We start from the raw sequence: 56,372 nt of genomic DNA on the forward strand, positions 1-56,372 counted from the left end.
CGGTGAGGCGGCCGCCAACGATCGCCTGCTGACGGGCGGGTCTGGCATCGCCCTCGGCTTGCCGGAGAATTTCCGAAGGCAGGGGCTCTTGAAGGGCGGCGGCGACGCGTGGCGTCCTCAGCCCGAAGGGCGGGCGGCGGTGCTGTCGGGGTCGTGCTCCCGGGCCACGCGCGCCCAGGTGGGCGTCCATGCCGCAAACAGCCCATGCCTTCATGTGACCGCCGACCACCTCGTCAACGGCGAGATGACGGCGGCGACGGCAGTCGAATGGGTCATGCGGCAAGACGGGCTGCCGCTCGTCTGCTCGTCGAGTGACCCTGCGGCAGTCGCCGCTGCGCAAGCGCGTCATGGCAGCAAGGCCCTGGCCGCGCGGTTCGAGGCCTTCTTCGCCGCCGTGGCCCGTGGCCTTGTGGAGCGAGGCATCACCCGGCTGATCACCGCCGGGGGCGAAACCTCCGGAGCGGTGGTCGAGGGCTTGGCGCTTCGGGAGCTGGCGATCGGTCCGGAGATCGATCCGGGCGTGCCGGCGCTGCGTGCCTCTGACGGTCTTACACTGGCGCTCAAATCGGGTAACTTCGGCTCCGAGGACTTTTTCGGCAAGGCGGAAGCCATCCTCGCGGGACGGGTGCGATGAGGGAAACGAGGCTCCGTGAAGACATTTGCTTCTGGGCCGGTTCCCTGTTCGCCCGGGGGCTGACAGGGGGGGCTTCCGGCAACATCTCGGTGCGGACCGAGGATGGCGGCCTGCTGGTCACGCCGACCGGGACGAGCTTCGGACGCCTCGATCCGGCGCGCCTGAGCAGGTTCGACGCCGCCGGCAACCACGTCGATGGGGACAAGCCGACCAAGGAGATGCCGCTGCACGCGGCCTTCTACGAGACGAGGAGCACGGCCGGCGCCGTCGTCCATCTGCATTCGACGCATTCCGTCGCGCTCTCCGTCCTGCCGGATGTCGATGCGGACAACATGCTGCCGCCGCTCACGGCCTATTCGATCATGCGCCTGGGAAAGGTCGCTTTGCTGCCCTACTACCGGCCCGGCGATCCGCAGATGGGCGAGGCGGTACGCGGGCTCGCCGGCCGTCGCTCGGCCGTCATGCTGGCCAATCACGGACCGGTGGTCGCAGGAAAGGAACTGGAGGCAGCGGTCTTCGCGATCGAGGAACTGGAGGAAACGGCACGCCTGGCGCTTATGCTGCGGGGCGCGGACCCGCGCATGATGGATCCCGCTCAGATCAGGGACGTCGTAACGCATTTCGACGTGGAGTGGGACTGAGGGGCCGGACCCGGCGATGTGCTGGGACGGTTTGCGATCCCGAAGGGGACGCCGCTATTCGAACGGCCCCATGAGCTTGAGAAGCGCCGCGCGCAACTCTTCCGGCGACTTGCGAAACGGCGAGTCGGGCGCCAGTTCGCCAGGGGTGTAAGTCACGGAGTCGAGCGCGCCCGTGTAAGGGAAGCAGCCGTGCCGTTGGCGGATATCCCGGCTGACGGGTGATCGGCGATCGATGCCGACATCGATGCCCTGGAACGGGCTCATGCCCCAGAACAGCTCGAAATCCTGTCCCGAGGCGACGTGAGCGCCGTCGACGGAAAGCGTCACCGTCGAAGCGCCGCCCGCCGTCGCCGACACGTCGAGCGTGATCGCCGTCGCGCCCTGCGGAACGGCCCCACCGTCGAGGAGCCGGGTCGTGTTGGCGAAAGTGTGGGCGTAGCGGAGGCGACCGTCCTCGACGAAGACCATATATCCGCCGCCCTGGTCGCCATGAGCGACGATGACGCCTACATCGCCGGTGCGGTATCCTTGCAGACGCGCGGTGACCGTGTAGGAGCGCAGCTGGATGAGCAGTCGGGACCGGAAACGCGACAGCGTCGGCGTGCCGGCATAGATCGTCACCGGCTGGACCAGATCATCCTGCTCGCGACTGTGCCAGATCCGCTTCAGGCCGCTTCCGTCATCCAGCGGAAAGACGCCGTAGCGCTCCGCCAGTTCCTCCCAGGCCTCGGTCAGCGCGCAGAGCCGGTCCGGTTCCAGCGCGGCTAAATCGTTGATCTCGGTCGGGTCGGTGCGCAGGTCGTAGAGCTCCCAGCGGTCCTTGTCGTAATGCGGGCCACGCTGGTGACGCGCGACGGCTTCCCACCCGTCACGATAGATCCCCCGGTTGCCCTCCAGCTCGTAATATTGCTCCAGGCGCGATTCTGCGGCCTGCGGATCGGTCAGGCTGGCAGCGAAGCTTCGCCCGACGACGTCTTCGTGGAGCGCGATCTCTGTCGTATCGCCGGCGCCTCTTGCGAGTTCGAGCAGGGTCGGCAGCAGGTCCGAGACATGCGCATATTGCCGCCGGATGCCGCCTTGGTCGCCGATTCCTTCCGGCCATGAGATGATGAACGGAACCTGGTGGCCGCCGGCATGGGTGAACTTCTTGAACAGCCGGAACGGCGTGTTGGAGACCCGGGCCCAGCCCCGCGGGTAATGCGGCATCGTGTGCTTGCCGCCGATCTCGTCGAGGTTGATCTTGTCGGGCGTGAGCGCGGCCAGTTTCTGCGCGCCGACCGGTTCGCCGTCCAGCTTGGTGTAGAGGAACGACACTGCGCCCAGATAGCAGGGTGATCCGCCCTGGCCGCCTTCACCGCTTGCGCCATTGTCTGACAGGAACACGAAGATCGTGTTGTCGAGCTCGCCCATGCGTTGGAGTGTGTCGCACAGCCGGCCGACATTGTCATCGACGCTGGTGATCATCCCCGCATAGGCTTCCATGTAGCGGGCGTAGAGCCGGCGTTGGTCGTTAGACAGCGTGTTCCAGGCCGGTATCTCGTAGCCGGCTTCCTCGGCTTCCGAACAGGCCACGTCGGGCGCGACGATGCCGAGCGCCTTCTGGCGCTCCAGTCGGGTCGCCTGCGCCTCGTCCCATCCGGAATCGTAACGGCCGCGGTGCCGGGCCATGTCATCCGCCTTGGCGTGGAGCGGCGCGTGGACGGCGGCATGCGAGAAATAGAGAAAGAAGGGGCGCCTGGGATTTGCCGCCTTCGTTTCCTTGACCATGCGAATGGCGCGATCGTTCAGGTCGTCGGTGAGGTAATAGTCCGGCGGAAAGCTGTCGATCGACAGGATCGTGTTGCCCTCGATCAGCTCGTGAGGCTCGTGCAGATTGGTGAAGCCGTCGAGGAAGCCGTAGAACTGGTCGAAACCGCATTGCAGCGGCCAGGCGTGTCGCGGGCTGGCGGCCGAGGTGTAGAGTTCCTTCGCCAGGTGCCATTTGCCCACCATGAAGGTCGAATAGCCGCAGCGGCGGAAATATTCGGGCAGGGTAGGGATGTCCGACGGCATCTCGTAGCGCGAATGGGGAAAGCCCGAATCGTAGTGGACGACATCGGAATATCCGACCGAATGATGGTTCATCCCGGTCATCATCGAGGCCCGCGTCGGCGAGCATTTCGGCGCGACGTGGAAATTCGTGTATTTCAGCCCGCGCTCCGCCAGGCGGTCGATGTTGGGGGTCGGGATCTCGCTGCCGAAACAGCCGACATCGGAATAGCCCATGTCGTCGAGCAGCATGATGATGACGTTGGGCGCCTTGTCGCCGGCGACCGGGTCCTGCCGCCAGGACGGCTGCGACTGCGCATAGAGCCGTCCGACATGTCCGTCGGTTTCGGTCGTGTCGGCGTTGTTCGTCATCCTGTCCCTCATGCGGCGCGGTTCGATACGGTGCTGCCCGCCCGGCCGACAGGCCAGACGGGCCGGGCCGTTATTTCAGCAGGCGCGTCAGTTCTTCGCGGGCGGCGTTCTGCATGCCGGCGCGTTCGGTAAGCGCGGGCAGTTCCACGATGTTAGGCACTTTGCTGAGCGGGGGAAGCCCCTCCGGCGTGCCGAGATCGCCTTCCTGCGTGCCGTAGAAACCGGCGGCGCCGATCAGCGCCTGGGCTTCCGGCGTGAAGACCCACGATGCGAGCAGTTTTGCGGCAGCCATGTCCGGCGCGTTCTTGATAACTGCGAAACCGATCGGCAACAGCACGTTGGCGTCGTCAAGCGGGAAGTTGTATTTCAGCGGCGCGCCCTTCTGGATGGCTGTGTTGACCATGCCGTAGACCGGGCCGACACCGACGGCGCGCTGACCGGTGAGTACGGTCTGGACCAGCGGTGCCCAGTCGGCGTCGATCTTGGTGTCGTTGGCCTTCAACTTGCCCAGGTAGTCGTCGGTCATCACGCCCGCATGCATCAGCGTCATGAACAGTTCGGCAGTCCCGCCCGGATTGGTAGGATCGGAAATCCCGACCTTGCCGGTCCATTCGGGCCCGACCAGTTCGCCCCAGGAGGTGGGCCTGTCTGCTTCTGACACAAGGTCGGTGTTGTAGAAGTAGCCCGACACGTTGAGCGACGAGAACACGAAGGCATTGTCCGGTCCGACCCAGTAGGGATCCACCTTGGCGGTTTCCGGAGTGAAGGGCTCGATCTGGTTCGCGTTCAGCAGCGGGACCATCGCGGTCGCGCCAACATGGACGATGTCCGCGACATGCTGGCCGCTGGTGAACTCCTGGCCGATGCGGGCAAACAGGGCGGCCCCGAATACGATCTGCGTCTGGACCTCGATCTCGGGATAGCGCGCCTGGAAGGCGTCGTAGACGCCCTTGTACGCCTTGGCGAGCCCGCCATAGATGACGAGCTTGTTCTCGCCATTCGAAATTGCCTGCTGGTAGAGCGCTTCAAGGCTCGCGGCGGCATCCGCGCCGCCGAGCGCGTCCGCATCGGATTGCGCCGAAGCCTGGCCGGCCAGTAGCAGCATGGTGGCGATGCCCGCCGATGCGATACAGGCTGCGCGTCGTGTGAGGGTCATTCTGGTCATGTGTTTCGTCCTTTCTCTTGGGAGGGGAGAGTGGGGCGACCGTCTAGGCGGCGGTCACGATGACTTCGTCTGGCGAGAGATGCACCACGGCGCTGTCGCCGGGCCTAGCCTCGGCCAGCCCGGCACGGCCCAATTCGGCGACCGGAACAGTGGCGACCACCGTTTGGCCCAGGCACGAGAGGTTGAATTGCTGGGTGTCGCCCAGAAAGGCGACCGCTTCGATGGTCGCGTCGAAATCGTTCGCGGCGCGGTCGGCCGAGGTCGCTGCCGTCAGGGCCACGCGGCTGGCGCGCAGCGCGACGCAGACGGTTTCGCCGACGGCACGGGGTTCGCCGCCTTTCGCCTTGAGCGCCTGCCCGCCATTCATACGGATGGCGCAGGAATCCGGACCGTACTGTTCGACGGTTCCGGTCAGCAGGTTCTCGAACCCGACGAAGTCGGCGACGAAGCGATTGCGGGGCTGGCGGAAGATGTCGGCCGGTGTGCCGATTTGCATGACTTCGCCCTTGTTCATCACAAGCACGCGATCCGACATCGCCAGCGCTTCCAGCTGGTCATGGGTGACATAGACCGCCGTGATCCCCAGTCGCTGCTGCAGGGCGCGCAGTTCGGTGCGCATGCTGGCGCGCAGCTTGGCGTCGAGATTGGAGAGTGGCTCGTCGAAAAGGAGGAGGCCTGGATGGGCGGAGACCGCCCGCGCCACCGACACGCGCTGTTGTTGGCCGCCGCTCAGCATTGAGACCGACCGGTCGGCATAGTCGGCGAGCCCGACGAGGCGCAGCGCGTCCTGCACCTTCTGCGCGATGTCGCGTTTCGCCGCCCGGCGCATGCGCAGCGGATAGGCGACATTGTCGAAGACTGTCATGTGCGGCCAGAGTGCGTAGCTCTGAAAGACCATGCCGAGATTGCGCGATTCGGGCGCGACGAAGACGTTCTGGTCGGGCGACGCGACGATGCGGTCTCCGAAACGGATTGTTCCACCCGTCGGCTTTTCGAGTCCGGCGATCATCCGCAGGGTCGTGGTCTTGCCGCAGCCGCTCGGACCGAGAAGGGTGAGGAACTCGCCTTCGGCGACATCGAGCTCAAGGCAGTCGATGATGGATTTCGATCCGTAGCTCTTTGCAAGGCTGCGAATGTGGATGTCAGTCATTGCGGCCTCCGGTCCGGGAGTCGGTGAGCGAGGGAGCAAGGTCTCCGGTGCCGACCTTGCGGCGGGCGTTCAGTCCGGCGAATGCGCGGATCAGCCCGACGGCGATGAGCGCGACCAATATGCCGCCGAGCTGGATGCAGAAGATCGCGGCCGTCTGGCTCACCTCCCCGGCGATGTAGAGATCATAGGCCTGGACCGGCACGGTCTGGCTGGTTGCGGACGACAGCATGACCGGGATGGCCAGATTGCCGGAAATCATGATGCCGGCCACCGTCCATCCGGCGACGAAGCTCGGCGCGATCAGCGGCAGGACGATGCGGAAGAATGTCGCGATCCGGCCGCCGCCGGCGACCCGCGACGATTCCTCCAGTTCCGGCCCGATCTGCACGAGAGCGGCGTCCGAGACGCGCGACACCACCGGGATCACGGCGACGATCAGCCCGATCATCAGGATCCAGATCGTCGAATAGAGCAGTTTCAGCCCCGGAAGCGAGATGTAGGCCCACAGCATGGCAAGCCCGAGCACGACGCCGGGCAGTGTCCAGGGCAGCCACGTCGTGAATTCGAGCACGTGACGCGTCGTGCGCCCGGAATGCCGGCCGACATAGCCGATGATCACCGCCAGCGTCATCGCGACGAAGCCGCCGATGACGGCGACGATGGCGGTGTTGACGAGCGACCGGACGATCTGGGAATCGTCCAGCACGGCCAGGTAATTGTCGAGCGTGAAACCACGATAGAGGCCGAAGACCGGCTGCAGCGATCCGACGAGCATCTGCACCAGCGGCAGGATGACGGCCAGCAGCGCATAGACCAGGATCAGCCCGGTCGCAACGAAGCGCCAGCCGCCGATGTCGGCTGGTTCGGTCTTGTGGCCCTTGCCTGAAATCACGGCATAGCTGCGCCCCGCCATGATGCGCGACCGGACGAGCACCAGCGCCATGACGGTCAGCGTCAGGAGCAGGGAGAGTGTCCCGGCGGCGGCGTAGTTTGGCGGCAGGGTCTTGTTCACCGCGTCGTAGATCTGCGTCGCCAGCACGCCGATCCCGGCGGGCAGGCCGAGAAGCAACGGAATGTCGAAGGATTCCAGCCCGTTGGTGAAGACGAGGATGGCGACGCCCGCGACGGCCGGCGTCAGGACGGGTATCGTCACGCGGAAGAAGGTCCTGACGGCGCCCGCGCCGGACGTTCTCGACGCCTCCTCAAGCGTGCGGTCCATCGATCCGAAGGGCCCCACCATCAGGAGGTAGCCGAAGGCGGTGACCTTCAGCGTCAGGACGAAGATGATGCCGGACCAGGATTCCACGTTGAACGGGCTCCACGACGTTCCGGTCACGGTGCGGATCGTGTAGTTGATCAGGCCGGCGCTCTCATTGCCGAGCATCGCCCAGCTGAGACCGAAAAAGAGCTGCGGCGTGGCCAGCACGACGACCATCAACGGCGTTACCAGCCAGCGCAAGGGCGTGTTCGTCCTCGCCACGACCCAGGAGAAGAACACCGCGAGCAGGGTCACGAAGATGGTCAGGAAGAACGACAGGAACAGCGTGTCCTGCACACCTTCGGCAATACCCGGGTTCGTGAAGAGATTGCGAACGCCGTCCAGTGTCCAGTCGCCGGCCGCGCCGGGTGGCGTGGTGCGGAAACTGCCGATCGCCAGCATCAGGACCGGCCAAACGAAAAGAACGAACATGGCGAACGCGAAAGCAAGCCAGATCGCCCGACCGAACGCGCGCTGCGCAATCACGCTCATGTCCGGTTCAATGGCTTTGATGCCGGCATCGGCGCGGTCAGGCATGGGCGAGGCCGTCCAGTTCGGCATAGGCGGGGAGAGTGGTGTCGAGCGGCGCTCCGTCGCGCACGACGATGCGGTCGCTTTCGGACCGGGACAGGATTTCTGACCAGGAGCGGCCTTCGAACAGAATGAAATCAGCGCCGCATCCGGCTTTCAGCGTACCCGTCTGATCCATTCCCATGGCGCGCGCCGGGTCGGTCGTGACCGACGCGATCCAGTCGCCGCTCGGATGGTCGAGATGCGCGATCCGCGTGCCCAGCCGGAACGCGTCGAGCATGTCGAGATCGCCATAGGCGTGAAAACTGTCGCGGGTGTTGTCGGAGGCGAGCGACACGGAAATGCCGCGACGGCGCATCTCGTGAAGCAGCGTCACACCACGCCAGCGCGGCGTCGTGCCGTCCGTGCGCCGGTCCTGGAGGTAGAGATTGCAGGCCGGCAGGCTGACGATGGCCAGTCCCGCGGCGGCGACCGCATCGAGCGTTTCGTCCGCCGTCGCTTCATCCTGCACGGCCAGCGAGCAGCAATGGCCGACGAGCACGTTCCCCTGATAGCCGTTCCGCAACACGGCGTCCGCGACATGACGCAGCACGTCGGAGGCCGGGTCTGCGGTTTCGTCGGCGTGGAAATCGAGGTCGAGACCGTGCCTGTCCGCAGTCTGTATTATCACGTCGAGACAATGGTCGATCTCCGGATCAGGATACACCGCCGCGCCGAGCACGCCGTCCGCCGCTTTCACATGGGTGACGACGCGGTCCAGAAAGTCGCGATCCCGGACCATCTGCACCGGGAACAGGCTGGAGCCTTGTATCTCGATGCGCCCCTGCCATTCCTGCCTGATGCGGGCGAGAACCGGCCATGAAATGCCATCCTGCGGCGGATGGGAGTCGATATGGGTCCGCAACGCGCGCGTGCCGTGATGAAACGCCGAGCGCAGGGCGAAGTCCATTCGCGCATGGACGTCCTCGGCAGTCCAGTGCGCCTCGCGATCCTTGCGCATGGATGCGGCTGCGCCCGCAAAGGTGCCGTCGGCGGGTTCCGCCCGACCCAGAATCTGCGCCTTGTCGATATGAGTGTGGCAATCGACGAAATTCGGGATCATCACGCGCCGTCCGGCATCGATGGATGCCGTTTCCGCGCCGGCTTCCGTGGCGCCGGCCGGGCTGATCGTCTCGATCCGCCGATCGCAAATCCTCACGTCGGCGAGAGCAAAGTCGTCGGGCGCGTCTACACCAAGTGGCGGATACGTCACGCTGTCATGCAGTCGCACATTGCGCAGCGTGAAGCTGCCTTGAGATGCGGCCGCGACCGCCTTGCGCAACTGCGCCTGGTCTGAAGGGAAAGATGCGGAAGGCTGCAGGGTTTGCATAGCGGTCATGGCAGCCACCTGGTCGTCATGTCCCTCAATCCCGCGACTCAGACAATCGGTCGAGCCGCATCGCGCCGGCATTGGCCTTGCGCGTCGGGTGCGAACGAAGGCCGCGGCCGTCGGCGGAGTTCTCGTTCGACACGATCGCCGCCGGCATCATCGCGCAAGTCTCGCGCTTTCGATCGTGAACCGTTTCATCCATTTCCTGTCCGCAATGCCCCATGTTCCTGCGCCAACGATCAGGTCTGAAAAAAACCTACCAAATGATCAGAGCAGATGCTATGAAAAATTTCAAGACTGAATCGGGAGGTGCTGAATGGCAGGTGCCAAGCAGCAGTTGGCGGCATCGCCGAAACGGAAATGCACAAATTCGTCTCTGCGCGGATGTGCTGAGCCGGGGCATCGCCTCGTGGCGCGCGGACAGAAGAGGGATTGCCCATGACAACGTTAGAAGCACCGGACGCGGAATCGCGGTTGGATGCGTTCAAGGCTCTGATCGAGGGCATTCGCTGGCACGGCGAGCCGCAATATCTCCAGCTTCGGTCACGCGACTATTATTGGTACAGCCCGATCCTCAAGGAACAGCTCGACGACAAGCGTGCCGACATCATCGTGCTGCCGTCCACCGAAGACGAGGTAGAGCGTGTGGCGGCGGCGGCCGTTCGCTGCCATTTGCCCCTGACGTTGAGAGGCGGCGGGACCGGAAACTACGGGCAGTGCGTGCCGCTGGAAGGCGGTATTGTGATGGACCTGACGCGCCTCGACAAGGTGCTGTCGATAGAGGACGGGCATGTGCGCGTTGAGGCCGGTGCCCGCATCGCGCGCCTGGACAACGCGGTGCAGGAGACCGGGCAGGAATTGCTGATGTACCCTTCGACCCGCACCATCGCGACGATCGGCGGCTTCGTCGCCGGCGGATCGGGCGGCATCGGGTCGCTGCGCCACGGTATGCTGCGAGACGCAGGCAACGTCGACTACGTCAAGGTTGTCACCCTGGAGGCTGAGCCTCGCTGCATCGAGTTGCGCGGCACCGATGTCCAGAAGGTTCATCACGCCTATGGCACGAACGGCATCATCCTGGAGGTTGGGCTGGGGCTGGCGCCTGCAACCGACTGGATCCACACGGCCGCGCTGTTCGACGGCTACGATCGGGCACTTCAATTCTGCCTGGATGCCTGCGATACCGGGCTCGATCTCTATCTGCTGACCTGTGTCGAGCGTCGCTTCTCGCCCTATTACCGGAAGTTCGGCGATCGATTTCCGCCCGACCGGGATGCGGTGATCGCCATGGTCGCCCCGCAGCACATGCAGGCATTCCGAGACGAGGTGGAGAAACGCGGCGGATCGGTTTCGTTTTCGCTTCGCAAGCCCGAACTGTCGGATGCGGGCCTTCAGCCGGCCTATGAATACGGGTGGAACCACACCACGCTCCAGGCGCTCAAGGTGGACAAGAGCTGGACCTATCTGCAGGTCGCCTGTCCGGCTCCGTTCGATCCCGCGCTGGCGATGCGCCAGATGGAACGCTACGGAGACGAGATATACTGGCACCACGAATTCGCGAGGATGGGCGGGCATCTTCAGGTTTTCACGCTGCCCTTGGTAAGATGGCGCGGGGCGGACCGCATCGAGACAGTGATGGCCGAGATCGAGGACGATGGCTGCACGGTCTTCAATCCGCATGTCGTGACGATCGAGGAGGGGGGCATGAAGCAGATCGACGAAGCGCAGATCGCGTTCAAGCGGCAGGCCGACCCCCACGGCCTCATGAATCCCGGCAAGACACTCGGCTGGACCGAGGACATGGCGCGCCTCTAGATGATCGGATTTCGCAGCCGAACCATCGACCGGAAAGTGAAGCGAGGATGACGACGACGCACAGCACGCCCGCCAAGGGGCAACCGGAAGAGCAAAGCGTGGTCAAGCGCAAGCGTCTGGCGATGTTCAGGACCATTCGCGAGGCCGCCATCCGCGAATTTGGCAAGAACGGCCTGTCGGGGACATCGACCCAGGCGTTGGCCGATGCCGCCGGGATCACCAAAGCCCAGTTCCACTATTACATCACGTCGAAGGAGGACCTCTATCGCGAGGTGCTGAACTACATCATCGCGGAATGGTCCGACATGTTCTTCGCGTCTGCGACCGCGGACGATCCCGCGACGATCATCGCCGATTACCTGCGGATGAAGATCCGCCACTCGGTTGAGCATCCGGACATGACGCGGCTCTTTTCGCTGGAGATGGCGCGCGGCGGCATCGACCTCGAAAACCATTGGGCGGACATCCTGGGAAGCGCCGGCAAGGCCATCAAGATGATCGGCGGATGGTGCGAGGCGGGCCTGATCAAACCGGTCGATCCTGTCCTGTTCCTGATGAACATGTGGGCCGTGAGCCAGTATTACGCGGAATACGAGGTCCAGGCCCGGGGCCTGATGGGTACGGCGGAAGGCGAGCCGCTCGACGCCGAGCGGATCACGCAAGAGGCGATAGAGCTCTTCCTCGCCAGGGCCGGCCTTGCCGGCTGAGACGGCGGGCAAACGCAAGCGACAAGGACGAAGCGCCGACATGACCGAACCCGCAGAAGACGCCGGCTGGATGGCGCGCCGCTATTATCGCCGTGCGGTCGAGGCTGCCATTTGGGGCATGCCGGCCGCCTCCACCCAGGCCATGATCGAGGCGTTCCACGATTGCGGGGCGCGGTTTGGCGACATCGTCTATTTCTCGCGTCTGCCGGATTGGCGCTGGCAGATCACCACGCCGAACGCGACGACTTACTACGCGTTCTCGTCACTGCGTCTCACGGACCGACCGGTGATCCTGACCTTGCCGCCGACGGAGGGATCGGGGCTCTACGGAAGCATCTTCGATTGCTGGCAGAATGCGCTCGCCGATGTCGGGCCTGCCGGAGAGGATGCCGGCCGGGGTGGTGTCTACGCCATCCTGCCGCCTGGCTATTCGGGCCCTGTTCCGGATGACGCGGCGATCGTCCGCTGTCCGACGCGCAACGCCTACATCCTCTTCCGCGCCATTCCGGCCGACTATGGAGACGAAGGCGTGGCGCGCACGCAGGCGCATATTCACGGCCTCAGGATCGCTGAAATGGACGCGACCGACGAGCAGCGGTTCATCGACATTGCGGGCAAGCCTTTCGAGGCGTTTCCGGAGATGGACGACACCTTCTTCGACCGGTTGGCCGCGATCCTGCGTGACGAACCGGTGGGCCGGACGGACCTCGTCGCGATGGGCATGGCGCACACGCTGGGGATCGGGCGGGACAAGCCCTTCGAACCGGACGCGTCGCAGCGAGAAACGCTCGCCCGCGCCGCGCGTGAAGCGCAAGCGCAGATGCTGGCGGACAATCTTGAAATCAATCCGCTCTGGCCCGATCGCCGCTGGGGATCGCCGACCTACATCCAGCATGCCCAGACAGCCAAGCCGATCCTGAGCGACGAGCGCCTTGACTACGATCGGCGCGCGGCGCTTGCCTATCGCATGTGCGGCGTGCCGAAGACGGCCGGCGCCGCGCGCTTCTTTCATGTCGTCTGCGATTCTGCGGGCGATCCCTTGCGTGGCGACGAGACCTACCAGCTCTCGATCCCGACGCCGGTGCCCGCCCGCCAGTTCTGGGCGCTCGCGATCTACGATGCGGTGACCTTCCGGTTCATTCGTGGCGCGCAGGCCGTCGAGTTCAATTCCCTGGCGCTGCCGGATGACGGCACCGGCCGGCCTGTCGAGATCGTATTCGCTCCCGAGCGGCCGGCGGGTGCGCAGCATTGGATGGAAACCGCGCCGGGCCACAATTGGGCGGCGATCTTTCGCCTCTACGGACCCGACGTGGCGGCGCTCGAGGCGGGATGGAAGCCCGAGGACATCGTCAGGCTCGCGCCCTGATCACGCGTCCGCGGCCACCCGGAACCCGCCATTACCGGCCGAGCTGTCGGGATCGTTCTGCGTGCGCGAATGGACGTGATACCGGTCGCAATAGCTGACATGGCAAAGATAGGAGCCGCCGCGCTGGACGCGGGCATAGCCGCCTGCGGGGCCGACCGGGTCCGTCGCTGGCATCACGCCCGCCTCGGGCAGGGCGCCGAAGAAGTCCTGCACCCATTCCCAGACGTTGCCCGTCATGGTGTAGAGGCCGTAGCCGTTCGGTTCGAACGCGTCCGCCGAGGCGGTTCCGATCCACCCGTCATCGCCGGTGTTGACCTTTGGAAACTCGCCCTGGAACGTGTTCATCGCATAACGCCCGCCCGGCATCATGTCGTTGCCCCACGGAAATTTCTTGTTCTTCAGGCCTCCGCGCGCCGCGAACTCCCATTCGGCTTCGCGCGGCAGGCGCAATCCGCCCCACCGCGCATAGGCGACAGCGTCGTACCACGTGACATGCACGACAGGATGGTCCGGGCGAGACGTGACGTCGCTGCCCGGCCCCTCGGGCGCGGACCAGCGGGCCCCGTCGACCTTGCGCCACCATGGCAGCCCGGGAGGGCTCTCCGGCCAGTTTGCCAGATTGTCGCCCAGCAGCAGGTGGAAGACGTAGCTCCACCCCTCCTCTTCGGCGACGGTGCTGTATCCGGTCGCTTCCACGAAGCGGGCGAAGTCGCTGTTCGTCACGGTGGTCGGCGCCATGAGGAACGGCGAGACCTTGACCTTGCGGCGCGGACTGTCGAGGTCGGCCGGAAAGGTTGATCGCCGTGCGCCCATTTCGAAAATGCCGCCTGGAATACCCTTCATGCCGGCGCGCAGTTCGTCGGTCAGCGCCGGGCCGCCGGGCGTGACGGCCATGGATCGGGCGATGTAACGCGCATGCGTCGCCACGGGATCGTATGCGGCAGCGTTCGTGGACGAGGGTTTTCCGGCCTTGCAGCAAGAGTCGGACGTGTCGGTTCGTGTCATCGTTTCCTTGGCCCGATTGGGACTTGCCGGCGACGATGGTCCGACAGCGGACCCGCAGCATGCCGAAACGGCACTCCGCAAGGCCCGGATTCCGTTCGAACTGCGCGGCCTGCGATTGTTAGAGCAAGGCCGCGCGAGGGTCCACCGGGATGATGGGCAACGCGCCAGCGGCCTCAACCGCAGAGCGCGGCCTTGGCCTCTGCATACTCGCCCTTCAATCGGCCGACGAGATCTGCGACGGGAACGACGTCCTTGACCGCGCCGATACCCTGGCCCGAACCCCAAATGTCCTTCCAGGCCTTGGCGCCCGGCGTCGCCGCCTTGTCGAAATCCATCTTCGACGGGTCGGCCTCCGGCAGGTTGTCCGGATCCATGCCGGCATTGGCGACGGACGGCTTCAGGTAATTGCCGTGGATGCCGGTGAAGAAGTTGGAATAGACGATGTCCTTGGCTTCGCTGTCGACGACCATCTGCTTGTAGTCGTCCGTCGCGCGTGCCTCGGGCGTGGCGATGAAGGGGGAGCCGATATAGGCCATGTCCGCGCCCATCGCCTGCGCCGCCAGGATCGAGCGTCCGTTTGCGATCGCGCCCGACAACAGCAGAGGCCCGTCGAACCATTCGCGGATCTCCTGCACCAGGGCGAAGGGCGAGAGCGGCCCGGCATGGCCGCCGGCACCCGCCGCCACCGCGATCAGGCCGTCGGCACCCTTGCGAATCGCCGAATGGGCGTGACGGTTGTTGATCACGTCGTGCAGCACGATGCCGCCATAGGAATGGATCGCGTCGTTGACCTCCGGCACCGCGCCGAGCGACGAGATGACGATCGGAACCTTGTATTTCACGCACATGGTCAGGTCGTGCTCCAGCCGCCTGTTGGACATGTGCACGATCTGGTTGACGGCGAAGGGGGCCGCCGGCCGGTCCGGGTTCTTGGCGTCGTGATCGGCCAGTTCCTCGGTGATCTGGGCAAGCCATTCGTCAAGCTGGCTTTCCGGCCGCGCGTTCAGCGCCGGAAACGAACCGACGACGCCCGCCTTGCACTGCGCGGTGACGAGAGGAGGATGGGAAATGATGAACAGCGGCGCTGCCACGACCGGCAATTGGAGATTGTCCTGCAGGATTGACGGCAATGCCATCGTTTCCTCCCTTGATTTTGACGTTTTCGTAAACGTAAGGCCTATCAGAATGCGTGCCGGAGGCAAGCCGCCGCCGTGAACGCATCTCGCAACTTCGCCATATACCGGCATTATCGTCGCAAGCGCTTTTCTCCGGCTGGCGATTATGCCAAATCGGTACGGATTGCAAAGAAAGACAAATCCGGTGGGCGAGGCGCCGGCACCCGGGGCTGATATTTGTGAACGAACTTGAACAAGCACTGAGAAGCAGGCTGTCCAAGGGCGACGCGTCCGATCCGGCGTATCGTCAGCAGGTCTATCGCTCGGCGATCGAGGCGATCGAACGCGTCACCGCGACCGAGGCAGACCCCGAGCGACGCAAACGCCAAAAGCAGCGGCTGGCGCAGGCGATCCGCACCACCGAAGCCGAATATGAGGCGCTCTACAGCGATCCCGGTGCCCTGAACATCGCGCCCGACCTGCGCGCTGACGGCCGCGTCGCGCCGCCGCGCGAGCGGCCTGGCAGGATCCGCCCGGAACAGCGCGAACCCGTGATTGCAGCCGAACGTCGCGACACCGGCCGCCGCCAGCAGCGGAGAAAGCCGGCGCAGGCTGCCCCCGAGCCCGACACCGCCGCCCATCTGCGCGCCGAACCGCGCCGAAGGCCATCCGAACAATTTGACGATTTCGCGGGTGATGACCGGGCTTCCCGAGGCTCCCGCGTCAGACCGCGTCGTGCGCCGTTCGCGATGCTCCTGACAGTGGCGGTTCTCGTTGCGCTGGTCGGCGCGGGCGCCTGGTGGGTGATGTCGACCGGGGCGCTTCAAACCGAGGCCGAGCGCGACACCTCGGTGCCCAACCCGCCGCTCGAGCTGGAAAACGAGAGTTTCCCCGGCGCCGGCAACCCGGGGACGGCGTCATCCGGCCCGGCCCGCATCGCGGCGGCCGGAGAGGTCGAGAGCGGCTGGATCACCCTGTTCGAGCCGTCCGATCCGACAACGATCTCGCTTCAGGGCAACGCCAGCGCGGCCATCGACGGCGACCCGTTCGGTCGTTTCGCCCGCATCACCTCGCCGGACGCCGACAGCGTGGTCGGCATCGAGGTTCCGCCGGGAACGCTGGAAATGCTGGCCGGCAAGACGGCGCAGTTCTCCATCACCGCGCGTTCCGACGACGATGCCGAGACGCAGATGTCGGTAACCTGCGACCTCGCCAGCTTCGGCGATTGCGGCCGGCTGCGCTTCGACGTGATCCCGAGCGACAACGAATTCCTGTTCCGCGTCGATCTGCCCTCCGGCGTCGGCGTGTCCGGTCCGGGCCGCCTGCTGATCGTCACCGACCTGGAAAACCGCGGCCGCTCGGTCAAGCTTTCGGGCGTGCGGGTGCGCGAACTCGAGCAGTAACCGGGTCTATCGCTCCAGCGCCATCGGGCCGGGGCCGATGATCTTGGGGTCGGGGCTGCCGATGGCGTCGGCGTCCTTGCCCTCGAAATCGGTGTTCATGAGGATGTGGCGCAGCACTTCGATGCGGCCGCGTCGCTTGTCGTTCATCTTGACGACCGTCCACGGCGCGTGGCTGGTATGCGTCGCCTGGATCATCGTGTCGCGCGCCAGCGTGTAGTCGTCCCACTTGCGCATGCCCTCGATGTCGATGTCGGACAGCTTCCAGTATTTCAACGGGCTGTGGCGACGGTCGTGAAACCGCTTCAATTGCGTTTCCTGGCCGATGTTCAGCCAGAACTTGAAGAAGATGATGCCTTCCTCGACAATCATTTTCTCGAATTCCGGAACGTCGTGCAGGAAGGCCTTGTGCTGTTCGGGCGTGCAGAAACCCATGACCGGCTCCACGCCGCCGCGATTGTACCAGGACCGGTCGAAGCTCACCAATTCGCCCGTCGTTGGAAAGTGCTCGACATAGCGCTGGAAGTACCATTGGCCGCGTTCGGTGTCGGAGGGCTTCGACAGCGCCACGTTGCGCGCGGTACGCGGATTGAGGAACTCGTGCAGCACGCTTATCGAACCGCCCTTGCCGGCCGCGTCGCGTCCCTCGAACACGGCGATCATGCGCTTGCCCGTGTTGCGCATGTGGGTGTGCATGTCCACGATCTGGATCTGCAGCGCCTCCAGCGTGTCCTCGTAGTCGCCCTTGTCCATCCGCTTCTTGTAGGGATAGTCGCCTGCAGTTATGTCATTGTCGTCCACCCAGTCCGGCAGTTTCGGATCGTCAATGTCGAAGACCCGTTTCTTGCCGTCGACGTTCAATTCAACCGCGCGTGATTCCGTTGTCATGTCCGATCGCCGTCGTATTTGCTTTCGTAAGGCCGGCCACACTATGGCGTCGTGTCGGTGGCGTCCAGACGCTCCGCTCGCGCGTCCCGCAGTCGGACGTGCCCGATGACTGAGATGCGCAGCGGACCTCCTGGCGACGGGGAGTGGGCGTCGCCGCCGGCACCCGAAAGCTTTCACAGCGCCCTGCGCCGCCGGCTTTTTTCCAATCGCTCGCCGCTGATCGCGTCTTTCGGACTGTTCGCGCTGTTTGCCGTCTCCGGTTATCTGCCCTGGAAGCTGGCGCTGGGTGGCATGGCCGTGATGACGGCCGTGGGCATGTTCGCGCCCGTGCGCAGCCGCGAGGAGCGCAAGGCGGTCCTGTCGCAGCAATCCACGGCGGCCCAAGGCTGGGAGCGCGCCGACGCCATTCTCGACAGCCTGCCCGATCCCGTCGTTCTGCTCGACCGGAGCGGCACCATGCGGGTGATCAACAAGGCATGCGTCCGCTATTTCGGGGACACGCTGGAGCGCGACACCTCGGTCCTGCTGCGCTTTCGCAGCCCCGAATTGATCAAGATGATCAATGACGCGCTGTCGGGCGGGAGCCCGGGTCCCGTCGAGGTCGCGGAGCGCTACCCGATCGAGCGCTGGTTCGAGGCGACAATCAGACGCCTTCCGCCTGAGATCGGCGGCGAGACGCCGTTTCTCCTGCATTTCCACGACCTGAGCGAAATCCGCCGCATCGGCCGTATGCGGGCCGATTTCATCGCGAATGCGAGCCATGAATTGCGCACTCCCCTGGCGTCGCTTTCGGGCTTCATCGAAACGCTGTCCGGTCCGGCACGCAACGACGCGGCCGCCCATGAGCGGTTCCTGCCGATCATGAAGGAGCAGGCCGACCGCATGTCGCGCCTGATCGACGATCTCCTGTCGCTCAGCCGCCTTGAGACGGCGCTCGCCAGCACCGATTTCGAGCCGGTCGATGTCGCCGAGGTGCTGCGCCACGTGAGGGTCGCATTGACTCCGACGGCCGAGGAGGCAGGCGTCAAGCTGATCGAGGAGATCGCCGCCATCGACGAGCCGGCTTGCCGGGTCTGGGGCAGCCGCGACGAGCTGATCCAGGTGTTCACCAATCTGATCGAGAACGCCATTCGTTACGCGGCGACCGGAAAGCGCATCGACATCGTCGCCGAACGCGCGCAGGATTCGGGTGTGGACAGTCTGCGCGTGACCATTCGCGACCACGGCCCGGGCATCGAGGCCGACCATATCCCGCGACTGACCGAGCGCTTCTACCGCGTGGATGTCGAGTCGAGCCGCGCCAAGAAGGGAACCGGTCTGGGGCTGGCGATCGTCAAGCATATTCTTACCCGCCATGTCGGCCGCCTGACGATCACCTCGCAGGTCGGCAAGGGTGCGTCCTTCATTGTCACAATCCCCGTCTGGATTGAGAAATCGCGCACAGACGTTCAAGATATCAGTTAAAAATCAGATACTTAATGTGTCACATAACTGTATTCTTGCTGTCATAAAAGCTCTATCCCGTAGGCGATAGAACGCCGTTGTCCGGCGAGTGCCGGTCAGAGCTCACACATGCCCAAACGGGAGAACTTCATGAAAACCCTCAAGATTGCACTTGTCGCAGCTCTCGGCGCGACGGCGCTGACGTCTGCTGCCGTGGCCCAGTCGCGCGACAACGTCCAGATCGCTGGTTCGTCCACCGTTCTGCCCTACGCTTCGATCGTCGCTGAACTGTTCGGTGAGAACACCGACTTCCCGACCCCGGTCGTTGAGTCCGGCGGTTCTTCCGCTGGCCTGAAGCGCTTCTGCGAAGGCGTCGGCGAAAACACCATCGACATTGCCAACGCCTCTCGCGCCATCCGCGAAAAAGAAGTCACCGCCTGCGCCGAAGCTGGCGTCACCGACATCATCGAAGTCCGCATCGGCTACGATGGCATCGTCTTCGCTTCGCAGAAAGACGGCCCGGCCTTCACCGCTTTCGAGCCGGCTGACATCTTCAACGCCATTGGCGCCAAGGTTCTGGTCAACGGCGAAGTCGTCGACAACCCGTACAACAACTGGGCCGAGTTCAACTCGGACTTGCCGGACGTCGGCATCGCCATGTTCATCCCGGGCACCAAGCACGGCACCCGCGAAGTCTTCGAAGAGAAGGTTCTGCTGATCGGTTGTGAAGCGACCGGCGCTTTCGAAGCCATGGTTGCTGCCGGCATGTCGGAAGACGACGCTGAAGACGCTTGCCTCGACGTCCGCACGGACGGCGGCAAGTCGGTCGACATCGACGGCGACTACACCGAGACCCTGGCCCGCATCGACGCCAACCCGAACGGCATCGGCGTCTTCGGTCTGGCCTTCTACGAAAACAACACCGACAAGCTGAAGGTCGCGACCATGTCCGACATCCAGCCGTCCACCGAGACCATCGCTTCCGGCGAGTATCCGGTTTCGCGTCCGCTCTTCTTCTACATCAAGAAGGCGCATATCGGCGTGATCCCGGGCCTGAAGGAATACGCCCAGTTCTTCGTGTCTGACGAAATCGCCGGCCCGTCGGGCCCGCTGGCCAACTACGGCCTCGTCTCCGACCCGGAACTCGCCAAGACCCAGGAAATGGTCGCCGGCGAACAGGCAATGTAATCAGGTCTCGGCCTGACTTCGGGGCGGTCCCTCACTCGGACCGCCCTTTCTCTTCCATCACTAACACAGAGCTGTGGGGTAAGCGCGATGCCTGTGCACTGGATCGTGTTGATCGTATTGGCATTGGCCGTCATCGGCTATGTCATGGGCCGCCAGAAAGCGCTGGCCAGCGCGGGCGGGAATATCCGTGATCTGCATTCGCTGCCGAGCTACTACGGCTCGAGCGTCGCCATCTTCACGATGGTGTTTTCGTTTCTGGTCCTCATCGTCTGGCTGATCGCACAGCCCATCGTCATCGAAAACCAGGTCGCAGGCAGCATTCCGCCTGAAGCGGTTCGCGAAGGCAGCACCCTCGGGCTGATGATGTCGGACGTGCGGCGCGTCGCCGACGGCCTCGACCAGGCGGTCTCTCAGGGCGCGATGACGTCCGAGGATGCCGCCAGCATCCGCTCCGAATTCACCGATGTGCGCGATCGTCTCGGCGCCATCGGCGTGGCGCTGGGCTCCGACGTCGGTCCGGCCGTTCTGCGCGCCGCGCAGCACTATCGCGCGCTCAACGCCACCGGCAACCTGTTCATGACGATCGTCGTGCTCGGCGTGGCGCTGGCCGGCTTCGGCTTCGCCCTCATGCGCTCGCACAAGGACTTCCGGGCGCGCAACGTGGTCGAGACGACGATCCGCTACATTCTCATCGGCGCGGCGTCGATCGCGATCCTGACGACGATCGGCATCGTCCTCTCCCTGATCTTCAACACCGCCGAGTTCTTCCGCCTCTATGCGTGGACGGACTTCTTCTTCGGCACGACATGGGCGCCGAGCTTCTCCGGCCGCGGCGGCTCTTCGGAACTTGGTTTCGTTCCGCTTCTGTGGGGCACGCTCTACATCTCGCTCATCGCGCTGGCCGTATCGGTGCCGATCGGGCTATTTGCCGCGATCTACCTGTCCGAATATGCAAGCCCGCGCATGCGCTCCTTCGCCAAGCCGCTGATCGAGGTGCTGGCCGGCATCCCGACCATCGTCTACGGCCTGTTCGCGCTTCTGACGGTCGGTCCCCTGCTGCTGAGCGTCTTCGGCGACGGCGGTCTGGGCTGGATGAAGGCGGGCACCGCCGTGATGACGGCGGGCCTCGTCATGGGCATCATGCTGATCCCCTTCGTCTCGTCGCTCTCCGACGACATCATCAACGCCGTGCCGCAGGCCATGCGCGACGGCTCGCTGGGTCTGGGTGCGACGCATTCCGAAACGGTGCGCCAGGTCGTTCTACCCGCAGCGTTGCCCGGCATTGTCGGCGCCATTCTGCTGGCCGCCTCTCGTGCCATCGGTGAAACGATGATCGTCGTGCTCGGCGCCGGCGCGGCCGCCAAGCTGTCGCTCAATCCCTTCGAGGCGATGACCACCGTCACGGCGAAGATCGTCAGCCAGCTCACGGGCGACAGCGACTTCGCTTCGCCCGAGGCGCTCGTCGCCTTCGCGCTGGGCATGACCCTCTTCATCATCACGCTTGGGCTGAACATCCTCGCCCTCTACATTGTCCGCAAATATCGGGAGCAGTACGAATGACCGACGCGACTGCAGTCACTGGCGCCTCCGCCGAAGCCCGTCGTCCGTTTGTGTCGTTGCTGGCGCAGGACGATCACACCAAGCGCCGCAACGCCGCTGAAGCCCGGTTCAAGGCCTATGGCCTGGGTGCGGTCATCATCGGCCTGTTCTTCCTGGTCGTGCTGTTCGTCTCGATCATCGCCAATGGCCTTCCGGCGTTCACCCGGATGGTCGTCCAGCTGGACTTCACGCTCACGCAGGAGCAGTTCGACGACGCCGAGAGCAAGCTCCTGAAGACGGGTGCCTATCAGGCCTATTTCGTCGAAGGCTTCGACAAGGCGCTTTCCGAGCGCGGTGTCGAGGTCGAGTATGACGCGGCAGCACTCGACCGCCTGATCGGCAAGGTCGGCAGCATCATGCGCGACTTCTATCTCGCCAACCCGGACAAGCTCGGCGAGGAAGTGGTCTTCGACCTGCCGACCTCTTCGCGCGTCGACGGCTATTTCAACGGCCGCCTGAAGCGGGAAGATGTCAGCGACAGCCGCTTCCTGCAGGTGACAGATCTGGACCTCGCCGACGAATTGCACGAGGCGGGGATCATCAAGAGCGACTTCAACTGGACCTTCATCACCGGCACCGACTCCGGCGTGGACAATCCGGGCGGAGCAGGCATCGGCGCCTCGGTGATCGGCTCCTTCTTCATGATGGTCGTCGTGCTCGTGCTCAGCCTGCCGATCGGCGTGGCCGCGTCGATCTACCTGGAGGAATTCGCGCCGAAGAACTGGTTTACCGACCTGATCGAGGTGAACATCTCCAACCTCGCCGCGGTGCCCTCCATCGTGTTCGGCATTCTCGGTCTGGCGGTCTTCATCCAGTTCGCCGGCCTGCCGCAATCCGCGCCGCTGGTGGGCGGCCTCGTGCTGACGTTGATGACGCTCCCGACCATCATCATCTCGACGCGCGCGTCTTTGAAGGCGGTCCCGCCGTCCATTCGCGATGCCGCTCTCGGGGTCGGCGCGTCGAAGATGCAGTCCGTGTTCCACCACGTGCTGCCTCTGGCGATGCCCGGCATTTTGACGGGCACCATCATCGGCCTGGCGCAGGCGCTGGGCGAAACCGCGCCGCTGCTGCTGATCGGCATGGTCGGCTTCGTCGCACGCGGCTATCCGGACAACTTCCTGACCGGCTTCACCGAGGCCAACTCGGCCATGCCGGCCCAGATCTACACCTGGGCGGCGCGCGCCGATGCGAGCTTCTACGAGAAAGCCTGGGGAGGGATCATTGTCCTCCTGCTCTTCCTCATGACAATGAACATCATCGCCATCATTCTACGCCGCCGCTTCGAGCGCCGCTGGTAAGGAGTTAGACCATGAAAACGATGCAGACCGAAGCGGCTGAAGCCAGATTGGGCGCCACCATGAATGCAGCGAAAGAAACGAAGATCAGCGCGCGCAACGTGCAGGTCTATTACGGCGACACCCATGCTCTGAGAGACGTGGACGTCGACCTCGAATCCCGGACCGTGACCGCCTTCATCGGCCCGTCGGGCTGCGGCAAATCGACCTTCCTGCGCTGCCTCAACCGGATGAACGACACCATTGACGTCGCCCGCGTCGAAGGCGAGATCAAGATCGACGGCGAGGACATCTACGACAAGCAGGTCGATCCGGTGCAGCTGCGCGCCAAGGTCGGCATGGTCTTCCAGAAGCCGAACCCGTTCCCGAAGTCGATCTACGACAACATCGCCTACGGCCCGCGCATCCACGGCCTCGCCCGCTCCAAGGGGGATCTCGACGAGATCGTGGAGCGCGCTCTGCGCCGTGGCGCGATCTGGGAAGAGGTCAAGGACCGCCTCAACGCCCCCGGCACCGGCCTTTCCGGCGGCCAGCAGCAGCGCCTGTGCATCGCGCGCGCCGTTGCGACCGAACCGGAAGTCCTGCTGATGGACGAGCCCTGCTCGGCGCTCGACCCGATCGCGACGGCGAAGGTCGAGGAGCTGATCGACGAACTGCGTGAGAATTACACGATCGTCATCGTCACCCATTCCATGCAGCAGGCCGCCCGCGTCTCGCAGCGCACGGCGATGTTCCACCTTGGCGAACTCGTCGAGTTCGGCGACACCAAGACGATCTTCACCAACCCGAGCGAAAAGCGCACGCAAGATTACATTACCGGCCGCTTCGGCTGATGCTAATAGTAATTGGCGGAGAAGAAGCTCTCACGGGCTTTCCGTTTGAAGGTTGAATGTACAACCCGGAGTGAATTCGATGGCTGAAATGAGTCATACCATGACGGCGTTCGACGAGGACATGAAGTTCCTCGCCCACAAGATCGCCGAGATGGGCGGTCTGGCGGAACGCATGGTGGAAAATTCCATACGCGCGCTGGTCAAGTCCGACATCCCGCTCGCGCAGAAAGTCATCACCGATGACCTGCTGCTCGACGAGGCCCAGGCGACATTGGACGAAAAGGTCGTGCTGATCATCGCCCAGCGCCAGCCTGTCGCCAGCGACCTGCGCGAAGTCTTCTCAACCATCCGCATCGCCGGTGATCTGGAACGCGTTGGCGATCTCGCCAAGAACATCGCCAAGCGCGTCGTGGCGATCTCGGAACGCGGCCACTCGGTTGCCCTCGTCAGGGGCATTGACCATCTTGGCGATCTTGCGCTTGCCCAGTTGAAGGAAGTGCTCGACGCCTTCGGTTCGCGCTCCGTCACGCGGATCAACATGGTCCGCGACCGCGACGACGAGATCGACGCGATGTACACCTCGCTGTTCCGCGAACTCCTCACCTACATGATGGAGGATCCGCGCAACATCACGACGTGCACGCATCTCCTGTTCTGCGCCAAGAACATCGAGCGGATCGGCGATCACGCCACGAACGTCGCCGAGTCGGTCTATTACATCGTCACCGGCGAACACCTGTCGGCCTACCGACCCAAGGAAGACAAGACGCACCGGATCGTGGTCGAGCAGTCGGATGACTGATGCATGGGAGCATACGCATGGGCAATCAGCCAAAGGTGATGGTTGTCGAGGATGAAGAGGCGCTCAGCGTTCTGCTGAAGTACAATCTGGAATCGGAAGGCTATCGCGTCGATACCGAACTGCGCGGCGACGAAGCGGAAATCGCGCTAAGGGAATCCGTCCCCGATCTCTTGATCCTCGACTGGATGCTGCCCGGCTTGAGCGGCATTGAGCTGTGCCGCCGGTTGCGTGCGCGTCCCGAGACCCAGCGGCTCCCGATCATCATGCTGACAGCACGCGGCGAGGAGAGCGAGCGCATTCGCGGGCTCTCCACGGGCGCGGACGACTACGTCGTCAAGCCGTTCTCGACGCCGGAGCTGATGGCGCGTGTGAAGGCGATGCTGCGGCGCGCCCGTCCGGAAATCGTCGCCAGCGTTCTCAAGGTCGGCGAGTTGGAACTCGACCGCGAGACACATCGCGTCTACCGCAATGGGCGCGAGATCAAGCTTGGTCCGACCGAGTTTCGCCTGCTGGAGTTCTTCCTCCAAGCCCCCGGCCGCGTCTTCTCGCGCGCTCAGTTGCTCGACGGCGTCTGGGGCGAGGACATCTACGTCGACGACCGCACAGTCGACGTTCATATCGGCCGGCTGCGCAAATCGATCAATATCGGCAAGATGCGCGATCCCATCCGCACCGTGCGCGGCGCGGGCTATTCGCTCGAGGCCGTCTGACGGTTTTCGCAGGATCGGAAATCAGAAAGGGCGACCGATTGGCCGCCCTTTTGTCATTTCCGGATGGAGTCGGTCAGGCGCTCAGCGCGCGCGCCGGCGATCCGACGAGGGCTGATAGGCGAGCTTTGCGTGGTACTTGCAATAGGGCGAGCCCTCATCCGACGCATGGCCGCAGAAGTGGAATTCCTCGCTCAGCGGGTCGCCCTGCGGCCATTTGCAGGTGTTCTCGCTCAATTCCACCAGCGTCAACTGCTTCGAAATGGGAACGACGACATCCTCGATCGGCCGCGTGTCGGCTTCCGCCAGCGCCTGCGCGCCGATTTCGTTCTTCATCACGGTGGCGCCAACCGTGTGGGTCACGGTAGTGACGGTGCGTCCGATGGCGTTGCCGACGCCGCCGGCGCTGCCGCCGAAACCGCCGCCGCGGGAGGCCGGCGGCCGCGGCGCGGGATTGCGTTTCGTCTTCGGCGCGCTCGACGTGACGGATTTCGCGCGACCGGAGAGTTTCAGACGATGAACCTTGCCGATAACGGCGTTGCGGCTGACTCCTCCAAGCTGCGCGGCGATCTGGCTGGCGCTCTGGCCCTCGCTCCACAGTTTCTTCAAGAGCTCCACGCGTTCGTCAGTCCAACTCAATGTCATCTCCATGTGTTGTTCTCAGCGCAGAATCCGTCTCCGTTGCTCGGTCTTCCCTTGGGGAAAACCGGCGCCTGAACGCGAAACTTGGGATATCTACTCTGCGCAGCCCGCCGCCACAGCGCCAAATTACTATGCCCGTTGACTCGCTGACAAGAGTCCGCCGTCTCTCGCGAATCGGATTTTCCGGTTTTCAACAACTTGCGTTTTTCAGGCGCGCCGGGCCGGAATCCGCTTGTGATTGACGTTTGGTCGGCCAGAACATAAAACCGAAATGCCGCCGCAACAGGCGGCTTTTTTCGTTTTCAAGCCTTGCGGGACTGTCAGATGACCGAACCATCGCCGCTTTTCGAGACTTATGCACGCGCCGACATCGCCCTTGACCATGGTGAGGGCTCCTGGATCGTCGACACGCGCGGCGAGCGATATCTCGACTTCGGCGGCGGCATTGCCGTCAGCGCGCTCGGACACGCCCATCCGCATCTGGTCGAGACGCTCCGTGAGCAGGCAGGCAAGCTCTGGCACACCTCCAATCTCTACGAGGTGCCGCTGCAGCGCCGTCTGGCCCAGCGTCTGGTCGATGCCACCTTCGCGGACAAGGTGTTCTTCACCAATTCCGGCGCCGAGGCGATGGAATGCGCGATCAAGACGGCACGCCGCTACCATTTCGCCAATGGCCATCCGGAACGGTATCGCATCATCACCTTCGAGGGCGCGTTCCATGGCCGGACGCTCGCGACGATTGCGGCCGGCGGACAGCCCAAATACCTCGAGGGCTTCGGACCGAAGGTCCAGGGCTTCGACCAGGTTCCCTTCGACGATCTCGACGCATTGAAGGCAGCGATCACCGAGGAAACGGCGGCGATCGTGATCGAGCCCGTTCAGGGCGAGGGTGGCATCCGCCCGGTGCCGATCCGGTTCCTGCGTGATCTGCGCGCCCTTTGCGACGAGAAGGGCCTGTTGCTGGTTCTCGACGAGATCCAGAGCGGGATGGGGCGTACCGGCCGGCTGTTCGCGCATGAATGGGCGGGTATCAAGCCGGATATCATGGCTGTCGCCAAGGCGATCGGCGGAGGCTTCCCGATGGGTGCCTGCCTCGCAACGGCGGAGGCCGCGAAGGGCATGGTGCCCGGCACGCACGGCACGACCTATGGCGGCAATCCGCTTGCCATGGCCGTCGGCAATGCCGTTCTGGACGTCGTCCTCGAGGACGGCTTTCTGGATGCCGTCAACGAGAAGGCGCTTCGGCTGAAGCAGGGCCTTGCCTCGGTCGTCGACCGCTATCCCGACGTGTTCGCGGAAGTGCGTGGCGAAGGCATGATGCTGGGCCTCAAATGCGTCGTGCCCAACACCGTTTTCGTGAAGGCGCTCTACGCGCAGCACATGCTGACGGTTCCCGCCGGCGACAATGTGGTGCGCCTCCTGCCTCCGCTGAACGCCACCGACGAAGATATCGCCACCGCTTTGGAGCGCATCGAAGCCGCCGCTGCCGGCCTTTCGGGCGGCAACGCTTGACCGGCGCGCCTCCCGCGCCTTTGATGAAAATCGCATTTGGATCGAAACCATGAGTGTTCGCCATTTTCTGGACATAGCCGCCATTCCGGCCGACGAACTGCGCGCCATTCTCGACGGCGCTCGCCAGCGCAAGGCCGCCCTGAAGGCAGGCGAGGCCGACAAGCCGCTTGCCGGCAAGGTGCTCGCGATGATCTTCGAGAAACCCTCGACACGCACCCGCGTCTCCTTCGACGTTGCGATGCGGCAGCTCGGCGGCGAGACGATCATGCTGACCGGGACCGAGATGCAGCTGGGGCGTGACGAGACCATCGCGGATACGGCGCGCGTTCTGTCGCGCTATGTCGATGTCATCATGATCCGCACCAAGGAGCACGAGCGCCTGCTCGAACTCGCCGATGCCGCGACGGTGCCCGTCATCAACGCGCTCACGGACGACACGCATCCCTGCCAGATCATGGCCGACGTGATGACCTTCGAGGAGCATCGCGGACCGATCACGGGTCGCCGGGTCGCCTGGTCGGGTGACGGCAACAACGTGCTGCACTCCTTCATCGAGGCGGCGCCGCAATTCGGCTTCGATCTTTCCGTCGCCGTGCCCGAGGGCAACGAGCCGCAGCAGCGTTACCTGGACTGGGCGCGTGCGCAGGGTGCCGATGTCAAGGTGGGCCATGACGCCGAAGCTGCCGTTGCCGGTGCCGACGCCGTCGTGACCGACACCTGGGTTTCCATGGGGCTTGAGGATCGCGCGCGCGGCCACAACGTCTTCATGCCGTATCAGGTCAACGAGCATCTGATGGGCCAGGCCAAGGACGACGCCCTGTTCATGCATTGCCTGCCGGCCCACCGCGGTGAGGAGGTCACCGACGCGGTGATCGACGGCCCGCAATCGGTGGTCTTCGACGAGGCCGAAAATCGGCTGCACGCCCAAAAGGAGATCATCGCCTGGTGCATGGGGGCGGGGATCGTCGCACGATGAGCGAGCACATCGCGTTTTCCGGCATGCGCGACACCGATCCCATCGACGCTGTGATCCCGTTCCGCGTCGATGCGCTCGATGCGCGCGGCCGTGCCGTCATGATCGGGCCGCTGCTCGACGACATCCTTGACCGACACGCCTATCCCGAGCCGGTGGCGCGCCTGCTTGGCGAGATGATCGTGCTGACGGTGCTACTCGGCACGTCGCTGAAATTTGAAGGCAAGTTCATCGCCCAGTGCCAGACGGAGGGAGCCGTCTCGCTGCTGGTCGTTGAACTGACGACCCCGGATGGCGTGCGCGCCTATGCGCGCTGGGACGATACGGCTCTCGAGGCCGCGGTTGCAAATGGCACCGCCGATCCCGCCGGGCTTCTCGGCAAGGGCGTTCTGGCGCTGACTGTCGACCAGGGTGCCTATATGAGCCGGTATCAGGGCATCGTGGCGCTTGACGGATCCTCGCTGGAGGAGGTTGCGCGCAACTATTTCCGCCAGTCGGAACAGATCCCGACGGAACTGCGCCTTGCCGTGGGCCGGCTGACCCTGCGCGGCGAGGACGGTGGCGCCAGCACGCATTGGCGCGCCGGCGGCATCCTCGCGCAGTTCCTGCCGGAAGCGCCGGAACGCATGCGCATGGCCGATCTGCATCCGGGCGACGCGCCCGAAGGCACGGAACTGCACGAAGTCGACGAGGACGACGCCTGGCGGGAAGTTCGGGCATTGCTCGACACTGTCGCTGACGACGAACTCGTGGACGAAGGCGTCGGCGTGCACACGTTGCTCTATCGGCTGTTTCACGAGCGCGGCGTGACCGCAAGCGAACCGGCGCCCGTGGTCAGCCGCTGCACCTGCTCGCGCGAACGCGTGACCGACATGCTGCGGTCCCTGTCGCCGGAGGAGCGGGCGGAATCGGTCGAGAACGGCGAGATCGTGGTGAAGTGCGAATACTGCTCAACGGTCTATGCCTTCGAGCCGTCGGATTTCGACGCTCCCTGACACCTCCGGCCTCGATTGAATGGCGGGGTCGCGTTTCAGTGCAACCTTGACCGGCCCTAGCTGCGCCAGAAGCGCGGCAGGAACAGCACCAGCACGGTGAACAGTTCCAGCCGCCCGAGCAGCATGCCGAAGGACAGCAGCCATTTCGCGGTGTCGGGCAGGTCCTGATAGGTGCCGGCCGGACCGATCATGTGTCCGAGACCCGGGCCGACATTGGAGATCGCCGAGCCCGCGCCCGATATGGCCGTGAGCAGGTCGAGACCGGCCAGGCGCAGGGCGATCGAGAGGATCGCAAAGGCGGCGAAATAGAGGAAGATGAAGGTCGTCACCGCGAGCGGAACGCGCTTGTCGAGCGGGCGCCCGTTGAAACGCTTCACGAAGACGCCGTGGGGGTAGAGCACCTTGGCGAGCCGTTCGCGCACCTCGGCGAACAGGACCTGGAAGCGGAAGATCTTGATCCCGCATGAGGTCGAGCCGGCGCAGCCTCCGATGAACATGATGAAGAAGAAGAAGGCGATCGATTGCGCCCCCCACAGGCCGTAGTCGGCGGAAGCGTAGCCTGTACCGGTCATCACCGAGACCGTGTTGAAGGCGGCGGCGCGGAACGAGTCGGATTCGCGGGTGAACCCGGCCTGCGAGTGATCCGCCACCACCCAGCCGATCACGATCAGCGCGCCAAGCAGGCCGAGAAAGACGCGCACCTGCTCGTCGCGCCACAAAGCGACCGGCCGGCCCTGCAGCGCCTGGACATAGAGCAGGAAGGGGATCGATCCGGCGATCATGAAGAAGATCGCGATCCACTCGATCGCCGGATCCTGATAGAAGCCGAGCGAGGCGTCGCGGGTCGAAAAGCCGCCGGTCGCCACGGTCGTCATCGCATGGATCAGCGCGTCGCCCGGTTTCATGCCGGCGACGATATAGGCCGCCGCGCAGGCCGCCGTGAAGGCGACGAAGATCAGCGTCATGGACCCGGAAATCTGGGTCGCGCGCGGCAGGATCTTTTCCGGCGTTTCGAAAGCCTCGGCCTTGAACACCTGCATGCCGCCGATCTGCAGCATGGGCAGCACAGCGACGGCCATGACGATGATGCCGAGCCCGCCAAGCCATTGCAGCATGCCGCGCCACAGGAGAATGCCGGGCGGAGCGTCGTCGAGCCCGGTGATCACGGTCGCCCCGGTCGTCGTCAGGCCCGACATCGCCTCGAAGAAGGCATCCGCGTTGCTGGGCACGATGCCCGACCAGCGGAACGGCAGCGCGCCCGCCGTCACCAGCGCCAGCCAGACCACGACGGTCATGAGCATGGCCTGGCGGGTGGAGAGGCTGCGCGACATGCCGCGCGTCGCCGCGTAGAAGGTCACGCCGACAAGCGTGGTCGCCGCCGAGGACCCCGCGAAGATCTGCCAGTCGGAGTTTCCGGCCACCGCGTCGACCAGCGCGGGGATGAGCATCGCCCCGCCGAGCGTCGTCAGCAAGATGCCGGTGACCAGGATGACCGGCCGAAGATCGAGAACCGCGCTCAATTCAGCGTCCGGGCGATATCGGGAATGTCGAGGGAGAATGGCGGAATTCGCACCTCGAAGCAGATGCCGTCGTCGCGACGCATCACATAGTGCCCGACCATCGTGCCCGACGGCGTGTTGAGGGGGCAGCCCGACGTGTACTGATAGCTGTCGCCCGGCGTCAGCACGGGCTGCTCGCCGACCACGCCTGGCCCCTCGACCTCCTCGACCTGGCCGATTGCATTGGTGATGCGCCAGTGGCGCGTTTCCAGTTGCACGGTGTGGTCGGATCCGTTGGCGATCACGATCGTATAGGCCCAGACGTGGCGATGGGCCTCGGGCTCCGACTGCTCGTCCAGATATTGCGGCTCGACGGTGATCTCGATGCCGCCTGTCGTTTCGCGATACATGGCGCGAGATTTACCCGATGTTCCCGGTCGTGAGAAGGCGCCCAGATGCGGCAAACACGCTCCCGTGAACGGAAATGAGCGTTTGTGGCATGACAGCATCGGCCGGACGGCCTAATCCCGTCGCTCAAACGCCGCATCGGGAGGCCGACATGCTGGATGGCGCAGTGCGCGCGAGAATAGAACCGGCGATAGACGCCATGGGGAGCGGGATCGCGCGGGCCGGTATTCCGGCCAACGCCGTGACCCTGTTCGCCTTCGGGCTCGGCCTGGCCGCCGCCGGGCTGGTCGCGCTCGAAAGCTATCTTGTCGGGCTCGTTCTTCTGCTTGTCAGCCGACTGTGCGACGGGCTCGACGGGGCCGTCGCGCGCGTCAGGGGCAAGACCGACTTCGGCGGGTTTCTCGACATCGTTCTGGATTTCGGCGTCTACGGCGCGATACCCGTCGGTTTCGTGCTCGCCGATCCGTCCGCGAACGCTGTTGCCGGCGCTGTCCTGGTGTTCTCCTTCTATGTCAACGGGGCGAGCTTTCTCGCCTTCGCGGTGATGGCCGAAAAGAATGGCCTGACGACCGACAAGCGCGGCGAGAAATCCTTCTTCTTCACGACCGGCCTCGCCGAGGCGACCGAGACGATCGCCGTCTTCGTCCTTGCCTGCGTTTTCCCGTCGATTTTTCCGGTACTTGCATGGATTTTCGCTGTGATATGCTTCTACACGGCCATGTCGCGAATCGTCATGACCGCAAGAGTGCTGCGACAGGCAGGGTGACTTATTGGACTACAACAGGGTTTTCATCGCGAGGTTGACGGCGCTGCGCCGCGATCTCCATCGCATGCCGGAGGTCTCAGGCAAGGAGATGGCGACGGCGGCGCGGATCGCCGGCTGGCTTGAGGGGTGCGGCGCCGACGACGTGTTGACCGATCTGGGCGGGCACGGCGTCGCCTGCGTCTTCGACAGCGGACAGCCGGGGCCGACGGTTCTGTTCCGCAGCGAACTCGACGGGTTGCCGATCCACGAAACCGGTCAGCCGGATTGGCGCTCGATCATCCCCGGGGTCGGCCACATGTGCGGCCATGACGGGCACATGGTGATCCTGTGCGGCCTCGCCAAGCGCATGCAGGAGCGACGACCCGCCCGTGGCCGCGTCGTGCTGCTGTTCCAGCCGGCGGAGGAAACGGGCGCCGGCGCGCGGGCCGTCATCAGCGACGCGCAGTTCGAGCGCATTCGCCCGGATTTCGCCTTCGGGCTGCACAACCTGCCGGGCATGCCGCTCGGGCGTGCAGCCACACGCGACGACTCGTTCTGCTTCGCGTCGGAAGGCATGACGATCAAGCTGACCGGCTGGACTTCGCATGCCGCCCATCCGGAGGACGGCCGCAGCCCGGCCGACGCGATGGTCGATCTGGTAATGAAGCTGCCACGCCTGCCCAAGCATCTCGGTTTCGCGGCGGGCGAGGCGCTGGTGACACTGTCCCACGTTCAGATGGGCGAGGCGGCCTTCGGCATTTCGCCCGGCGAGGCGCGCATCATGGCGACGATCCGAGCGCGCACCGACGACATGCAGGCGGCCCTGATGGACGCCGCTCGCAAACAGGCCAACGAAGTCGCCGAGGAGGCCGGGCTTCAGGTCGGCATCGAGACCGCGGAGCGCTTCATGGCCTGCTACAACGACCGTGCGGCGACCGCGATCCTGCGCGATGCGATGGGCGCCACGGGTGTGGAGAGCGCCGAACTCGGCGGGCCGTTCCGCTGGTCTGAGGATTTCGGCGTCTTCTCCAGCGTGGCGCCCTCGGCCTTCTTCGTGCTCGGCGCGGGCAAGGATCACCCGCAGTTGCACAATCCCGACTACGATTTTCCCGACGAGATCATCCCGACCGGCCTGGCGATCTTCGAGGCGATCGCAAGGGCGCAATGCGGGGCGCTGGAATCTTCGGGCGGTGCCTGATCTCTGCTCATTCAGGGAATTCCTGAAGACAGGGTGCCTTGGCGCTTTGACGCCAGAACAGAACCTGATGGATGTGGCGAGGCTTCTGGGTACGCCACAATACTGGATGATCGAAGAGAGCGATGCGCCGTTTCCCCTCTACTGGGGGTATGACGACAGGCACAGCCGGGGCGGGCCGAGCCTGGAAATATCCTTCGACAAGAAGCCCCCGCACGCCATGAACTGGTTTCAGCTTGAGCATGCTGATTACATAGCGGATGAAGTGCATTCCTTTGGTCAGAGGCTTGCAGTTGCGATGGACGGTTTTGTTGCAGAGACCCGAGCCTCGGAATTGCTTCAGAGTGGTGTTTGGGAGCCGCGCGCAGCCACAGTGCAATACAATGCAGAAATTGACATGCTTCTGGTGACCTTCGGACGCGTTGAGGTCGCATATATGCTAGAAGAGACAGAGGCCGAAAAGCTCGACAAAGCACGCAGAGCGGCGATGCAGGCCGCATTCGGTCAGACCGCTGTCTTTGCCGAGATGGATGCAAGATTCATCCTGAACAGCATCTACTCTCGACCCGCACCAGTGGACGCCGAGCCTCCGAACGTGAGCGTGTGTTCCGGAGAACAATACCTCATGTCTCTTCTTGCTTGATCGCACACGCTGCCGCGATCCGTTCCGTGCTCAGCGCGCCTTCGCCAATGCCTGATCGAGATCGTTGAGCAGGTCGTCGGCGTCTTCCAGCCCGACCGACAGGCGCAGCGTGCCGTCGGAGATGCCGAGTTCGGCGCGCGCTTCGGGCGTCAGGTTCTTGTGCGTCGTCGTCGCCGGATGGGTGATCAGGCTCTTTGCGTCGCCGAGATTGTTGGAGATCTTGACGAGCTGAAGCGCGTTCTCGAACGCGAAGGTCTCGCTCTTGCCGCCCTTCAGTTCGAAGCAGACCAGCGTCGAGCCGCCCTTCATCTGGTTGGGAATGATGTTGGCCTGCGGATGGTCCGGCCGGCCCGGATAGATGACGCGCTTGACTTCGGACCGCTCGGCCAGGAAGTCGGCGACCCGGCCGGCGGCCTCGGTCTGCGCCTTGACGCGCAGGGGCAGCGTCTCCAGCCCCTTGAGCATCACCCAGGCGTTGAACGGGCTCATGGACGGACCGGTGTGACGGTAGAAATCGTGCAGGTTCTCGTCGACCCATTCCTCGCTCGCCAGCACGACGCCGCCGAGACAGCGGCCCTGTCCGTCGACATGCTTGGTCGTGGAATAGACGACGACATCGACGCCGAGTTCCATCGGCTTCTGCAGGATCGGTGTCGCGAAGACATTGTCGATCACGACCTTCGCGCCGACGGAACGCGCGACCGAGACCACATGGGCGATGTCGATCACCTCGAGCGTCGGATTGGTCGGGCTCTCGAAGAAGAACACCTTGGTGTTCGCACGGGTCGCCTGTTCCCAGGCGGTCGGATCGGTGCCGTCGACCAGCGTCGTCTCGACGCCGTAGCGCGGCAGGAGCGTCTCGACGATCCAGCGACACGAGCCGAACAGGGCGCGCGCGGCGACGACGTGATCGCCCGCGCTGACCTGGCACAACAGCGCGGCGGCGACGGCGGCCATGCCCGAAGCGGTCGAGCGAGCCGCTTCCGCACCCTCCAGGAGGCGCATCCGCTGTTCGAAGATCTCGTTGGTCGGGTTGGCGTAGCGCGAATAGATGAAGCCGTCTTCATCGCCCTTGAACCGGGCCTCGGCCGCCTCGGCGGTGTCATAGACGAAGCCCTGCGTGAGGAACATCGCCTCCGACGTCTCGCCGAATTGCGAACGAAGCGTGCCGCCGTGCACCATCTGGGTTGCGGCAGAGAATTTCGACCAGTCCGAGGCCATGTTGCGTCTCCAAAAACAAAAAAACCGGCATGCGTCGCCGCAAAACCGGTTGCTCCACGCCCCATGACGTGCCGCGCGGCCTTTTAGCGACTTTTTTTACGTGGCTGCAAGCCGACCGGCCAAATCACCACGGATGAAACCTGTCCATAAGGCTTCTCGGCGCTTGCGTCAACGAAACGCCTCGTCAAAGGTGCCGGCCATGTTGGGGAATGACTTGTGACGAGCGGCGGGATCCTGCCGGACAGCGCCATTCGCGCGCTGTTCGAGGGCGCGGCGCTGTCGTCCGGCCGCGCGCTCGACGCCGACCAGATCCAGCCGGCGAGCCTCGATCTGCGCCTCGGCGAGAAGGCGTTTCGCGTGCGCGCGAGCTTCATGCCGGGCAAGGGCTGCACGGTCACCGACAAGCTTGAACAGTTGAAGCTCCACGAGATCGACCTGGCGGCCGGCGCGGTGCTGGAGACGGGCTGCGTCTACATCGTGCCGCTCCTCGAGACCTTGGCCCTGCCGGCGGATATCGCCGCCTCGGCCAATCCGAAGAGTTCCACCGGCCGGCTCGACATCTTCACCCGCGTGATGACCGACCACGGGGTAGAATTCGACAAGATCCCCGCCGGCTATCGCGGGCCGCTCTATCTTGAGGTCAGCCCGCGCACGTTCCCGATCGTGGTCCGCACCGGGTCGCGCCTCTCCCAGGTGCGGTTCCGCTCCGCCGTCACGGTGCTTGGCGCCGTGGAGCTCGCGGCTCTGCATGAGGCCGAGACGCTGGTCGCGGGCGACGAGCCGATCATCAACCAGGCCGGCATTGCGGTTTCCGTGGACCTTTCCGGAGACGCCGACGGCCTCGTCGGCTATCGCGGCAAGCACCACACCGCCGTCATCGACGTCGACAGACGCGACGCGCTCGACGTCCTCGATTTCTGGGAACCGCTGCATGTGCGCGACCGCAAGGAACTGATCCTCGATCCCGACGAGTTCTACATTCTGGTGAGCCGTGAGGCCGTGCATGTCCCGCCGCTCTATGCCGCAGAGATGACGCCTTTCGATCCGCTGGTCGGAGAGTTCCGCGTTCACTACGCCGGTTTCTTCGACCCGGGCTTCGGCCACAGTGCCGCCGGCGGTTCGGGCAGCCGTGCCGTGCTCGAGGTGCGCAGCCACGAGGTGCCCTTCGTTCTGGAGGACGGGCAGACCGTGGGCCGTCTCGTCTACGAGCGCATGCAGGCGCGGCCCGAACATCTCTATGGCGCCGATCTCAAATCCAACTACCAGGCGCAGGGTCTGAAACTGTCGAAGCACTTCCGCTCACAGTGAATCGCGCCGCGCCCCGAGCGCGCGGACTTCCTCGCGCAGGAGCGTGATCTCCTGAAGGATGGCGGCCTGGTCGTCATGCAGCGTCGCCCGATCGGTCGCGGCTTCTTCCTCGTGTTCCTTCTGCATGGCGGAAACGACCACGCCGATGAACAGGTTGAGGACCGTGAAGGTAGTGCAGAGGATGAACGGGATGAAGAAGGCCCACGCCCAGGGAAAGACCTCCATCACCGGCCGGACGATGCCCATCGACCAGCTTTCCAGCGTCATGACCTGGAACAGCGTGTAGGCGGAAGCCGCGATCGAGCCGAACCATTCGGGAAAGCGCTCGCCGAAGAGCTTCGTCGCCATCACGGAGAAGACATAGAAGAACAGGCCGAGCAGCAGCAGGATCGAGCCCATGCCGGGCAGGGCGTTGAGCAGCCCGCCGATCACCCGCCGCAGCGACGGCACCACGCTGACGAGGCGCAACACGCGCAGGATGCGCAACGCGCGCAGGACGGCGAATGCGCCGGCCGAGGGGATCAGCGCGATGCCGACGACGGTCAGGTCGAAGATGCGCCACGGGCTGCGGAAGAAATCGAACCGGTAGACGCCCAGCTTGAGCGCCAATTCGACAACGAAGACCGCGAGGATCGCATGGTCGAATGCGGTGATCAGCGCCCCGTAATCCCGCATCACCGCCGGCATGGTTTCAAGGCCGAGGGTTATTGCGTTCACGATGATGATTGCGACGATCACCTGCTCGAAGCGCGGCGATTCGACGAGGGCCTTGAGGCGGTGCATGGAATGCGCTCCAGGGTCCGGGTGGCGGGACGGTACGAGTGCAATATGGGGGGCGCAGACGGTTTTGCGAGGCCTCAGGCGCTATGGCTTTCGCCGCTTGGATCATGCGGCCCGTGCGGCGTCTTCTCCCACAGGAAGGGGCGCGTGAAATACTGCCGCATCGCCCGCCAGCCAGCGACCGAACCCAAGAGCCAATAGGCCGGCAGCGCCGGCAGCATCCGCAATGCGAGCAGGCGCCGGCGCCGGTCGACGGCGCGCAACGCCAGAAGCGCCTGGGCGGCGAAGGCCAGTGCGATATTCGTCCAGCAGATCAGGGACAGCCAGTCCAGACCGACCGGCACCTGTCCGGTCGCAAGGCCCCAGCCGGAAACGACCGCGATGACGAAAAGCGTGAGCGGGAAGAACAGCGAGCAGACCACCGTGCCGGCGAGCAGCGTGTGCATCACCGCGGCACCGCTCCACCGATGGCTGTGGGGCAGCGATCCGCCGGGGCGCGTGTTGACGAGCCAGGTCTGGAACCAGCCCTTGATCCAGCGTGTGCGCTGCCGCAGCCAGACATCGGCGGTATGCGGCGCGTCTTCCAGCGTGGGACGTTTCAAAACGCCGATGCGATATCCCGCGCGCCACAGGCGAAAACCGAGATCGGCGTCCTCGGTGACGTTGTGCGGATCCCACAGGCCGCACCGCTCGATCGCGTGCCGGCGGAAATGGGTCGAGGTGCCGCCCAGCGGGACGGGCATGCCGAGCCGCGTCAGGAACGGCAGCAGGCCGCGGAATTGAGCGGCATATTCCAGATGGAAGAGCGCGGAAATCCAGCTTCGGCGCGGATTGGCCATGACCAGCGGCGCCTGCAGCGCGGCGATCCGGCCCGACGAACGCCGGAAGGTCTGCCAGGCTTCCTCCAGTTGGTCGGGATGCGGCCGGTCCTCCGCGTCGTAGAGCGTGACGAGCGAGCCGCTGCAGAAGGGCAGGGCGAAATTCAGGGCCTTGGGCTTGGTTCTCAGCGCGGCCCGAGGAACCGTGATGATCTCGAAGCGGGGATCGAGCCGCTGGGCAGCCAGTGCGGCGAGGGTTTCCGCGTCGTCCTCCTCGCAGACCAGCTTGATTTCGAGCTTCGTCCGGGGCCAGTTCAGGAGCTTCAGCGCGGCCACAAGATCCGCCACGACCGGCGCTTCCTGATAGAGCGCGACGATGACCGAATAGACCGGCCGCTCGGTGTTCGGGTAGCGGCGCAGCGGCGCGGGAGACTGCTTGCGATAGTCGATCGCTGCGGCGAGCCGCAACCCGGCATTGGCCAGGAAGAAAAGCGCGACGAAAGCCTGGATGGCATGGAACGTCGTGACCGGGGCGCTGACGATCCCGATCAGGCTCGCGGAAGCCACGACCGCCAGGGCGAAGCCGTGCCAGGCGCTGGCGCCGTGCTTGGCGGAAAGCCGGGGCATGTCATTGGCGAGCCGGTTGGCCGCCTCCGCGCCGAGCCGTTCGCGCAGGCGGCGCATCTCCATCTTTCGCAGGGCGGACGGGGTGGTCAGGGCAAGCCCCTCGGGCACGGCCGCCCGGCCCTTGTGCAGCAGGTCGCGGGTCAGTGACGATCCGGGCGAGGGCGCGGCCACGGCCCGGATTGCGCCGTTCTCCAGGCGGCACCACGCCGCCGTGCTCAACACGGGATGCCCGTCATCCTGCCGCTCGCCGCCCAGCGTTTCGGCGATACTGTCCGGCGCGACGAAGGCGAGACGGGCATGCGCGGCGAGCAGGCGGTAATAGGTTTCCTCGCTGACAAGGTCATGGGCAAGCAACTCGTCTGCGCCGGTCGTGCCGTTGCGCTCGGCCTGCCGGCTGGCGCGCCGGAGCAGGAGATCGGGAATCCGGTGGCCGGACAGGAAGGCGACGGTCTCGCACAGGACTTTCTTGCCGGCTCGCGGCGCGACATCCGCTTCGCGATGCGGCTTGGGCATGCGCCGGGTGCGGGGCTCATGGCGCAGTGGTTCGTCCGGCCGGCTTGGCGCCGAATCCGGTCGTTGAACGACGATGGTCGCACCCGCGGTACTCACACGGCCCCCAAACTCAACAACCCACCCGCGTCAAGCTTATCGGCGATCGGGCGATTTGCAAGTCTGGGTTGTCGCGCGCGGCGCGACAAATCTCTCTGGCATGGCGCGCCGGCATGGTCTAATCGAAGCCATGCGCTTGTTGGCACGCCCCACCGACCTGTTGATGCTTCTGGCCCTCGTTGCGAGCCTCGTTGTGCCGGCCGGTTCTGCGATGGCGGGCGATCCGCCGCGCCTGTCCGATCCCAACAACCGGATCGCGCGCAGCGATCTGACGGGCCTCCTGCGCCTGCGTTTCCTGACCTCGCTCGATTTTCCGCCGTTCAATTTCGCGGACAAGTGGAACCGGCCCGCCGGCTTCAATGTGGAGATCGCGCGTGCGATCTGCGCCGAATTGAAGATCGAGGCCAAATGCGAGATCCAGGCGATGCCCTGGGAGGAACTTGATCCCGCGCTTGACGGATTGCGCGGCGAGGCGATCATCGCGGGCCACGGCATCACCAAGGAGTTGCGCTCGACCCGGGCCGTCTCCCGGCCCTATTTCAAGTTTCCGGCGCGTTTCGTCGCGCGGTCGGGCTTCGCGGCCAGAAGCACCGACATGGACACGCTCGCACGCGGACGCAAGGTCGCCGTGGTGGAGGGCAGCGCGCACGCGCAATTGCTGAAGGTCTGGTTTCCGGAGGCCGAGGCGGTGGCGCTGGACGACGAGGCCGCGACTTATTCTGCGCTCCTGAAGGGCGAGGCCGATCTGATCTTCGGCGACGGGGTGGCGCTTTCGTTCTGGCTTGCCTCTCCGAACGCCGACAATTGCTGCGGCTTCGTGTCCGGGCCGTTCCTGTCGGATCATTTCCTGGGCGACGGCATGGTGATCGTCATGCGCCAGGACAGCGCGCAGATCGTGAAGGCCCTGAACGCTGCGCTGAACGCGCTGGAGGAAAAGGGCGTCTACCGCGAGATCTATCTGCGCTACTTCCCGCTCGATCCCTTCGCCGACGGGATCGGCATGCCGAAGTCAGAGCCGCGTGAACGGCAGGCGGAGCGCCCACAGCAATCCGGCTGAGACCGGACCGCGAAACTCCTTCAGGCCGATCTGCATGCCCTCATGGCCGAGTTTCGGCTGGGCGACATAGGTGCCGAAGAGGCGATCCCAGAAGGCAAAGTTGAAGCCGTAATTGGAATCCGTCTCGCGCGGGGTCGAGGAGTGATGCACCCGGTGCATGTCCGGCGTCACGATCAGCCGCCGCAGGACACGGTCGACCGGCTGCGGCAATGCGATGTTGGAATGGTTGAACATCGCGCTGCCGTTCAGCACGATCTCGAAGACCAGCACCGCGATGACCGGCGCGCCGAGCGCCACCACGATCGCCGCCTTCCAGACCATGGAGAGCACGATCTCGACCGGGTGGAACCGCAGCGCCGTCGTCACGTCGAAACCGTTGTCGGCATGGTGCATGCGGTGAAAGCGCCAGAGGATCGGGAATTTGTGGCTGGCGACATGCTCCAGCCAGACTGCGAAATCGAGGATCACGAAAGCGAGCACGCCTGCGACCGCGCCCGGCAGGCCGATCGCGCGGAACAGGCCCAGGCCCTGCGCCTCCGCCCAGATCGCGGAGCCGACCGCGGCGGCGGGAAAGACGATGCGCAGCGCGACCGACGACAGGATCACGATCGACAGGTTGGTGAACCAGCGCCTGGATTTCCAGGCGCCGCGCATTTCCTCACGCTCCAGCCGTGGAGACCATAATTCATAGAGCGCCATCGCGAAAAAGATCGCGAGGAAGGCCAGCAGTCGGATTGTCGCTTCGGAAAATTGCATCGTGGTCAGCGCGCGAAGCGCGGGTCGGTCCGTGTCAGATCTGCCAACTACATGGCGGCCGCGGTCGTCACGGACAACTCACATTCCCGTCAGGCCAGCCGGAAGCGGGCCCGTGCCGAGCGCTCGATCGCGGCGGAGACGAGCGCGTCGATCTCCAATTCGTCGCGCAGCATCTGCAGGAAGCGCAGTTCCTCCTGCTCGATGCGCAGGTCGGCGGCCGCGACTTCCGTGCCGACGGCATAGGCCGTGTCGTAGAAGCGTTCCGGCAGGTTCTCCTTCACCATGGCGAGGATGTGGTCGATGCCGGCCGGCTCGTTGAGCAGCGCGGTGCAGCGATTGGCGGCGTCCACCAGCTGGTCGCGGGTGAAGTCCTTGAAGACCGGCAGCGTGTCGACCACATGGCCGATCCGCTCGAGTTCGCGTTCCGCCAATGCCGCGTCGGCGGCCGCCGTCGTGACCATGACGAAAGCCAGCGCTTCCTGCGGGGTAAGCGTTCTCATTGGCGCCCTCTTCGATCCATTTTGCCGTTTCGGCAGCACAGGTAGTGCTCCCCGCTTGGCTTCGCAAGCGCGAAGCGTTAAAGGCAGGCGGTTATGCGGCCGCTGCGACAATGCGCGTCGCGACGGACATCCAACGAACAGGACAGGAACCAATGAGCGCCAACCCGGCCTTGCCCCAACTCGAACTGACACCGGAGCTTCTCGAGGCTGCGGCGAAATCGAAAGCATGGCCGTTCGAGGAAGCCCGCAAGATCGTCAAGCGCTACGAGAAGACCGGCTTTCCCGAGGTGGTTCTGTTCGAGACCGGCTACGGCCCGTCGGGGCTGCCGCACATCGGCACCTTCGGCGAGGTGGCCCGCACGACCATGGTGCGCACCGCTTTCCGCGTGCTGACCGAAGACAAGGTCGCCACCAAGCTCCTGTGCTTTTCCGACGACATGGACGGCATGCGCAAGATCCCGGACAACGTCCCTGACAAGGCGTTCCTGGAACCGCATCTGCACAAGCCGCTGACCTCGGTGCCGAACCCGTTCGGCGGGGATTACGAGAGCTTCGGCCATCACAACAACGCGATGCTGCGACGCTTCCTCGACACGTTCGGCTTCGACTACGAATTCGCCAGCGCGACGGAGTATTACAAGTCCGGCGCCTTCGACGAGATCCTGCTGCGCGTCGCCGAACGCTACGACGCGATCATGGACATCATGCTTCCGACGCTGGGCGAGGAGCGCCGCGCGACCTATTCGCCGTTCCTGCCGATCTCGCAGGAGACCGGACGGGTGCTCTACGTCCCGATGAAGGCGGTCGACGCGAAGGCGGGCACGATCACCTATGTCGGCGAGGACGGCCAGGAGGTGACGCAAGGCATCACCGGCGGCAAGGTCAAGATGCAATGGAAGCCGGATTTCGGCGCCCGCTGGGCCGCGCTCGGCGTGGACTTCGAGATGTTCGGCAAGGATCACGGACCCAACATGCCGGTCTATGACCGCATCTGTTCGGCGCTGGGCGGCCGGCCGCCGGAGCACTACGTGTACGAGCTGTTCCTCGACCAGAACGGCGAGAAGATCTCCAAGTCGAAGGGCAACGGGCTGACCATCGACGAGTGGCTGACCTATGCGCCGACGGAGAGCCTCGCGCTCTACATGTTCCAGAAGCCGCGCACGGCCAAGCGCCTCTATTTCGACGTGATCCCCAAGGCCGTGGACGAGTATTCCACCTTCCTTGCGGCCTATCCGAGGCAGGACTGGGCGGCGCGGCTGAACAATCCGGTCTGGCACATCCATTCCGGCAAGCCGCCGGTCTCCAACGTCGCGTCGGTGCCGTTCTCGATGCTCCTCAACCTGGTCAGCGCCTCCAACGCGCATGACAAGGCGGTGCTGTGGGGCTTCATCTCGCGCTATGCGCCGGGGGTGACCGCCGAGAGCAATCCGAAGCTCGACGAACTCGTCGGCTACGCGATCCGCTACTTCGACGATTTCGTGAAGCCGGGCAAGACGTTCCGCGCCCCCGACGAGGTCGAGCGCGCCGCGCTGGAGAAGCTCGCCGCGGTCTTCGAGGCTCTGCCGGAGGACGCCGATGGCGCGGCGATCCAGGATGCCGCCCTCGATGTCGCGCGCGGCTTCGAACGCTACCAGGACACCTCGAAGACGGGGCCGGACGGCGGTCCGGCGGTCACCGGCGAGTGGTTCCAGATGCTCTACCAGGTGCTGCTCGGACAGGATCGCGGCCCGCGCTTCGGGTCATTCGCGGCCCTCTACGGCATCGCCGAGACGGTTGCGCTGATCCGCGCCGGGCTCGCCGGCGAACTCGTCGCCGAGAACGCCTGACCCCGACCTACTGGCTGGCCCAGATGATCCGGGCCATCCACTCCACATCCGCCGCCGGCATGCTGCGCGGCGGATGCTCGGGATTGACCGATTCCAGTTCCACCCGCAGCGCCGAACTGCGCAGCAGCGTCTTGGCCATCACCTCGCCGTCGCGCGTCTTGACCACGACGCGGTCGCCGCGCCTGATCTGCGCGGTCGGCGAGACGATGATCGTGTCGCCCTCGCGGTAGAGCGGCAGCATGCTGTCGCCGGTGATCTTCAGCGCATAGGCGCCGTCTTCCAGGCTGGCCCCGGGCACCGCGACCATGTCCCAGCCCTGACCGGCCGGAAAGCCGGCATCGTCGAAGAAGCCGCCGGCGCCGGCCTGCGCCATGCCGATGATCGGGACTTCGCCAAGCGCGATCGCGGCCGGATGCGGCATGGCCGGTGAGGCGGACGGGGCCGCATCCTCGCCGCGCACCAGCACCATGAACTCGTCCACCGAAGAGCCGGTCGCCTCCATGATCTTGGCGAGCGATTCCGTCGAGGGCCAGCGCGGCCGGCCGTCGGCGGCGATGCGCTTGGACTTGTTGAAGGTGGTGGAATCCAGGCCGGCGCGCTTCGCCAGCCCCGAGGCGGAGAGGTCGTGGCGCGCGGCGAGCGCGTCGATCGCATCCCAGATGCGTTTGTGGGAGAGCATGGCGCGTCCTGACATTTCAGGAATAAATACCTGTTTGGCGACCGCTCCGCAAGGTCCGCCTTAAGCCTCCGGCACCGTGAAGGGCGCGCGGCCGCTGGTCAGCATGCGGTCGATCATCTCGATGCGGTCCTGGCCCCAGAAGGGTTCGCCGTCGATCACATAGGCGGGCGCGCCCATGGCGTCGGCGGCGACCGAGTCTTCCGTGTTCTTCGCCCGGATGGCCGCCACGGCCTCGGACTTCGCCGCTTCCAGGATGGCGGAAGCATCGTGCCCGGCCCCTGCGAGAAGTTCGGCGAGAACCTCTTCCTCGGTGATGTTCATGTCCTCGACCCAGATCGCCCGGAACACCGCGTCCAGATAGTCGGCGGGATCGCCGCCGGCCTCGATGATCGCGATGACCGTGTGGTCGGGCAGGGTGGCGTCGACGGGGAAATGAGCCGGGATGAGGGTGAGCGGAAGTCCGCGCCAGTCGGCGGCGCGCTGCAACTCGATCAGCCGGTAGCGCTGGCGCATCGGCGAGCGTTTCGGCAGCGGCAGGCCGCCGGATTCGGCCCACAGCCCGCCGAGATTGATCGGCTTGACCGCCAGCGTCGCGCCGTGTTTCGCGGCGAGATCGATGATCGCCCGATGGCCGAGATAGCTGTACGGAGAGATGGTCGTGAAATAGTAGTCGATCGTGCGCGCCATGTGCGAGGTCCCCCATTGAATGCCGTGCGGGGAACAGAGGGCGGGGGAGGCTTCGCGTCAAGGTTCAAACGGCAAACGCACGCAACCGTGACCGCGAAGCCCCGTCCCGGGTCGATCGTCAGCCGAACGCCGTCGCCAGCGTGTCGAGGATCGCCGTCCAGCCGCCCTTGTGATTGTCGCGCGACTCTTCGCTCGGAAATTTCACATGGGTGAGCGCGATGTCGGTCGCATCGTCGCCGGCCGCGGTGAAGTCCAGCGTGACGGTGGAATCGTCCGTCGAATAGGGCGATTCCCAGGTGAAGACGATCCGGCTGTGCGGCGTCACCTCCAGATAGGTGCCGGCATGCGGGATCTCCTTGTCGCCCGCCAGCATGAGGATGCTGAAACGGCCTCCCTCGCGCGCGTCCGTCTCGGCTTTCGGAACGCTGACATCGGTTCCGGGCCGCATGAATTTCGCCAGCATGCGGGCGTCGAGCCAGGCGTCGAAGACTTTCTCTTGCGGGGCGGGGATCGTCCTTTTGACGGTCAGGGTCAGCTCACTCATCGTTCTCGTGTCCTTCCTCGAACAACTCACCAAGGCGTTCCAGCCGCAGGTCCCAGATCGAGCGGAGTTGCCCGAACCAGGCGTCCACCGCATGCACCGGATCGAGATTGGCCTCGATCAGATGCACCCGTCCGTGCGTCTTGCGCGTCACCAGTCCCGCCGCCTCCAGCACCTTGATGTGCTTGGACACGGCGTTCAGCGACATGTCGTAACGCCCGGCCAGTTCGGTGACCCGAAGCGGGCCCTCCTGCACCAGCGTGGTCAGAAGGGAGCGCCGGGTCTGGTCGCTGACGGCCTTCAGGATCTCCGAAAGCCGATGCTCCTGCAGATGTTCACCCATTTGGTTGAATAATACTCCGGCCCCTAATTGTCAACTATATGGTTGAATATAGGATTCGCCGAATGGCGGCAAGCCGGACGCTTGCGCTTGACATTGCACTGCACAAGGCAGATATGCGGGCTGTGAAAGCGCTTCGGCTGCCGCGTGAGCAGCCTGCGGGTGATCAAGACGATCCGAGGATCGCTGCTCCGCATGACGCGTTTCTTCCGGCCGGTTCAAGCGCCGGACACTCCAACAGGTTCCCAATTCACGCGGGGTGCTGACGATCCGCCGATCCGCGAGGCAATGAGGTCCCGGAGAGCGGCTGGGTCGCAACCGCATGACGCGCCGGTCCCGACGAACGGGCCGGGCGCGTTCGTTTTGGCATGCGCGATCGCAACATCGCCGCGCGTGCCTCGAAAGGCATGACTTTGACCGAATTTTCATCCCTCGGGCTCTCCGAACGCATTCTCCATTCCGTCGCGGCCGCCGGCTACACCTCGGCGACGCCGATCCAGGCGGCGGCGATCCCGGCGGTGCTCGAAGGCCACGACATCATGGGCCTCGCCCAGACCGGCACCGGCAAGACCGCCGCTTTCGGCCTTCCGCTGATCGAGAAACTGCTCGCCAATCCGCAACGTCCTTTCCCCAAGAGCGTCCGCGCGCTGATCCTCGCGCCGACGCGTGAACTGGCCAACCAGATCACGACCAACCTCAAGGGCTACGTGAAACGCTCCAAGCTGCAGATCGCTACCGTCGTCGGCGGTCAGTCGATCAATGTGCAGATGCGCGATCTCGGCCCCGGCAAGGACATTCTAGTCGCGACGCCGGGCCGGTTGATCGATTTGATGGAGCGCGGCGCGATCATTCTCGCGCAGACCCATTTCCTCGTGCTCGACGAGGCCGACCAGATGCTCGACCTGGGCTTTATCCATTCGCTGAAGCGCATCGCCAAGGCACTGCCGAAGGAGCGCCAGACGCTGCTCTTCTCCGCGACCATGCCGGCCGAGATCGAGAGCCTGTCGAAGACCTATCTGAACGATCCCGTCCGCATCGAGGTTTCGCCCGCCGGCAAGACCGCCGACAAGATCGACCAGTCGGTGCATTTCGTCTCGCAGCGCGCCAAGGCCGACCTTCTGAAGAAGCACCTGTCCGAGCGCGACAACGACCTGTCGCTGGTCTTCGCCCGCACCAAGCACGGCGCCGAGAAGCTGATGAAGCATCTCGTCTCGCATGGCTTCGAGGCGGCTTCGATCCACGGCAACAAGAGCCAGGGCCAGCGCGACCGCGCCATCCGCGAATTCCGCGCCGGCAATGTCCGCATCCTCGTGGCGACCGACGTCGCGGCGCGCGGCATCGACATTCCGGGCGTCAGCCACGTCTACAATTTCGACCTGCCGCAGGTGCCTGAGAGCTACGTCCACCGCATCGGCCGCACGGCGCGCGCCGGGGCGGAAGGCCGCGCCATCAGCTTCTGCTCCGAGGAAGAGACGAAGATGCTGCGCGACATCGAGAAGCTGACCGGCGTGTCGCTGACCATCGCCAGCGGCGAGCATCCGGGCTTCGGCGCCGGCGCACGCAAGGACAATCGCGGCAAGCGCGGCCAGTCCTCGGGCCGGCCGCAGGGCGAGAAGCGCAGCGATCCGTCCGCCGACAACCAGAACCGCACGAAGCGCCCGCATCGCGGCAAGCGCCCGCAGAGCGCGGCGCAGCCGTCCCGTTCGCGCGACGAGGGCGCCTCGGCTGCACCGGGCCGTTCCGCCAAGCCGAAATGGCGGCGCAACCGCAAGAGCCGCGCCGCCTGATCCTCAGTCGCGCGTTTCGGCGATCACCGCCACGCAATCCCCGGCCTTGACCAGGCCGGGGAAATGCCGCGCCGCCAGGACGCCGGAGCGTTTGGCGTGGCAATCCACCGGCGCCGCGCCGGTGCGGTCCACCGGCCAGACCCGCGCCAGCCGGGCTCCCTTTTCCACCGTGTCGCCGAGATCCAGGCACGGTTCGATCATCCCGTCATGCATCGCAAAGACGAAGCAATCGTCATCCGGCATGTCGAGATGGACGCTTCTAGCGGTCTCGGGCTCGCCCTGCAGGATGCCGGCATGGATCAAGAGGTTGCGGGCGCCCTTGCGCGCGATCGCGATCGAGCGCGCCGTCGCCGTGCCGCCGCCGCCGAGTTCGGTCGTCACGAACACCTTGCCCTGTTCCTCCACGGCCGTATCGAACATCCCGACGCTGTCGATCTCCCGCATCATCATCGAATAGGGCGCGTTGAACGCCTCCATCGCCGCGACGCAGGCGTGCTGCTGCATGGAATCGTCAAGGATGTGCGCCGCCGCGAAGGGCAGGAAATCGAGCGTCTTGCCGCCCGAATGGAAGTCGAGAATGAAATCGGCGCGCGGCACCAGCACGGTCGCGAAATAGTCCGCGATCTTCTCGGTCACCGTGCCGTCCGGCCGGCCCGGAAAGATGCGGTTGAGATTGCCCTTGTCGATGGGCGAGGTGCGCGTGCCCGCCCGGAACGCCGGATAGTTGAAGAAGGGCACGATGATGACCCGGCCGGAGACGTCTTCGGCCGACAGCGTCGCGGCCAGCTCCTGCAGCGCGACCGGTCCCTCATACTCGTCGCCGTGATTGGCGCCGGTCAGCAGCGCCGTCGGCCCGTCGCCGTTCTTGACGACGGTGATCGGGATCATCACCGAGCCCCAGGCGGAATCGTCGCGGCTGTAGGGCAGCCGCAGGAAGCCGTGATGCACGCCGTCGTCGTCGAGCGGGATGGTCGGCTGGATCGGGTTGGTCGCCACGGCCTCAGTCCTTCACGAAGAGCTGGCGCGGCGTCGTGCAGAAGCATTCCGCCCCGGTCTCGGTGATCAGGATCGGCTCGGTGATCTCCAGCCCGCCGTCGTCCAGCCACAGCGCCGGCATGAAGTGGAAGGTCATGCCGGGCTTCAGCACCGACATGTCGCCGCGGCGGAAGCTCATCGTCCGCTCGCCCCAGTCCGGCGGATAGGACATGCCGATCGAATAGCCGCAGCGATTGTCCTTGATGAAGCCGAACTTGTTGAGCGTCGCGTTGAAGGCATTGGCAATGTCCTCGCAGCGATTGCCCGGCTTCGCCTTCTCAAGGCCGGCCTCGACCGATTCCAGCACGGCCTTCTCGGCGTCGAGATAATTCTGCGGCGGCTTGCCGATGAACAGCGTCCGTGATTGCGGGCAGTGGTAGCGCCGATGCGCCCCGGCGATCTCGAAGAAGGTGCTCTCGTTTTTCTGCAGGGGCTGGTCGTCCCAGGTCAGATGCGGCGCGGTCGCGTCCATCCCGGACGGAGCCATCGGCACGATCGCGGTGTAGTCGCCCCAGTGCCCGTCCGCGCCCGCGACGCTGGTCCGGTAGATCTCAGCGACGAGGGCGTTCTTGGGGAGGCCCGGCTCCGCCTTTTCGAGGATTGTCGCGTGCATCGCTTCGACGATGCGCGCGGCCCGGCGCATATATTCGATCTCGGTGGCGCTCTTGATGGCGCGCTGCCAGTTCACCAGCCCCGTGGCGTCCTCGAACCGCGCGTCCGGCAGCTGTTCCGTCAGCGCGAGATGCGCCTTGGCCGAGTAATAATAGTTGTCCAGCTCGACGCCGATGCGCGCCGTCTCCCAGCCGCGCTCGCGGATCAGCTCCGCCAGCGTCTCCATCGGGTGCTTCAGCGGGTTCTGGACGTAGGAATCCTCGTAGCCGACGATGTTGTCGTCCGCCATCGACACGGTCCGCCGCGCCCCCAGCGCATCGATCCCGCGGCCCCACCAGACCGGCTCGCCCTCCATGCCGAGAAGGGCGGCCTGGTGCGTGTAGAAGGACCAGCCGTCATAGCCGGTCACGTAATGCATGTTGGACGGATCGGAGATGATCAGCAGGTCGATGCCCTTCTCGGCCATCACGGCGCGAATCCGGCCGAGCCGCTCCTGATATTCCTCGGGCGTGAAATCGCGTCTCGGTTCGACCATGCCCTGACTCCCTGGACGTTGGCGCTATGATGGGTCACAGGCTGATTTCGCAGACGGCATTTCGTCAAGCGGAATGTTTGCGCCGCAACATGCCCCCATTGTTGACGAAACCGGCGCCGGCGCTTGTCGGCGCGCGCCATCCCCGCGTATGAATTCCGACGCCGGCGGGTCGCCGGTCGGAAAGGTTGGACCGGGAAGCGAACATGCTGAAGCTCGACGAAAGGGACATCAGGATCCTCTCGATCCTGTCGCGCGACGGCCGCATCTCCAAGACCGAGCTGGCGCGCCGCATCAACCTCTCGCCGACGCCCTGCTGGGAGCGCCTGAAGCGGCTGGAGGAAGCGGGCGTGATCCAGGGCTATCGCGCCGAGATCTCCTTGAAATCCCTGGCTTCGCACGTCGTGGTCTTCGTGGTCGTGGAGCTGGAAAACCACCGCGCCGAGGCCTTCCAGGCCTTCGAGAAGGCGGTCGGCCAGCATGACGAGATCACGGCCTGCTGGGCGCTGGGCGGGGGCTACGACTACCTCCTGCAGGTGGTCGCGCGCGACATTGATTCCTACCAGCGGCTGATGGATGCGCTTCTGGAGAAGAAGGCCGCCATGGCCCGCTATTTCACCTATATCGTGACCAAGGAGGTCAAGGCGCCGACAGGCCTCCCGCTGGCCCTGCTCGCCGGCACGCCGGAGTAGGATCGTCTGTTTCCGCGCCGATAAAAAGAGAGTTCCTCTCCCTGCGGGCGGGCCTTCGGAGGCTCTCTCGCCGGGCCGGCTGATAGGCTTGCGCCATCCGTCACTCCGTGGAGCCCAGCCATGGCCGAAGCCGCGCTGCATCTTGATTCGCCCATCGACCTCGCCGACCCCCGGCTGCTGCGCCAGCTCGCCTATATCGGCGGGCGCTGGACGATGGCCGACGACGCCCGTTTCGTGCCGGTGACAGATCCGTCCGACTGCAGCCCGATCGGCGAGGTCGCGCGGATCGGCAGGGCCGGAGCCGAGGCGGCCGTCGGCGCGGCGCATGAGGCGTTTGCCGCCTGGTCCGGCCTGCTGCCGCAGGAGCGCTCCGCCATCCTGCGCCGCTGGTTCGACCTGATCGTCGCCAACCGCGAGGACCTCGCCACCGTCATGACCCGCGAGCAGGGCAAGCCGATTTCGGAGGCGCGCGGCGAAATCGACTACGGCGCCTCCTTCATCGAGTTCTATGCCGAAGAGACCAAGCGTCCGAACATCGAGAGCGTCACCTCGCATCTGGGCGACGCCGAGGTGGAGGTCTGGCGCGAACCGGTCGGCGTCGCCGCTTTGGTCACGCCGTGGAACTTCCCCTCCGCCATGATCACCCGCAAGACCGCGGCCGCGCTGGCGGCCGGCTGCACGGTGGTCGTGCATCCCTCGGTCGAAACGCCGTTCTCCGCCCTGGCGCTGGCCGAACTCGGCGAGCGGGCAGGCCTGCCGGCGGGCGTCTTCAACGTCGTCACCGGCGACGCGCCCGAGATCGTCGGCGCCTGGATGGCGGACCAGCGGGTGCGGGCGCTCTCCTTCACCGGCTCCACCGAAACCGGCAAGCTGCTTTACCGCCAGGGCGCCGACACGGTGAAGCGGCTGGTGCTGGAACTGGGTGGCCACGCGCCGTTCCTTGTCTTCGACGACGCGGATCTGGACCGGGCCGTCGACGAGGCCGTGAAGGCAAAGTTCGCGACATCGGGCCAGGATTGCCTCGGCGCGAACCGCTTCCTCGTCGCCCGTCCGGTCTATGACGCCTTCTGCAAGGCCTTTGCCGAGCGGACGAAAGCGCTGACGATCGGGCCGGGCATGGACGATCCCGACATCGGCCCGCTGATGAACGAGAAAGCCGTCGCCAAGCAGGTCGAGCATGTGGGCGACGCCATGGCGAAGGGCGCGACGCTGCTGGCCGGCGGCGCGCGGCATGCGGCGGGGCGGCTCTTCTTCTTGCCGACCGTGCTGGCCGACGTGCCCGCCGACGCGCTGATCATGCGCGAGGAGACCTTCGGCCCGGTTGCCGCCATCGCCCCCTTCGACACCGAGGCGGAAGCCTTCGCGCGCGCCAACGACACCGAATACGGCCTCGTCGCCTATCTGCACACGCAAGACCCGCGCCGCATCTACCGGGCCTCGCGGGCGCTTGCCTTCGGCATGGTCGCGGTCAACCGCACCAAGGTCACCGGCGCGCCGATCCCCTTCGGGGGCATGAAACAGTCCGGGCTCGGCCGCGAAGGGTCGCGTCTGGGGCTCGAGGCCTTTACGGAGGTCAAATATGTCTGCCGGGACTGGAGCTGACGCTTTGGACCGGAAAACCGAAACCACGAAAACGGGACACCAGGTAACATGCTGAGAAACGATCCGCTGGAGCAGTGGGACCGCGAACACTTCATCCATCCCTCCACCCACCTCGCGCAATTCGCCCGCGGCGAGATGCCCGAGCGGATCGTCACAGGCGCGTCGGGCGTCTATATCGAGGACCGCGACGGCAACCGCCTGCTCGACGGCTTCGCCGGGCTCTATTGCGTCAATATCGGCTACGGCCGCCAGGAGGTAGCCGAGGCGATCGCCGCCCAGGCGAAGGAACTGGCTTACTACCATTCCTATGTCGGCCACGGCACGGAAGCCTCGATCACGCTCTCCAAGATGATCGCCGACCGCGCGCCGGAAGGGCTGAACCGGGTCTATTACGGCCTCGGCGGATCCGACGCCAACGAGACCAACGTCAAGCTGGTCTGGTACTACAACAACGTTCTCGGCCGGCCCGAGAAAAAGAAGATCATCTCGCGCTGGCGCGGCTATCACGGCTCGGGCCTGATGACCGGTTCGCTGACCGGGCTCGGCCTGTTCCACAAGCAGTTCGACCTGCCGCTGAGCCAGGTGATCCACACCGAGGCGCCCTATTATTTCCGCCGCAGGGAGGCGAGCTGGAGCGAGGAGGAATTCTCCGCCCATTGCGCCGCCGAGCTGGAAGCGCTGATCGCGCGCGAGGGCGCCGAGACGATCGCCGCCTTCATCGGCGAGCCGGTGCTCGGCACCGGCGGCATCGTGCCGCCGCCGGCCGGCTACTGGGAGAAGATCCAGGCCGTGCTGAAGAAGCACGACATCCTTCTGATCGCCGACGAGGTGGTGACCGGGTTCGGCCGTCTCGGCACCATGTTCGGCTCCGTCCATTGCGGCATCGAGCCGGACATCATCACCATCGCCAAGGGCCTGACCTCGGCCTATGCGCCGCTCTCCGGATCGATCATTTCCGACAAGGTCTGGAGCGTGCTGGAGCAGGGCACCGACATGTTCGGCGCGATCGGCCATGGCTGGACCTATTCCGCCCACCCGATCGGGGCCGCCGCCGGCGTCGCCAACCTCAAGCTGATCGACGAACTCGGCCTGGTCCAAAATGCCGGCACGGTGGGCGCCTATCTGAAAGCGAAGATGACCGAGGCGCTGGGCGATCATCCCAATGTCGGCGAGGTGCGCGGCGAGGGCATGCTCTGCGCCGTGGAACTGGTCGCCGACAAGGCGGGTCGCACCCTGTTCGAGCCCGGCAAGACGGTCGGCGCCAAGGCCGTCGCCGGCATGCTGAGGCGCGGCGTCATCGGCCGGGCCATGCCGGAGGGCGACATCATCGGTCTCGCCCCGCCGCTTTGCCTGACGCAGGACGAGGCCGACACGATCGTCAAGGCGACGAAAGAGGCCGTCGAGGAGACCTGCGCCGCGCTCTGAGGCGGCCGCCGACGAAGGAAGGGCGCGTCAGCCGCGCCTTTCCGCCACCGCGAAATAGGCGAGCGCCGTCAGCGGCAGCAACCCGCCGAGCAGGCAGATGCCGGTCCAGCCGAACAGCGTCAGCACCGGGCTGGTCAGCGCCGAGGCGACGGCGCCGCCGAGGAAGAACGTCGTCATGTAGGCCGCCGTCAGCCGGCTGCGGATCGCCTCGTCGAGCTGATAGAGTTCGCGCTGGCTGAGCACCATGTTGCCCTGCACGCCGAAATCGATGAGCACGCCGGCGACCATCAGCGCCCAGAAATTCGCCTGGCTGATCCACGCGATCAGGAAGGTGATGAGGCCGAGGCCGATGGCGACGGCGGTGCCTGGACGGGCGAACCCCCGGTCGGCCATGCGGCCCGCGACCGGCGCGGCGAAGACGCCGGAGACGCCGGCCAGCGCGAAGAGCGCGATCTCGCTCGGCGTGTATCCCTGCCGCAAGAGCACGATCGGCGAGGCCGTCCAGAAGACAGTGAAGGCGCTGAACATCGCCGTCTGGTAGGCGGTGCGCCGGCGCAGCACCGGTTCCGTCGCCATCAGATGGGCCAGCGAGCCGATCAGCCGCAGATAGGCATGCCGGGCCTGCGGCACGCGGCGCGGAATGGCGAAGGCGCCCCAGATCGTGAGCCCCGTCACCAGCACCGCCGACAGGGCGAAGACGCCGCGCCAGCCGAGATGGTCGGCGATGAAGCTTGAGGCCGGTCGCGCCAGGAGGATGCCGACGAAAAGCCCGGTCATGACGTTGCCGACCACCGCGCCGCGCCGCGCGGCGGGCGCCAGGCTGGCGGCCAGCGGCACGATCACCTGCGCCGCGGTGGAGGTGAAGCCGACGACGAGGATCATCGCAAACAGCGTCGACAGGCCCGGCGCCAGCGCCAGCCCGGCGAGGCTGGCGACATTCATCACCATCACGGCGAGGATGAGCCTGCGGTTCTCGAACAGGTCGCCGAGCGGCACCAGGAACAGGAGGCCGATGGCGTAGCCGAACTGCGCGGCCGTGAAGATCAGGCTTTCCGCCGTGGTGGACAGCCCCATGGACTGCGCGATCAGCGCGACCAGCGGCTGGGCGTAATAGAGATTGCCGGCAAGCGCGCCGCAGGCGACGGCGAACAGCATCGTGGTGGCGAAACCGATCGGCGCGGGCGCGTCGTCACGGGGCGTCGCTGCGGGAGCGGAACTGTCATTCATGGTGCGCATGTCGGTTGGATCGGAGCCCGTCGGAAAAAGAAATCGGCCTCCCGCGGCGCAACATAAACCCCGCGCCGGAAAAGGGAAGGGTGTGTGAGGACGGGAAGGTGCCTTCTCCCATCGCGGGGGCCTCCAGATCGAGCGCCCCGCATCCACCTGCCCGGGGTCGAGCCGCGGGTCTCGACCCCTTCGTCGGGCCTCACAAGCAGAGAAGGAAGGCGGGCGTGCTTGGGCGGCCGGTGCCTCGTTGCCGAAGCCGGCTGCGGTTCGATGGAACGGACAAGGGCCGTCACGACGAATTCCACGCGTCGAGGGCGAGGAAGTGGCATTCCTTGAGCACCTCCGCGACGCCGGTCTTCGGCTTTTTCACCCAGCCGGGCGGCCGGCCGGGGCGGATGGGATTCCAGCGCTTCGGCCAGGCGCGTCCGGCGTCGCGGCGCGCGCGCCAGCGGGCAAGACGCTGCGCCTGGCCTTCGAGGTCGGAGAGTGCCGCCGCCAGTGCGCGGATGCGCCGGCCGAGCGCGCGGGCATCGACCGGCTCGCCCGGCGGCAGGTCGAAGTCCAGGTCGTAGCGCAGGTCGTCGAAATCGAAGCCGGCGGACGCGCCGGGATCGAGAAACGGGTCGCCATGCTGCTTGAACGGGTCGAAGAGCTGGAAGGCGGGGATGCGCGGCTCGGGCTTCGCGTCGGCGGGCTTCTCCGGCGCGGGCGCCGCCTTCCGATTTGCCGCCGGCGACGCAGCGGCCGCTTTCGGCGGGGGCATGCGAAACGGGAGCTCCAGCGTGCAGGCGGCCATGACGATCAGCCGACGCGCGGCATATTCGGCGGGACGCAGCAGGGCGAGGACGCGCCGGTAGAGCCGGCGCGGCAGGGTCTCGACGTCGTGGCCGGCCTGCAGGCCCGCCATGAGGATCAGCCGCGCGGCGATGGCGCACAGCGCCTCGCAATTGCAGTCGATCGCCTTGCGCCAGTCGAATTCCATGCCGTGCCTGTCTCCGTTGCGGCCGTGACGTGTCGCAAAGTGTGCGGGCGGTGGCGGGGCGGGGGACAGGAAACGGGGAGAAAACCGGGAAAAGCCAGGCGGGGCAGGGCTTTGGGCGGCCTGGGGCGGCGGCTGTGTCCACCGCCGGAACGGCGGCGCCCGGGCCCGGGGCGCCCGGATGCGCCCTCGGACAATCGCGCGGGTCGGGGCGTCAGTTCCAGCCCGACATGATGCCGTCGAGCACCGTGCGGATGCAGACCGCGTGATACTTGCCGTTCTGGTCGCGGGTGACGCAGGCGCGGCGGCTGTTGCAGACGTCGAACTTGTGCACGCCGCCGCCGAGCTTGCGGCATTCGGCCGAGCTGAGTTCGGCGACGCCGACGATGGGCGACATCGGCCCGGTGTTGTTGGCGGGGGTGCGGTGGTCGCGAATGACGCTCGCCGCGTTCGAAGGCACGATCGCCGTGCCGAGCAGGATGACTGCCATGATGATCTGCGTTTTCATGATCGCCTCTAGTTCTTTTCCGGTTCGTCGCCGATGAGGGTGTCCTGCGCGACCTTCTCGTCGATGCAGGCGACGTTGATGACGCCGTCGCTGTTGACCGTCGCGCAGGTTTCCTGGCCGAGCTTGGAGCATTTCACCGTGGTGGTGACCTTGCCGCCGAGCCCCTTGCATTCGGGCTTGGTGAGCGTGGAGGTCCAGGTGAGCCGGCGCTGAAGCCGCGACGCCGTCGGGGCGTTGGACTGCAATCCGCCGCGGTGGTCGCGTATCGTCGTGCCGCCTTCAGCCGCAATGGGCGCGGCCA

The 56,372-nt window shown here is 65.3% G+C and carries 52 protein-coding genes and 1 riboswitch (2 of these 53 running past the window's edge); of the genes, 26 read left to right on the plus strand and 26 right to left on the minus strand.

What is annotated here, in order from left to right; translation table 11 throughout:
- A protein-coding gene (otnK, locus tag MRY80_RS24130) for a 3-oxo-tetronate kinase (RefSeq protein ID WP_293293914.1) crosses the window boundary here: on the plus strand, positions 1–634 show its 3' portion. Its footprint begins 623 nt before the window's first position; only the last 634 of its 1,257 coding nucleotides appear in the window; its start codon lies off the left edge, out of view; its stop codon occupies positions 632–634.
- Entirely contained in the window at positions 631–1,275 is a 645-nt protein-coding gene (locus MRY80_RS24135) for an aldolase (protein ID WP_293293916.1), read from the plus strand. Before otnK ends, MRY80_RS24135 begins: the two co-directional genes overlap by 4 nt.
- Positions 1,276–1,329: 54 nt before the next feature.
- Here MRY80_RS24135 and MRY80_RS24140 read toward each other — a convergent pair whose 3' ends face one another.
- The 5 genes from MRY80_RS24140 to MRY80_RS24160 all read right to left on the minus strand — a co-directional run bounded on the left by MRY80_RS24140 (position 1,330) and on the right by MRY80_RS24160 (position 9,157).
- Complete coding sequence (locus MRY80_RS24140) at positions 1,330–3,675, minus strand: arylsulfatase (protein ID WP_293293918.1); 2,346 nt, start codon at positions 3,673–3,675, stop codon at positions 1,330–1,332.
- 70 nt (positions 3,676–3,745) lie between these two features.
- Entirely contained in the window at positions 3,746–4,840 is a 1,095-nt protein-coding gene (locus MRY80_RS24145; protein WP_293293920.1) for an extracellular solute-binding protein, read from the minus strand.
- 43 nt (positions 4,841–4,883) lie between these two features.
- Positions 4,884–5,990 carry an ABC transporter ATP-binding protein gene (locus MRY80_RS24150; RefSeq protein WP_293293922.1) on the minus strand — a complete coding sequence of 369 codons (1,107 nt, stop codon included), beginning with the start codon at positions 5,988–5,990 and terminating at the stop codon, positions 4,884–4,886.
- Positions 5,983–7,785 carry an iron ABC transporter permease gene (locus tag MRY80_RS24155; RefSeq protein WP_293293924.1) on the minus strand — a complete coding sequence of 601 codons (1,803 nt, stop codon included), beginning with the start codon at positions 7,783–7,785 and terminating at the stop codon, positions 5,983–5,985. Before MRY80_RS24155 ends, MRY80_RS24150 begins: the two co-directional genes overlap by 8 nt.
- Entirely contained in the window at positions 7,778–9,157 is a 1,380-nt protein-coding gene (locus MRY80_RS24160) for a cytosine deaminase (RefSeq protein WP_293293925.1), read from the minus strand. Before MRY80_RS24160 ends, MRY80_RS24155 begins: the two co-directional genes overlap by 8 nt.
- A gap of 429 nt (positions 9,158–9,586) precedes the next feature.
- On the opposite strand from MRY80_RS24160, the gene MRY80_RS24165 reads away from it, so the two are divergent.
- The 3 genes from MRY80_RS24165 to MRY80_RS24175 are packed head-to-tail and all read left to right on the plus strand — an operon-like array spanning position 9,587 to position 13,036.
- Positions 9,587–10,963 carry an FAD-binding oxidoreductase gene (locus tag MRY80_RS24165; RefSeq protein ID WP_293293927.1) on the plus strand — a complete coding sequence of 459 codons (1,377 nt, stop codon included), beginning with the start codon at positions 9,587–9,589 and terminating at the stop codon, positions 10,961–10,963.
- Between the two features lie 47 nt (positions 10,964–11,010).
- A complete protein-coding gene (locus tag MRY80_RS24170; protein ID WP_293293929.1) occupies positions 11,011–11,670 on the plus strand; it encodes a TetR family transcriptional regulator C-terminal domain-containing protein in 660 nt (219 codons plus the stop codon).
- 40 nt (positions 11,671–11,710) lie between these two features.
- Complete coding sequence (locus MRY80_RS24175) at positions 11,711–13,036, plus strand: DUF1254 domain-containing protein (protein ID WP_293293931.1); 1,326 nt, start codon at positions 11,711–11,713, stop codon at positions 13,034–13,036.
- Here MRY80_RS24175 and MRY80_RS24180 read toward each other — a convergent pair whose 3' ends face one another.
- The gene (locus MRY80_RS24180; protein ID WP_293293933.1) at positions 13,037–13,963 is read right to left on the minus strand and encodes a formylglycine-generating enzyme family protein; all 927 of its coding nucleotides are present in this window, start codon (positions 13,961–13,963) and stop codon (positions 13,037–13,039) included.
- A gap of 251 nt (positions 13,964–14,214) precedes the next feature.
- Positions 14,215–15,177 carry a nitronate monooxygenase family protein gene (locus MRY80_RS24185; protein ID WP_293293935.1) on the minus strand — a complete coding sequence of 321 codons (963 nt, stop codon included), beginning with the start codon at positions 15,175–15,177 and terminating at the stop codon, positions 14,215–14,217.
- A 218-nt stretch (positions 15,178–15,395) separates the two neighbouring features.
- Here MRY80_RS24185 and MRY80_RS24190 point away from each other — a divergent pair, with 218 nt between their 5' ends.
- Complete coding sequence (locus MRY80_RS24190; protein ID WP_293293937.1) at positions 15,396–16,559, plus strand: hypothetical protein; 1,164 nt, start codon at positions 15,396–15,398, stop codon at positions 16,557–16,559.
- Positions 16,560–16,565: 6 nt separating this feature from the next.
- Here the strand turns inward: MRY80_RS24190 and ppk2 are convergent, their stop codons facing one another.
- Positions 16,566–17,444: a polyphosphate kinase 2 gene (gene ppk2 / locus MRY80_RS24195; RefSeq protein ID WP_293293939.1), complete on the minus strand. Its 879-nt coding sequence runs from the start codon at positions 17,442–17,444 to the stop codon at positions 16,566–16,568.
- Between the two features lie 105 nt (positions 17,445–17,549).
- On the opposite strand from ppk2, the gene MRY80_RS24200 reads away from it, so the two are divergent.
- The 7 genes from MRY80_RS24200 to phoB all read left to right on the plus strand — a co-directional run bounded on the left by MRY80_RS24200 (position 17,550) and on the right by phoB (position 25,314).
- The gene (locus MRY80_RS24200) at positions 17,550–18,908 is read left to right on the plus strand and encodes an ATP-binding protein (RefSeq protein WP_293293940.1); all 1,359 of its coding nucleotides are present in this window, start codon (positions 17,550–17,552) and stop codon (positions 18,906–18,908) included.
- A gap of 129 nt (positions 18,909–19,037) precedes the next feature.
- Positions 19,038–20,075, plus strand: a complete 1,038-nt coding sequence (locus tag MRY80_RS24205) for a substrate-binding domain-containing protein (protein ID WP_293293942.1) — start codon at positions 19,038–19,040, stop codon at positions 20,073–20,075.
- Positions 20,076–20,162: 87 nt separating this feature from the next.
- A complete protein-coding gene (pstC, locus tag MRY80_RS24210) occupies positions 20,163–21,635 on the plus strand; it encodes a phosphate ABC transporter permease subunit PstC (protein ID WP_293293943.1) in 1,473 nt (490 codons plus the stop codon).
- Positions 21,632–22,972 (plus strand): phosphate ABC transporter permease PstA, encoded by a 1,341-nt coding sequence (gene pstA / locus MRY80_RS24215; protein ID WP_293293945.1) that lies wholly within the window; start codon positions 21,632–21,634, stop codon positions 22,970–22,972. Before pstC ends, pstA begins: the two co-directional genes overlap by 4 nt.
- A gap of 59 nt (positions 22,973–23,031) precedes the next feature.
- Positions 23,032–23,802: a phosphate ABC transporter ATP-binding protein PstB gene (pstB, locus tag MRY80_RS24220; protein WP_293294225.1), complete on the plus strand. Its 771-nt coding sequence runs from the start codon at positions 23,032–23,034 to the stop codon at positions 23,800–23,802.
- A gap of 88 nt (positions 23,803–23,890) precedes the next feature.
- A complete protein-coding gene (phoU, locus tag MRY80_RS24225) occupies positions 23,891–24,604 on the plus strand; it encodes a phosphate signaling complex protein PhoU (protein WP_293294227.1) in 714 nt (237 codons plus the stop codon).
- A 17-nt stretch (positions 24,605–24,621) separates the two neighbouring features.
- Positions 24,622–25,314, plus strand: a complete 693-nt coding sequence (phoB, locus tag MRY80_RS24230; protein ID WP_293293947.1) for a phosphate regulon transcriptional regulator PhoB — start codon at positions 24,622–24,624, stop codon at positions 25,312–25,314.
- Positions 25,315–25,395: 81 nt separating this feature from the next.
- On the opposite strand, the gene MRY80_RS24235 is transcribed toward phoB, so the two are convergent.
- Entirely contained in the window at positions 25,396–25,950 is a 555-nt protein-coding gene (locus MRY80_RS24235; protein WP_293293949.1) for a GcrA family cell cycle regulator, read from the minus strand.
- A gap of 327 nt (positions 25,951–26,277) precedes the next feature.
- Here MRY80_RS24235 and MRY80_RS24240 point away from each other — a divergent pair, with 327 nt between their 5' ends.
- From MRY80_RS24240 to MRY80_RS24250, 3 genes are read left to right on the plus strand one after another with little or no spacing between them, the layout of a single operon-like run.
- Positions 26,278–27,465 carry an aspartate aminotransferase family protein gene (locus MRY80_RS24240; protein WP_293293951.1) on the plus strand — a complete coding sequence of 396 codons (1,188 nt, stop codon included), beginning with the start codon at positions 26,278–26,280 and terminating at the stop codon, positions 27,463–27,465.
- Between the two features lie 49 nt (positions 27,466–27,514).
- A complete protein-coding gene (argF, locus tag MRY80_RS24245) occupies positions 27,515–28,441 on the plus strand; it encodes an ornithine carbamoyltransferase (RefSeq protein WP_293293953.1) in 927 nt (308 codons plus the stop codon).
- A complete protein-coding gene (locus tag MRY80_RS24250; RefSeq protein ID WP_293293954.1) occupies positions 28,438–29,433 on the plus strand; it encodes an Hsp33 family molecular chaperone in 996 nt (331 codons plus the stop codon). Before argF ends, MRY80_RS24250 begins: the two co-directional genes overlap by 4 nt.
- A 56-nt stretch (positions 29,434–29,489) precedes the next feature.
- Here MRY80_RS24250 and MRY80_RS24255 read toward each other — a convergent pair whose 3' ends face one another.
- Positions 29,490–30,953 (minus strand): TrkH family potassium uptake protein, encoded by a 1,464-nt coding sequence (locus MRY80_RS24255; RefSeq protein WP_293293956.1) that lies wholly within the window; start codon positions 30,951–30,953, stop codon positions 29,490–29,492.
- On the minus strand, positions 30,950–31,342 hold the full coding sequence (apaG, locus tag MRY80_RS24260) for a Co2+/Mg2+ efflux protein ApaG (protein ID WP_293293958.1): 393 nt from the start codon (positions 31,340–31,342) through the stop codon (positions 30,950–30,952). Before apaG ends, MRY80_RS24255 begins: the two co-directional genes overlap by 4 nt.
- 149 nt (positions 31,343–31,491) lie before the next feature.
- Between apaG and MRY80_RS24265 the strand changes: the two genes are divergently transcribed.
- Genes MRY80_RS24265 through MRY80_RS24275 form a run of 3 tightly spaced genes read left to right on the plus strand, consistent with a single transcriptional unit; the run spans position 31,492 to position 33,923 of the window.
- Positions 31,492–32,106: a CDP-alcohol phosphatidyltransferase family protein gene (locus MRY80_RS24265; protein ID WP_293293960.1), complete on the plus strand. Its 615-nt coding sequence runs from the start codon at positions 31,492–31,494 to the stop codon at positions 32,104–32,106.
- Between the two features lie 34 nt (positions 32,107–32,140).
- A complete protein-coding gene (locus MRY80_RS24270; RefSeq protein WP_346433421.1) occupies positions 32,141–33,283 on the plus strand; it encodes an amidohydrolase in 1,143 nt (380 codons plus the stop codon).
- Positions 33,276–33,923, plus strand: a complete 648-nt coding sequence (locus tag MRY80_RS24275; protein WP_293293963.1) for a hypothetical protein — start codon at positions 33,276–33,278, stop codon at positions 33,921–33,923. Before MRY80_RS24270 ends, MRY80_RS24275 begins: the two co-directional genes overlap by 8 nt.
- Positions 33,924–33,953: 30 nt before the next feature.
- On the opposite strand, the gene MRY80_RS24280 is transcribed toward MRY80_RS24275, so the two are convergent.
- The gene (locus tag MRY80_RS24280) at positions 33,954–35,144 is read right to left on the minus strand and encodes an O-succinylhomoserine sulfhydrylase (RefSeq protein WP_293293964.1); all 1,191 of its coding nucleotides are present in this window, start codon (positions 35,142–35,144) and stop codon (positions 33,954–33,956) included.
- 63 nt (positions 35,145–35,207) lie between these two features.
- Positions 35,208–35,285, minus strand: a riboswitch (SAM riboswitch).
- Between the two features lie 75 nt (positions 35,286–35,360).
- Here MRY80_RS24280 and MRY80_RS24285 point away from each other — a divergent pair.
- Complete coding sequence (locus MRY80_RS24285; protein ID WP_293293965.1) at positions 35,361–36,452, plus strand: 2'-deoxycytidine 5'-triphosphate deaminase; 1,092 nt, start codon at positions 35,361–35,363, stop codon at positions 36,450–36,452.
- On the opposite strand, the gene MRY80_RS24290 is transcribed toward MRY80_RS24285, so the two are convergent.
- Both MRY80_RS24290 and MRY80_RS24295 read right to left on the minus strand, forming a co-directional pair.
- Complete coding sequence (locus MRY80_RS24290) at positions 36,444–37,235, minus strand: ion transporter (RefSeq protein WP_293293967.1); 792 nt, start codon at positions 37,233–37,235, stop codon at positions 36,444–36,446. The two genes, MRY80_RS24285 and MRY80_RS24290, sit on opposite strands and share 9 nt — an antisense overlap.
- Positions 37,236–37,309: 74 nt before the next feature.
- The gene (locus tag MRY80_RS24295; RefSeq protein ID WP_293293969.1) at positions 37,310–39,190 is read right to left on the minus strand and encodes a glycosyltransferase; all 1,881 of its coding nucleotides are present in this window, start codon (positions 39,188–39,190) and stop codon (positions 37,310–37,312) included.
- Positions 39,191–39,422: 232 nt separating this feature from the next.
- Between MRY80_RS24295 and MRY80_RS24300 the strand changes: the two genes are divergently transcribed.
- Positions 39,423–40,343: a transporter substrate-binding domain-containing protein gene (locus MRY80_RS24300; RefSeq protein ID WP_293293970.1), complete on the plus strand. Its 921-nt coding sequence runs from the start codon at positions 39,423–39,425 to the stop codon at positions 40,341–40,343.
- On the opposite strand, the gene MRY80_RS24305 is transcribed toward MRY80_RS24300, so the two are convergent.
- On the minus strand, positions 40,296–41,099 hold the full coding sequence (locus MRY80_RS24305) for a sterol desaturase family protein (RefSeq protein WP_293293972.1): 804 nt from the start codon (positions 41,097–41,099) through the stop codon (positions 40,296–40,298). The two genes, MRY80_RS24300 and MRY80_RS24305, sit on opposite strands and share 48 nt — an antisense overlap.
- Positions 41,100–41,188: 89 nt before the next feature.
- Positions 41,189–41,599, minus strand: a complete 411-nt coding sequence (locus tag MRY80_RS24310; protein ID WP_293293974.1) for a tellurite resistance TerB family protein — start codon at positions 41,597–41,599, stop codon at positions 41,189–41,191.
- Positions 41,600–41,751: 152 nt separating this feature from the next.
- Between MRY80_RS24310 and MRY80_RS24315 the strand changes: the two genes are divergently transcribed.
- Complete coding sequence (locus MRY80_RS24315) at positions 41,752–43,425, plus strand: lysine--tRNA ligase (RefSeq protein ID WP_293293976.1); 1,674 nt, start codon at positions 41,752–41,754, stop codon at positions 43,423–43,425.
- A gap of 7 nt (positions 43,426–43,432) precedes the next feature.
- Here MRY80_RS24315 and MRY80_RS24320 read toward each other — a convergent pair whose 3' ends face one another.
- The 4 genes from MRY80_RS24320 to MRY80_RS24335 all read right to left on the minus strand — a co-directional run bounded on the left by MRY80_RS24320 (position 43,433) and on the right by MRY80_RS24335 (position 45,675).
- A complete protein-coding gene (locus MRY80_RS24320; RefSeq protein ID WP_293293978.1) occupies positions 43,433–44,104 on the minus strand; it encodes a helix-turn-helix transcriptional regulator in 672 nt (223 codons plus the stop codon).
- 60 nt (positions 44,105–44,164) lie between these two features.
- Positions 44,165–44,791 carry a 2-hydroxychromene-2-carboxylate isomerase gene (locus tag MRY80_RS24325; RefSeq protein WP_293293980.1) on the minus strand — a complete coding sequence of 209 codons (627 nt, stop codon included), beginning with the start codon at positions 44,789–44,791 and terminating at the stop codon, positions 44,165–44,167.
- A 118-nt stretch (positions 44,792–44,909) separates the two neighbouring features.
- Entirely contained in the window at positions 44,910–45,335 is a 426-nt protein-coding gene (locus tag MRY80_RS24330; protein ID WP_293293982.1) for an SRPBCC domain-containing protein, read from the minus strand.
- Positions 45,328–45,675, minus strand: coding sequence for a metalloregulator ArsR/SmtB family transcription factor (locus MRY80_RS24335; RefSeq protein WP_293293984.1), 348 nt, complete (start codon positions 45,673–45,675; stop codon positions 45,328–45,330). Before MRY80_RS24335 ends, MRY80_RS24330 begins: the two co-directional genes overlap by 8 nt.
- 410 nt (positions 45,676–46,085) lie before the next feature.
- On the opposite strand from MRY80_RS24335, the gene MRY80_RS24340 reads away from it, so the two are divergent.
- A complete protein-coding gene (locus tag MRY80_RS24340; protein ID WP_293293986.1) occupies positions 46,086–47,459 on the plus strand; it encodes a DEAD/DEAH box helicase in 1,374 nt (457 codons plus the stop codon).
- Positions 47,460–47,462: 3 nt separating this feature from the next.
- Here the strand turns inward: MRY80_RS24340 and doeB are convergent, their stop codons facing one another.
- Positions 47,463–48,455, minus strand: a complete 993-nt coding sequence (gene doeB / locus MRY80_RS24345; protein ID WP_293293988.1) for a N(2)-acetyl-L-2,4-diaminobutanoate deacetylase DoeB — start codon at positions 48,453–48,455, stop codon at positions 47,463–47,465.
- Between the two features lie 4 nt (positions 48,456–48,459).
- Complete coding sequence (gene doeA / locus MRY80_RS24350; RefSeq protein WP_293293990.1) at positions 48,460–49,641, minus strand: ectoine hydrolase DoeA; 1,182 nt, start codon at positions 49,639–49,641, stop codon at positions 48,460–48,462.
- A 203-nt stretch (positions 49,642–49,844) separates the two neighbouring features.
- On the opposite strand from doeA, the gene MRY80_RS24355 reads away from it, so the two are divergent.
- From MRY80_RS24355 to MRY80_RS24365, 3 genes are all read left to right on the plus strand, one after another.
- A complete protein-coding gene (locus MRY80_RS24355) occupies positions 49,845–50,330 on the plus strand; it encodes an Lrp/AsnC family transcriptional regulator (protein ID WP_293293992.1) in 486 nt (161 codons plus the stop codon).
- Between the two features lie 120 nt (positions 50,331–50,450).
- On the plus strand, positions 50,451–51,932 hold the full coding sequence (locus tag MRY80_RS24360; RefSeq protein WP_293293994.1) for an NAD-dependent succinate-semialdehyde dehydrogenase: 1,482 nt from the start codon (positions 50,451–50,453) through the stop codon (positions 51,930–51,932).
- Between the two features lie 48 nt (positions 51,933–51,980).
- Positions 51,981–53,357: an aspartate aminotransferase family protein gene (locus MRY80_RS24365; protein ID WP_293293996.1), complete on the plus strand. Its 1,377-nt coding sequence runs from the start codon at positions 51,981–51,983 to the stop codon at positions 53,355–53,357.
- Between the two features lie 27 nt (positions 53,358–53,384).
- Here MRY80_RS24365 and MRY80_RS24370 read toward each other — a convergent pair whose 3' ends face one another.
- The 4 genes from MRY80_RS24370 to MRY80_RS24385 all read right to left on the minus strand — a co-directional run.
- Positions 53,385–54,584, minus strand: a complete 1,200-nt coding sequence (locus MRY80_RS24370) for an MFS transporter (RefSeq protein WP_293293998.1) — start codon at positions 54,582–54,584, stop codon at positions 53,385–53,387.
- A 289-nt stretch (positions 54,585–54,873) separates the two neighbouring features.
- Complete coding sequence (locus tag MRY80_RS24375) at positions 54,874–55,566, minus strand: hypothetical protein (protein WP_293293999.1); 693 nt, start codon at positions 55,564–55,566, stop codon at positions 54,874–54,876.
- 211 nt (positions 55,567–55,777) lie between these two features.
- Entirely contained in the window at positions 55,778–56,071 is a 294-nt protein-coding gene (locus MRY80_RS24380) for a hypothetical protein (RefSeq protein ID WP_293294000.1), read from the minus strand.
- Positions 56,072–56,079: 8 nt separating this feature from the next.
- Positions 56,080–56,372, minus strand: the 3' portion of a protein-coding gene (locus tag MRY80_RS24385) for a hypothetical protein (protein ID WP_293294002.1). 52 nt of this gene lie beyond the right edge of the window; the window shows 293 of its 345 coding nt (coding positions 53–345); its start codon lies off the right edge, out of view; its stop codon occupies positions 56,080–56,082.

This window comes from Oricola sp., assembly GCF_022763245.1.
In the GTDB taxonomy this organism is placed as follows: Bacteria; Pseudomonadota; Alphaproteobacteria; order Rhizobiales; family Rhizobiaceae; genus Oricola.

Excerpts from the sequence above, each read along its gene's own strand:
- MRY80_RS24165 (WP_293293927.1), top strand. The coding sequence starts at position 9,587 with ATGACAACGTTAGAAGCACCGGACGCGGAATCGCGGTTGGATGCGTTC.
- argF (WP_293293953.1), top strand. The coding sequence starts at position 27,515 with ATGAGTGTTCGCCATTTTCTGGACATAGCCGCCATTCCGGCCGACGAA.
- MRY80_RS24200 (WP_293293940.1), top strand. The coding sequence starts at position 17,550 with ATGACTGAGATGCGCAGCGGACCTCCTGGCGACGGGGAGTGGGCGTCG.
- MRY80_RS24335 (WP_293293984.1), bottom strand. The coding sequence starts at position 45,675 with ATGGGTGAACATCTGCAGGAGCATCGGCTTTCGGAGATCCTGAAGGCC.
- MRY80_RS24360 (WP_293293994.1), top strand. The coding sequence starts at position 50,451 with ATGGCCGAAGCCGCGCTGCATCTTGATTCGCCCATCGACCTCGCCGAC.
- MRY80_RS24320 (WP_293293978.1), bottom strand. The coding sequence starts at position 44,104 with ATGCTCTCCCACAAACGCATCTGGGATGCGATCGACGCGCTCGCCGCG.
- MRY80_RS24185 (WP_293293935.1), bottom strand. The coding sequence starts at position 15,177 with ATGGCATTGCCGTCAATCCTGCAGGACAATCTCCAATTGCCGGTCGTG.
- MRY80_RS24295 (WP_293293969.1), bottom strand. The coding sequence starts at position 39,190 with ATGCCCAAGCCGCATCGCGAAGCGGATGTCGCGCCGCGAGCCGGCAAG.
- MRY80_RS24365 (WP_293293996.1), top strand. The coding sequence starts at position 51,981 with ATGCTGAGAAACGATCCGCTGGAGCAGTGGGACCGCGAACACTTCATC.
- MRY80_RS24305 (WP_293293972.1), bottom strand. The coding sequence starts at position 41,099 with ATGCAATTTTCCGAAGCGACAATCCGACTGCTGGCCTTCCTCGCGATC.
- MRY80_RS24310 (WP_293293974.1), bottom strand. The coding sequence starts at position 41,599 with ATGAGAACGCTTACCCCGCAGGAAGCGCTGGCTTTCGTCATGGTCACG.
- pstA (WP_293293945.1), top strand. The coding sequence starts at position 21,632 with ATGACCGACGCGACTGCAGTCACTGGCGCCTCCGCCGAAGCCCGTCGT.
- MRY80_RS24155 (WP_293293924.1), bottom strand. The coding sequence starts at position 7,785 with ATGCCTGACCGCGCCGATGCCGGCATCAAAGCCATTGAACCGGACATG.
- ppk2 (WP_293293939.1), bottom strand. The coding sequence starts at position 17,444 with ATGACAACGGAATCACGCGCGGTTGAATTGAACGTCGACGGCAAGAAA.
- MRY80_RS24315 (WP_293293976.1), top strand. The coding sequence starts at position 41,752 with ATGAGCGCCAACCCGGCCTTGCCCCAACTCGAACTGACACCGGAGCTT.
- MRY80_RS24140 (WP_293293918.1), bottom strand. The coding sequence starts at position 3,675 with ATGACGAACAACGCCGACACGACCGAAACCGACGGACATGTCGGACGG.
- apaG (WP_293293958.1), bottom strand. The coding sequence starts at position 31,342 with ATGTATCGCGAAACGACAGGCGGCATCGAGATCACCGTCGAGCCGCAA.
- pstC (WP_293293943.1), top strand. The coding sequence starts at position 20,163 with ATGCCTGTGCACTGGATCGTGTTGATCGTATTGGCATTGGCCGTCATC.
- MRY80_RS24160 (WP_293293925.1), bottom strand. The coding sequence starts at position 9,157 with ATGACCGCTATGCAAACCCTGCAGCCTTCCGCATCTTTCCCTTCAGAC.
- MRY80_RS24325 (WP_293293980.1), bottom strand. The coding sequence starts at position 44,791 with ATGGCGCGCACGATCGACTACTATTTCACGACCATCTCTCCGTACAGC.
- MRY80_RS24145 (WP_293293920.1), bottom strand. The coding sequence starts at position 4,840 with ATGACCAGAATGACCCTCACACGACGCGCAGCCTGTATCGCATCGGCG.
- pstB (WP_293294225.1), top strand. The coding sequence starts at position 23,032 with ATGAATGCAGCGAAAGAAACGAAGATCAGCGCGCGCAACGTGCAGGTC.
- phoU (WP_293294227.1), top strand. The coding sequence starts at position 23,891 with ATGAGTCATACCATGACGGCGTTCGACGAGGACATGAAGTTCCTCGCC.
- MRY80_RS24265 (WP_293293960.1), top strand. The coding sequence starts at position 31,492 with ATGCTGGATGGCGCAGTGCGCGCGAGAATAGAACCGGCGATAGACGCC.
- MRY80_RS24375 (WP_293293999.1), bottom strand. The coding sequence starts at position 55,566 with ATGGAATTCGACTGGCGCAAGGCGATCGACTGCAATTGCGAGGCGCTG.
- MRY80_RS24290 (WP_293293967.1), bottom strand. The coding sequence starts at position 37,235 with ATGCACCGCCTCAAGGCCCTCGTCGAATCGCCGCGCTTCGAGCAGGTG.
- MRY80_RS24330 (WP_293293982.1), bottom strand. The coding sequence starts at position 45,335 with ATGAGTGAGCTGACCCTGACCGTCAAAAGGACGATCCCCGCCCCGCAA.
- MRY80_RS24280 (WP_293293964.1), bottom strand. The coding sequence starts at position 35,144 with ATGGCCTCGGACTGGTCGAAATTCTCTGCCGCAACCCAGATGGTGCAC.
- doeA (WP_293293990.1), bottom strand. The coding sequence starts at position 49,641 with ATGGTCGAACCGAGACGCGATTTCACGCCCGAGGAATATCAGGAGCGG.
- MRY80_RS24355 (WP_293293992.1), top strand. The coding sequence starts at position 49,845 with ATGCTGAAGCTCGACGAAAGGGACATCAGGATCCTCTCGATCCTGTCG.
- MRY80_RS24380 (WP_293294000.1), bottom strand. The coding sequence starts at position 56,071 with ATGAAAACGCAGATCATCATGGCAGTCATCCTGCTCGGCACGGCGATC.
- MRY80_RS24175 (WP_293293931.1), top strand. The coding sequence starts at position 11,711 with ATGACCGAACCCGCAGAAGACGCCGGCTGGATGGCGCGCCGCTATTAT.
- MRY80_RS24205 (WP_293293942.1), top strand. The coding sequence starts at position 19,038 with ATGAAAACCCTCAAGATTGCACTTGTCGCAGCTCTCGGCGCGACGGCG.
- MRY80_RS24150 (WP_293293922.1), bottom strand. The coding sequence starts at position 5,990 with ATGACTGACATCCACATTCGCAGCCTTGCAAAGAGCTACGGATCGAAA.
- MRY80_RS24370 (WP_293293998.1), bottom strand. The coding sequence starts at position 54,584 with ATGAATGACAGTTCCGCTCCCGCAGCGACGCCCCGTGACGACGCGCCC.
- MRY80_RS24250 (WP_293293954.1), top strand. The coding sequence starts at position 28,438 with ATGAGCGAGCACATCGCGTTTTCCGGCATGCGCGACACCGATCCCATC.
- MRY80_RS24135 (WP_293293916.1), top strand. The coding sequence starts at position 631 with ATGAGGGAAACGAGGCTCCGTGAAGACATTTGCTTCTGGGCCGGTTCC.
- phoB (WP_293293947.1), top strand. The coding sequence starts at position 24,622 with ATGGGCAATCAGCCAAAGGTGATGGTTGTCGAGGATGAAGAGGCGCTC.
- MRY80_RS24240 (WP_293293951.1), top strand. The coding sequence starts at position 26,278 with ATGACCGAACCATCGCCGCTTTTCGAGACTTATGCACGCGCCGACATC.
- MRY80_RS24170 (WP_293293929.1), top strand. The coding sequence starts at position 11,011 with ATGACGACGACGCACAGCACGCCCGCCAAGGGGCAACCGGAAGAGCAA.